This is a genomic window from Streptomyces sp. NPDC001339, assembly GCF_042895955.1.
Lineage (GTDB): Bacteria > Actinomycetota > Actinomycetes > Streptomycetales > Streptomycetaceae > Streptomyces.
Map to the genome: position 1 here is coordinate 169,004 of NZ_JBIAWT010000005.1, position 57,671 is coordinate 226,674.

Annotated in this window: 47 protein-coding genes (2 of these 47 running past the window's edge); 30 read left to right on the forward strand and 17 right to left on the reverse strand. The window is 70.8% G+C overall.

The genetic code is table 11. From position 1 onward, the window contains the following. On the reverse strand, nt 1–4,552 hold the 5' portion of the coding sequence (locus tag ACFY12_RS16200; RefSeq protein ID WP_390716410.1) for an RHS repeat-associated core domain-containing protein. 185 nt of this gene lie to the left of the window's left edge; only the first 4,552 of its 4,737 coding nucleotides appear in the window; its start codon is at nt 4,550–4,552; its stop codon lies beyond the left edge, outside the window. A gap of 119 nt (nt 4,553–4,671) precedes the next feature. Continuing rightward, nucleotides 4,672–4,896: a hypothetical protein gene (locus ACFY12_RS16205; protein WP_390716411.1), complete on the reverse strand. Its 225-nt coding sequence runs from the start codon at nt 4,894–4,896 to the stop codon at nt 4,672–4,674. Between the two features lie 248 nt (nt 4,897–5,144). Between ACFY12_RS16205 and ACFY12_RS16210 the strand changes: the two genes are divergently transcribed. The 8 genes from ACFY12_RS16210 to tsaE all read left to right on the forward strand — a co-directional run bounded on the left by ACFY12_RS16210 (nt 5,145) and on the right by tsaE (nt 14,169). Next, entirely contained in the window at nt 5,145–5,621 is a 477-nt protein-coding gene (locus ACFY12_RS16210) for a hypothetical protein (RefSeq protein ID WP_390716412.1), read from the forward strand. A 351-nt stretch (nt 5,622–5,972) separates the two neighbouring features. Next, the gene (gene glmS / locus ACFY12_RS16215) at nt 5,973–7,820 is read left to right on the forward strand and encodes a glutamine--fructose-6-phosphate transaminase (isomerizing) (protein WP_390716413.1); all 1,848 of its coding nucleotides are present in this window, start codon (nt 5,973–5,975) and stop codon (nt 7,818–7,820) included. A 46-nt stretch (nt 7,821–7,866) separates the two neighbouring features. Then, the gene (locus tag ACFY12_RS16220; protein ID WP_390716414.1) at nt 7,867–8,235 is read left to right on the forward strand and encodes a holo-ACP synthase; all 369 of its coding nucleotides are present in this window, start codon (nt 7,867–7,869) and stop codon (nt 8,233–8,235) included. Between the two features lie 11 nt (nt 8,236–8,246). Then, the gene (locus ACFY12_RS16225) at nt 8,247–9,719 is read left to right on the forward strand and encodes an NAD(P)H-hydrate dehydratase (RefSeq protein ID WP_390716415.1); all 1,473 of its coding nucleotides are present in this window, start codon (nt 8,247–8,249) and stop codon (nt 9,717–9,719) included. 212 nt (nt 9,720–9,931) lie between these two features. Continuing rightward, nucleotides 9,932–10,678 (forward strand): L,D-transpeptidase family protein, encoded by a 747-nt coding sequence (locus ACFY12_RS16230; RefSeq protein ID WP_390716416.1) that lies wholly within the window; start codon nt 9,932–9,934, stop codon nt 10,676–10,678. A gap of 215 nt (nt 10,679–10,893) precedes the next feature. After that, nucleotides 10,894–12,156: an alanine racemase gene (gene alr, locus ACFY12_RS16235; RefSeq protein ID WP_390716417.1), complete on the forward strand. Its 1,263-nt coding sequence runs from the start codon at nt 10,894–10,896 to the stop codon at nt 12,154–12,156. Continuing rightward, nucleotides 12,153–13,508, forward strand: coding sequence for an alpha/beta fold hydrolase (locus ACFY12_RS16240; RefSeq protein WP_390716418.1), 1,356 nt, complete (start codon nt 12,153–12,155; stop codon nt 13,506–13,508). Before alr ends, ACFY12_RS16240 begins: the two co-directional genes overlap by 4 nt. 139 nt (nt 13,509–13,647) lie before the next feature. Further along, nucleotides 13,648–14,169 carry a tRNA (adenosine(37)-N6)-threonylcarbamoyltransferase complex ATPase subunit type 1 TsaE gene (tsaE, locus tag ACFY12_RS16245; RefSeq protein WP_390716419.1) on the forward strand — a complete coding sequence of 174 codons (522 nt, stop codon included), beginning with the start codon at nt 13,648–13,650 and terminating at the stop codon, nt 14,167–14,169. A 114-nt stretch (nt 14,170–14,283) separates the two neighbouring features. Here the strand turns inward: tsaE and ACFY12_RS16250 are convergent, their stop codons facing one another. Both ACFY12_RS16250 and ACFY12_RS16255 read right to left on the reverse strand, forming a co-directional pair. Beyond that, on the reverse strand, nt 14,284–14,565 hold the full coding sequence (locus ACFY12_RS16250) for a hypothetical protein (protein ID WP_390716420.1): 282 nt from the start codon (nt 14,563–14,565) through the stop codon (nt 14,284–14,286). 152 nt (nt 14,566–14,717) lie between these two features. Next, nucleotides 14,718–15,284: a hypothetical protein gene (locus ACFY12_RS16255; RefSeq protein WP_390716421.1), complete on the reverse strand. Its 567-nt coding sequence runs from the start codon at nt 15,282–15,284 to the stop codon at nt 14,718–14,720. Nucleotides 15,285–15,388: 104 nt separating this feature from the next. Between ACFY12_RS16255 and tsaB the strand changes: the two genes are divergently transcribed. Genes tsaB through tsaD form a run of 3 tightly spaced genes read left to right on the forward strand, consistent with a single transcriptional unit; the run spans nt 15,389 to nt 17,708 of the window. Further along, nucleotides 15,389–16,048 (forward strand): tRNA (adenosine(37)-N6)-threonylcarbamoyltransferase complex dimerization subunit type 1 TsaB, encoded by a 660-nt coding sequence (gene tsaB / locus ACFY12_RS16260; protein ID WP_390716422.1) that lies wholly within the window; start codon nt 15,389–15,391, stop codon nt 16,046–16,048. Further along, on the forward strand, nt 16,045–16,548 hold the full coding sequence (rimI, locus tag ACFY12_RS16265) for a ribosomal protein S18-alanine N-acetyltransferase (RefSeq protein WP_390716423.1): 504 nt from the start codon (nt 16,045–16,047) through the stop codon (nt 16,546–16,548). Before tsaB ends, rimI begins: the two co-directional genes overlap by 4 nt. A 5-nt stretch (nt 16,549–16,553) precedes the next feature. Then, entirely contained in the window at nt 16,554–17,708 is a 1,155-nt protein-coding gene (tsaD, locus tag ACFY12_RS16270) for a tRNA (adenosine(37)-N6)-threonylcarbamoyltransferase complex transferase subunit TsaD (protein WP_390716424.1), read from the forward strand. Between the two features lie 112 nt (nt 17,709–17,820). Here tsaD and ACFY12_RS16275 read toward each other — a convergent pair whose 3' ends face one another. Next, nucleotides 17,821–19,002, reverse strand: a complete 1,182-nt coding sequence (locus ACFY12_RS16275; protein ID WP_390716425.1) for a methyltransferase domain-containing protein — start codon at nt 19,000–19,002, stop codon at nt 17,821–17,823. Nucleotides 19,003–19,404: 402 nt separating this feature from the next. Next, on the reverse strand, nt 19,405–20,766 hold the full coding sequence (locus ACFY12_RS16280) for an FtsW/RodA/SpoVE family cell cycle protein (protein WP_390716804.1): 1,362 nt from the start codon (nt 20,764–20,766) through the stop codon (nt 19,405–19,407). A 488-nt stretch (nt 20,767–21,254) separates the two neighbouring features. Between ACFY12_RS16280 and groES the strand changes: the two genes are divergently transcribed. Further along, entirely contained in the window at nt 21,255–21,563 is a 309-nt protein-coding gene (gene groES, locus ACFY12_RS16285; protein ID WP_066995800.1) for a co-chaperone GroES, read from the forward strand. A 161-nt stretch (nt 21,564–21,724) separates the two neighbouring features. After that, nucleotides 21,725–23,350, forward strand: a complete 1,626-nt coding sequence (groL, locus tag ACFY12_RS16290) for a chaperonin GroEL (protein ID WP_390716426.1) — start codon at nt 21,725–21,727, stop codon at nt 23,348–23,350. A 101-nt stretch (nt 23,351–23,451) separates the two neighbouring features. Here the strand turns inward: groL and ACFY12_RS16295 are convergent, their stop codons facing one another. The 3 genes from ACFY12_RS16295 to ACFY12_RS16305 form a co-directional block, all read right to left on the reverse strand. Next, nucleotides 23,452–24,441, reverse strand: a complete 990-nt coding sequence (locus tag ACFY12_RS16295; protein ID WP_390716805.1) for a hydroxyacid dehydrogenase — start codon at nt 24,439–24,441, stop codon at nt 23,452–23,454. Between the two features lie 394 nt (nt 24,442–24,835). Next, nucleotides 24,836–25,609 carry an SDR family NAD(P)-dependent oxidoreductase gene (locus ACFY12_RS16300; RefSeq protein ID WP_390716427.1) on the reverse strand — a complete coding sequence of 258 codons (774 nt, stop codon included), beginning with the start codon at nt 25,607–25,609 and terminating at the stop codon, nt 24,836–24,838. Nucleotides 25,610–25,742: 133 nt separating this feature from the next. Beyond that, complete coding sequence (locus tag ACFY12_RS16305; RefSeq protein WP_390716806.1) at nt 25,743–26,408, reverse strand: MOSC domain-containing protein; 666 nt, start codon at nt 26,406–26,408, stop codon at nt 25,743–25,745. Nucleotides 26,409–26,682: 274 nt separating this feature from the next. Between ACFY12_RS16305 and ACFY12_RS16310 the strand changes: the two genes are divergently transcribed. Further along, on the forward strand, nt 26,683–27,624 hold the full coding sequence (locus ACFY12_RS16310; protein ID WP_390716428.1) for a LysR family transcriptional regulator: 942 nt from the start codon (nt 26,683–26,685) through the stop codon (nt 27,622–27,624). A gap of 171 nt (nt 27,625–27,795) precedes the next feature. Here the strand turns inward: ACFY12_RS16310 and ACFY12_RS16315 are convergent, their stop codons facing one another. Continuing rightward, nucleotides 27,796–28,128 carry a WhiB family transcriptional regulator gene (locus ACFY12_RS16315; protein WP_390716429.1) on the reverse strand — a complete coding sequence of 111 codons (333 nt, stop codon included), beginning with the start codon at nt 28,126–28,128 and terminating at the stop codon, nt 27,796–27,798. 382 nt (nt 28,129–28,510) lie between these two features. On the opposite strand from ACFY12_RS16315, the gene ACFY12_RS16320 reads away from it, so the two are divergent. The 4 genes from ACFY12_RS16320 to ACFY12_RS16335 all read left to right on the forward strand — a co-directional run bounded on the left by ACFY12_RS16320 (nt 28,511) and on the right by ACFY12_RS16335 (nt 33,104). Further along, a complete protein-coding gene (locus ACFY12_RS16320) occupies nt 28,511–29,122 on the forward strand; it encodes a response regulator transcription factor (RefSeq protein WP_003948568.1) in 612 nt (203 codons plus the stop codon). Nucleotides 29,123–29,551: 429 nt separating this feature from the next. After that, a complete protein-coding gene (locus ACFY12_RS16325) occupies nt 29,552–30,127 on the forward strand; it encodes a sigma-70 family RNA polymerase sigma factor (RefSeq protein WP_390716807.1) in 576 nt (191 codons plus the stop codon). A 188-nt stretch (nt 30,128–30,315) separates the two neighbouring features. After that, nucleotides 30,316–31,818: an IMP dehydrogenase gene (gene guaB / locus ACFY12_RS16330; RefSeq protein WP_390716430.1), complete on the forward strand. Its 1,503-nt coding sequence runs from the start codon at nt 30,316–30,318 to the stop codon at nt 31,816–31,818. Between the two features lie 170 nt (nt 31,819–31,988). Further along, nucleotides 31,989–33,104: a GuaB3 family IMP dehydrogenase-related protein gene (locus tag ACFY12_RS16335; protein ID WP_390716431.1), complete on the forward strand. Its 1,116-nt coding sequence runs from the start codon at nt 31,989–31,991 to the stop codon at nt 33,102–33,104. A 713-nt stretch (nt 33,105–33,817) separates the two neighbouring features. Here the strand turns inward: ACFY12_RS16335 and ACFY12_RS16340 are convergent. Continuing rightward, complete coding sequence (locus ACFY12_RS16340) at nt 33,818–35,065, reverse strand: nucleotide sugar dehydrogenase (protein ID WP_390716432.1); 1,248 nt, start codon at nt 35,063–35,065, stop codon at nt 33,818–33,820. 410 nt (nt 35,066–35,475) lie between these two features. On the opposite strand from ACFY12_RS16340, the gene ACFY12_RS16345 reads away from it, so the two are divergent. From ACFY12_RS16345 to ACFY12_RS16370, 6 genes are all read left to right on the forward strand, one after another. Then, nucleotides 35,476–37,182, forward strand: coding sequence for a glycerol-3-phosphate dehydrogenase/oxidase (locus tag ACFY12_RS16345; protein WP_390716433.1), 1,707 nt, complete (start codon nt 35,476–35,478; stop codon nt 37,180–37,182). Nucleotides 37,183–37,406: 224 nt separating this feature from the next. After that, nucleotides 37,407–39,866, forward strand: coding sequence for a serine/threonine-protein kinase (locus tag ACFY12_RS16350; protein WP_390716434.1), 2,460 nt, complete (start codon nt 37,407–37,409; stop codon nt 39,864–39,866). A gap of 168 nt (nt 39,867–40,034) precedes the next feature. Next, the gene (locus ACFY12_RS16355; protein WP_390716435.1) at nt 40,035–42,602 is read left to right on the forward strand and encodes a protein kinase; all 2,568 of its coding nucleotides are present in this window, start codon (nt 40,035–40,037) and stop codon (nt 42,600–42,602) included. A gap of 259 nt (nt 42,603–42,861) precedes the next feature. Beyond that, entirely contained in the window at nt 42,862–44,031 is a 1,170-nt protein-coding gene (locus ACFY12_RS16360; protein ID WP_390716436.1) for an acyl-CoA dehydrogenase family protein, read from the forward strand. Between the two features lie 7 nt (nt 44,032–44,038). After that, nucleotides 44,039–45,139, forward strand: a complete 1,101-nt coding sequence (locus ACFY12_RS16365) for an acyl-CoA dehydrogenase family protein (RefSeq protein ID WP_390716437.1) — start codon at nt 44,039–44,041, stop codon at nt 45,137–45,139. A 496-nt stretch (nt 45,140–45,635) separates the two neighbouring features. Then, nucleotides 45,636–46,100 carry an ATP-binding protein gene (locus tag ACFY12_RS16370; protein WP_390716438.1) on the forward strand — a complete coding sequence of 155 codons (465 nt, stop codon included), beginning with the start codon at nt 45,636–45,638 and terminating at the stop codon, nt 46,098–46,100. A 148-nt stretch (nt 46,101–46,248) separates the two neighbouring features. Here the strand turns inward: ACFY12_RS16370 and ACFY12_RS16375 are convergent, their stop codons facing one another. Then, nucleotides 46,249–47,178 carry a cyclase family protein gene (locus ACFY12_RS16375; protein WP_390716439.1) on the reverse strand — a complete coding sequence of 310 codons (930 nt, stop codon included), beginning with the start codon at nt 47,176–47,178 and terminating at the stop codon, nt 46,249–46,251. 157 nt (nt 47,179–47,335) lie between these two features. Between ACFY12_RS16375 and ACFY12_RS16380 the strand changes: the two genes are divergently transcribed. From ACFY12_RS16380 to ACFY12_RS16390, 3 genes are read left to right on the forward strand one after another with little or no spacing between them, the layout of a single operon-like run. Continuing rightward, nucleotides 47,336–48,232, forward strand: a complete 897-nt coding sequence (locus tag ACFY12_RS16380) for an SDR family oxidoreductase (RefSeq protein ID WP_390716440.1) — start codon at nt 47,336–47,338, stop codon at nt 48,230–48,232. Next, nucleotides 48,229–49,407: an acyl-CoA dehydrogenase family protein gene (locus ACFY12_RS16385; protein WP_390716441.1), complete on the forward strand. Its 1,179-nt coding sequence runs from the start codon at nt 48,229–48,231 to the stop codon at nt 49,405–49,407. The genes ACFY12_RS16380 and ACFY12_RS16385 overlap by 4 nt, the downstream gene beginning before the upstream one ends. Before the next feature lie 16 nt (nt 49,408–49,423). Further along, nucleotides 49,424–50,536 (forward strand): Zn-dependent alcohol dehydrogenase, encoded by a 1,113-nt coding sequence (locus ACFY12_RS16390; protein WP_390716442.1) that lies wholly within the window; start codon nt 49,424–49,426, stop codon nt 50,534–50,536. Nucleotides 50,537–50,543: 7 nt separating this feature from the next. Here the strand turns inward: ACFY12_RS16390 and ACFY12_RS16395 are convergent, their stop codons facing one another. From ACFY12_RS16395 to ACFY12_RS16410, 4 genes are all read right to left on the reverse strand, one after another. Further along, entirely contained in the window at nt 50,544–51,809 is a 1,266-nt protein-coding gene (locus tag ACFY12_RS16395) for a neprosin family prolyl endopeptidase (RefSeq protein ID WP_390716443.1), read from the reverse strand. Between the two features lie 303 nt (nt 51,810–52,112). Then, entirely contained in the window at nt 52,113–53,336 is a 1,224-nt protein-coding gene (locus tag ACFY12_RS16400) for a methyltransferase domain-containing protein (protein WP_390716444.1), read from the reverse strand. Further along, on the reverse strand, nt 53,333–54,301 hold the full coding sequence (tgmB, locus tag ACFY12_RS16405; RefSeq protein ID WP_390716445.1) for an ATP-grasp ribosomal peptide maturase: 969 nt from the start codon (nt 54,299–54,301) through the stop codon (nt 53,333–53,335). Before tgmB ends, ACFY12_RS16400 begins: the two co-directional genes overlap by 4 nt. After that, a complete protein-coding gene (locus ACFY12_RS16410; protein ID WP_390716446.1) occupies nt 54,301–54,642 on the reverse strand; it encodes a hypothetical protein in 342 nt (113 codons plus the stop codon). The genes tgmB and ACFY12_RS16410 overlap by 1 nt, the downstream gene beginning before the upstream one ends. Nucleotides 54,643–54,718: 76 nt before the next feature. Between ACFY12_RS16410 and ACFY12_RS16415 the strand changes: the two genes are divergently transcribed. After that, on the forward strand, nt 54,719–55,021 hold the full coding sequence (locus ACFY12_RS16415) for a hypothetical protein (protein WP_390716447.1): 303 nt from the start codon (nt 54,719–54,721) through the stop codon (nt 55,019–55,021). Between the two features lie 228 nt (nt 55,022–55,249). Continuing rightward, nucleotides 55,250–56,410 carry a helix-turn-helix domain-containing protein gene (locus ACFY12_RS16420; RefSeq protein WP_390716448.1) on the forward strand — a complete coding sequence of 387 codons (1,161 nt, stop codon included), beginning with the start codon at nt 55,250–55,252 and terminating at the stop codon, nt 56,408–56,410. A gap of 6 nt (nt 56,411–56,416) precedes the next feature. On the opposite strand, the gene ACFY12_RS16425 is transcribed toward ACFY12_RS16420, so the two are convergent. Then, nucleotides 56,417–57,088 (reverse strand): flavin reductase family protein, encoded by a 672-nt coding sequence (locus ACFY12_RS16425; protein ID WP_390716449.1) that lies wholly within the window; start codon nt 57,086–57,088, stop codon nt 56,417–56,419. A gap of 200 nt (nt 57,089–57,288) precedes the next feature. Between ACFY12_RS16425 and ACFY12_RS16430 the strand changes: the two genes are divergently transcribed. After that, nucleotides 57,289–57,671, forward strand: partial view of an RNA polymerase sigma factor gene (locus ACFY12_RS16430; RefSeq protein ID WP_390716450.1) — the 5' portion only. The gene runs 208 nt beyond the window's last position; only the first 383 of its 591 coding nucleotides appear in the window; it begins with the start codon at nt 57,289–57,291; its stop codon lies off the right edge, out of view.

Consider the following 57,671-nt stretch of genomic DNA (forward strand, 5'->3'; position numbering starts at 1 on the left):
GCTGGGACTCCTTGGGCATCGCGTCGGTAACGGCCTTGTCGTGGCCGGTCTCCGGACCGCTCTCGCCGTAATAGACCTTACCGGTGGTACGGTCCCGGCCCACTGAATAGGCCTTGGGTACCCAGTCGTCCTCACCGAGACCGTCGGCGACGTGCTGGATCCGTTTCTTCCCGAGGCCCATCAGCTCCTTTTTGAGATCGGGGCTGTCATCCGGCATCAGTCCGAGCGGGTCGCACCACGTATGGGGGTTGTGGACGTAGGCGTCGGGATTGGGAGCGGGGCTGAGGCCGAGCGGGTCGGGGGTGGTGTAGCGGGCGGTCCGGGGGTCGTAGTAGCGGTTGAGGTTGTAGTGGAGGCCGGTCTCGGGGTCGAAGTACTGGCCGGGAAAACGCAGCGGCGTGTACGTCGTATTGCCGGTCGCCCACGTGGTGTTGCCCCAGAGCGTCGGGACGGCCCGCCAGGCGATGGTGTCGGTGGCCGTGTCGACGAGTTCGGTGGGGGTGCCGACGAGGTCGGTGACGATGGCGAAGAAGCGGCTGTCGATCTCGTCCTGTGGAGCGTCGGCCGTTGCCGTTCTCGTGATGGTCTCGGTCTGGGCGAGTGGGTGGAGGCCCCGGTGATCCCAGCTCATGGTGTAGGGGCCGGGCAGGGACGGCGCGTAGGTCGTCTGCTCGGCGAGGGTCGCGCCGTCCCAGGTGAAGTCGGTGCGCTCCTCGACGGTGATGCCGTCGGCGGCCAGGCGCTCCTTGGAGGTGCGCCGGCCGAACGGGTCGTAGACGTATCGCCAGCGGGTGCCGTCGGGTGTGGTGACGTGCGTGAGACGGTCCTCGGCGTCCCAGGTGTAGTGCCAGCTGGCGGGCTTCTTCGACAGGCGGGTGACCTGGCGGAGGACGGTGCGGCCGGCGGCGTCGTATTCATAGCGGACCCGGCCGGCGGTGGTGAGCTGGGTGCCGTCGTAGGTGCGGGTGCCGACCGCTGCCTTGGCAGCGCCGTCGGCGGGCCAGTGCGCCTCGGTGAGGTTGCCGGCCGGGTCGTAGGCGTAGTTCTCCGTCCAGGTGGCGGCATGGATGGCGGTGACCCGGCCGGCGGTGTCGACGTCGAAGGTGCGGGGGCCGTTGAGCTGGTCGTCGATTCCGGTGAGGATGCCGTCGGCGCGGTAGGTGTAGTCGCGCCGTTGCAGCACCGACTGTCCGGACCGGAGGATCTGGCCGGTGAGCCGGTGCTCGGTGTCCCAGGCGTTGGCCAGGGTGAGGCGGTCGCCGAGGGTGCGTTCGGTCTCGTGGCCGGCCGCGTCGTAGGCGAAGTCGAGCCGGCCGGCATCGGTCGTCAGCGAGGTGCGGCGGTCGGCCTGGTCGTACGTCCAGGTGCTGGTGTGGCCGCCGGGAGTGGTCCGCCTGGTGCGTCGGCCGAGGATGTCGTGGGTGTGGGTGAGGGTGCGGCCGTTGGTGGTCTCGGTGACGAGGTTGCCGAGGGCGTCGACGGTGCGGAGGAGGTCGACGTCCGGGCTCGTCGCCTGGACCAGGTGCCCCGCGAGGTCGTAGGCGTAGCTGGTGACGGCCCCGTCGGCATCCTTGGCCACCAGCTGACCGAGTACGTCGTAGGTGTACTCGATGCGCTGGCCGAGGGGGTTGGTGCGCGAGACGACCTGGCCGGTGGCGTCCAGTCGGTAGGCGACGGTACGGCCGTGGAAGTCGGTCTCCGAGATCAGCCGGCCGGCGGCGTCGTAGACGTACTCCCAGGTCTGGCCGAGGCTGTTGGTGACGCCCACGAGCTGCATGTCCGCGTCGTAGGTGAAGGTGAGCCGGGTGCCGTCGGGGTTGGTGCGGGCGGCGAGGGTCTCGAACGGCGTGTACGCGAACGTGGTGACCTGGCCGAGGCGGTCGGTGTGGGCGAGGAGGTTGCCCTCGTCGTCGTACGCCCAGGTCTCGGTGCTCCCGTCGGGGGCCGTGTACGAGGTGAGGCGGCCCTCGGCGCTCCAGGTCAGCCGGGTGACGCCGCCCAGCTGGTCGGTGATGGTGGTGACCCGTCCGAAGGCGTCGCGCTCGTAATGGCTGGTGGCTCCGGCCCGGTCGGTGACCTCGAGGGGCAGGCCGGCCGGATCGCAGCGGATCCGGGTGGAGTTGCCGAGGGCGTCGGTGACGGCGGCCAGGTGTCCGGACTCGTCGTAGCCGTAGCGGGTGGTGGCGCCGGTGGGGTCGGTGACCGAGGTGCGGCGGCCGGCCTCGTCGAAGGTCTGCCGCCAGGTGAGGCCGCCCGGCCTGGTGATCAGCGTCGGGAGGCTCGAATCGCCGAAGTAGGCGGCGGTGGACCGTTCGCCGTCCGGGCGGGTGACGGCGACCAGACCGCCCGTGTCGTCGTACGTGAAACGGGTCGTGCGCCCGAGCGGGTCGGTCTGGGACAGCAGGCAGTCGTACTCGTCCCGCTCGAAGAGGGTGGTGTTGCCGAGGGGGTCCGTCTCGGCGACGACCTGTGCGTGCTCGTTGATCTGGTAGCGGGTGGTGTGGCCGAGCACGTTGGTCTCGCAGTGGGTCCTGAGGCCGGTGACCGGGTCGGGATCTCCGTACTCGAAGCGGAACCTGAGCGAGCCGTCCGCGCCGCCCTCTTCCACCACCCGGTCGAGTGCGTCGTAGGTGTAGAGATAGCGGGTGCCGTTCCGGTCGGTCCAGGACAGGATCCGGCCCTGGGCGTCGTTGGCGAAGAGCAGCGGACGGCCCGAGGTGTTGTAGACCTCGGTCAGATGGCCGTCGGTGTAGCCGTAGCGCGTCAGCAGGACGTCATCGCCGTTTTCGCCCGCTGCGGCCAGGTGCAGGGCGGTGATCCGGCCGGCCTCCGTGGTGACCAGGAGGCGGTAGCCGCCGGAGTGGGTCATGCTCAGCGGGGTGCCGTGGGCGTCGTAGGCGAAGTCGACGCGGTGGCCCGCCCGGTCGCGTACCCCGGTCAGCAGGGCCGTCTCGCCATCGGGCCGGCGGGTGAACTCCCGCACCAGGCCGGAGCCGACATCCGTCAGGGTGTAGTCGCCGGTCGGTTCGTCGATGTCCAGGTCGAGGCGTGCGCCGGCCGAGGCCTGGGTGGGTTCACCGGGGACCGGGTGCGGATATGCCTGCGTGGTGCGGTCGGCGCTGAGATAGACGACCCCGTCGTCATCGATCTCCAGCCGCTCGTCGAAGGTGCAGACCCAGCGTGGGCCCATCCACCGGCCCGCCTGGTAGCCGGACTCGAAGGAACGCCGGAACAGCATCGGCAGTGAGCCGGGGAGTGACACGTCCATCTGGTCGATGAACATCCGCCCCGTCGCCATGTCGACCGGCTCACCGCCCTGGCAGACGGAGTCCTGCGGCCGACCTGCCTCGCGGGGGTTCTCGACCTGTTTCCGGCCACGGCCGCCACCCTTCGATCTGCCGCCGCTCCCTCGGCCGCCGCCGGAGTTCGACGACGTTCCGGAGCCGCTGTTCGGGCCCTTCGGGTCCCCCTTGCCGTCCTTGCCGAGGCTCTTGAAGTGGTCGGAGAGCGAGCGGTCGTTGTCGTGATGGTTCTTGGCCATCTGCTTGATGCCACGGGTCATGTTGTCGTCGAGGTGCTTGGCGGTCTTCTTCACGCCGTCCTCGATGCCGTCGATGACCTTGTCCAGCATCGCGTTGGCCGCATCGGCGATGGCGTCCTTGCCACGGGTGCGGCCGTGGTGGCTCCTGGCCCGGCCGATCTTGCCGCCGGCCTTGTTACGGAAGGTTCCGCCGGCGCTCTGCAGACCGGTCACCACCCGGTCGTGCTCATCCGGATCGAAGCTGAAGCCGCCACTGGCCCCGCCCCCGCCCCTGCCTCCGCCACCTCCGCCCGCGCCTCCGCCGCCGGCGCTCAGGAGCTGCATCGGATTGCCGCCCGCCGACTTCGCGGAGTCCTTGGCGCCCTGCACGCCCTGCTTGAAGCCGTCCTTGCCCGCCTGGGCGGCGTGCCCCAGGTCCACGCCGTCCTGCACTCCCAGGGCGTTGGCCCCCAGCTGCACGACCAGGTCGCCGACCATCGCGCCGAGCGCTTCCTCGACGGGGGTCAGCGCGATGCTGATGACCTGCTCGGCGACCTGCTGGCAGACCTCCTTGAAGATGCGTCGGACGGCCAGCCGGGTGGCCTGGGTGCCGGCCAGAGCGCCCAGCTCGGACAGGCCGAACGTGAAGGGAGCGGCGGCCTGGGCTGCGATCACCTCCGCGGCGAGAATGCCGAGTTGAACGATCGCGCCGATCTTGGCGCCCTCGATCAGCACGGCCACGCCGTCCAGCGCCGTCGCCGCCAGCCGGCCGCACTCTCCCAGGTTCTTCAGATGGGTGCCGTTGATCTTCGTCCAGTGGGCGTTCAGCGCTTCCACGGCCACTGAGCCGCCTGCCGATCCGACCAGGCCCTGGATCGCGGTGTGCGCCTCGTTGGCGCCACCGTCGATGTCATCGGCGAACTCCCGCATGGCGTCGGCCATACCGCGGTAGTCGTCCTCATCCACGTTCGGCCACGACACCCCGATGAGATCGAGAATCTCGTCCGCCCACCCAGGCAGCACCACGCCCATGTTTCCTGCACCCCCGTTTATCGACCCGCGCTGCGGTGATGCTGTCACATGGTCTGCGGCGCCTCGAGAGGTACTCGAGAGGTACATGAGCCATAGGTCCGCCCCCGGCCCCGCGCGGATCACCGGCGTTTGACGAGCCAGACCACGAGGCCGACGATCCCGGTCGCGGCGAAGACGGCTGCCTTCCCTGCTATCAAGCCGAGGCCGGGGGGCCACCAGTCCAGCTTCCACACCGTGTACCAGATCAGCACCACGAACGCTATGGCCAGGAGCGTCGCCGGTACGAACCACCGGGACTCGCGGTCCTGTTGTGTGGAGTCATTGCTCTCACTGCTCTCCTGCATGTGTTGATGCTATGGGCGAGATCGCTGGGCGCGGTCGGCTCTCGACGTGTCGTGACCTGCCGTGCGCACGTATGCGCGTCATATGCCCCGTTGGGATGGGTGTGGGCACATGCCCTGTTCGGGGTTGATGTGTCGTGCTGTTCTGGTATTGCTCCCGGAAACAAGGGAGTTGTTCAGAGAGAGGGGTGGCCGTGAGACTCACGAGAGGTCGAAGAGGGAGAGGGCGTAGGTTCGGCGTCATCGCCGCTGTGGGTGCAGCGGTGCTGATGTTCTCGCAAGGAACGGCGTTCGCAGCCAGTGGCTGGCAGGCCGGCCCGAGCAGCCTTGTGGCCCCGGGTACCAAGGTCGAACTGCATCCGTGGGCCAGTTGCGGTCGGCTGTGGCCGGAGACGGGGCCTTGCGACTACAGCAGCCACGACCACCTGAGGGTTTCAGCCCTCAACGACGCAGAGATCCTCAACAGCGTGGGATCGTCCCTCACCTTGGTCCGGTCCAGCACAGGTGATCAGGTGGGCACCTGCACGGTGAATGATTCCACTCACATGGGTTGTGCCCTCAGTGGCAGTGGATCGGTCGATATCGGCGAGGAACTGACCACTGGTGACGCCGTCATCTTCACGGCGTCGATGAACTCCTGCACTCCCTCACTCGAGATCGCCTGGTTCAACGACACGGATTTCGGCGACTCCTCCACAGCGGTGGTCATGACGGGCGGCCGTTGCTGACCGCGGTGATACCCGCATGAAAGGGCCCGCCGATCGCGGGCCCGCCATCGGGCCGGCGGGAAGTACGGGACACACGTCCTGCGCCACACCTGCGCCTCGACCTGGCTCGAAGCCGGGGGAGTCGTTGCTGCTCGTGGCACGATGGCGGGGCACGATGATCCGGCCTTCACGTTGCGGACGTACCTGGCGGACGTACCTGCATGTGATGACGGACTCGGGCACAGGGGCCTCACAGCGCTCGATGCGTGGGTCGGCGGGGCGGCCTGAAACTCCCCACAGACTCCCCAGCGGGTGCCACGGGGTATCGGCGGGGCCCGGAGATGCAGGTCAAGCGGTCCCGAAGGGGTTTGTATGTGCGGAATCGTGGGATACGTGGGCGGGCAGAGCGCCCTTGAGGTGGTGCTGGCCGGGTTGAAGCGGCTGGAGTACCGGGGGTATGACTCGGCGGGTGTCGCCGTGCTCGCCGACGGAGGGCTGGCGGCCGCGAAGAAGGCGGGGAAGCTGGCCAACCTGGAGAAGGAGCTGGCGGACCGTCCGCTGCCGACGGGGGCGACCGGTATCGGGCACACCCGGTGGGCCACCCACGGCGGGCCCACGGACGAGAACGCGCATCCGCATCTGGACAACGCCGGGCGGGTTTCCGTCGTACACAACGGGATCATCGAGAATTTCGCCGGGCTGCGGGCCGAGCTCACCGAGCGGGGACATCGGCTGGCGTCGGAGACGGACACCGAGGTCGTGGCGCATCTGCTGGCCGAGGCGTACTCGTCGTGCGGGGAGCTGGCCGAGGCGATGCGGCAGGTGTGCCGGCAGCTGGAGGGCGCGTTCACGCTGGTGGCGGTGCACGCGGATGAGCCGGATGTGGTGGTCGGGGCGCGCCGGAATTCGCCGCTGGTGGTCGGGGTGGGGGACGGTGAGGCGTTTCTCGCTTCGGATGTGGCGGCCTTTATCGCGTATACGCGGGAGGCCGTTGAGCTGGGGCAGGACCAGGTGGTGGAGCTGCGCCGGGACGGAGTGACCGTCACCGACTTCGACGGGGCGCCGGCGGATGTGCGGGAGTACCACGTCGACTGGGACGCGTCGGCCGCCGAGAAGGGCGGTTACGACTACTTCATGCTGAAGGAGATCGCGGAGCAGCCGAAGGCGGTCGCCGACACGCTGCTCGGGCGGATCGACGCGTCGGGGGAGCTGTCCCTGGACGAGGTGCGGATCGCGCCGGAGGTCCTGCGCGAGGTCGACAAGGTCGTCATCGTGGCCTGCGGGACGGCGTATCACGCCGGGATGATCGCCAAGTACGCGATCGAGCACTGGACACGGATTCCGTGCGAGACGGAGCTGGCGAGCGAATTCCGTTACCGGGATCCGATTCTGGACCGGCGGACGCTGGTGATCGCCATCAGCCAGTCCGGCGAGACCATGGACACCCTGATGGCGCTGCGGCACGCGCGCGAGCAGGGCGCGAAGGTGCTCGCGATCTGCAATACGAACGGGTCGACGATTCCCCGGGAATCGGATGCGGTGCTGTACACGCACGCCGGACCCGAGGTCGCGGTGGCGTCGACGAAGGCTTTTCTGACGCAGCTGGTCGCCTGCTATCTGGTGGCGCTCTACCTCGCGCAGGTGCGGGGGACGAAATGGGGGGACGAGGTCCGGGACGTGGTGCGGGAGCTGGCCGCGATCGGGACTCAGGTCGAGCAGGTGCTCGGCACGATGGAGCCGGTACGGGAGTTGGCCCGTGGGCTGGCCGACAAGAACACGGTCCTTTTCCTCGGGCGGCATGTGGGCTATCCGGTGGCGCTGGAGGGCGCGCTGAAGCTGAAAGAGCTCGCGTACATGCACGCGGAGGGATTTGCGGCGGGTGAGTTGAAGCACGGTCCGATCGCGCTGATCGAGGAGGATCTGCCGGTGGTTGTCGTGGTGCCGTCGCCGCGCGGGCGGTCGGTGCTGCACGACAAGATCGTGTCGAATATCCAGGAGATCCGGGCGCGTGGGGCGCGGACGATCGTGATCGCGGAGGAAGGGGACGAGGCGGTGGTGCCGTACGCCGATCACCTCGTACGGATTCCGCGGACGCCGGTACTGCTCCAGCCGCTGGTGTCCACCGTTCCGTTGCAGGTGTTCGCCTGTGAGCTGGCCACCGCGCGCGGCAACGAGGTGGATCAGCCGCGGAATCTCGCCAAGTCGGTGACGGTGGAGTGAGGGTGATGCGGAATCTCGCCGAGTGCGGTGACGGGGGAGTGAGCGCGTGATCATCGGGGTCGGGATCGATGTCGCGGAGATCGACCGGTTCGGCGCGGCGCTGGACCGTACGCCGGAGCTGGCGCACCGGCTGTTCATCCCCTCGGAGCTGATGCTGCCGAGCGGGGAACGGCGCGGTATCGCCTCGCTGGCCGCGCGGTTCGCGGCCAAGGAGGCGGTGGCCAAGGCCCTGGGCGCACCGGGCGGGCTGCACTGGACGGACGCCGAGGTCTATGTCGAGGACAGCGGACGGCCGCGGCTGCGGGTGCGGGGCACGGTCGAGGCGTGCGCGGCGACGCTGGGGGTGCGGTCGTGGCATGTGTCGCTGAGCCATGACGCCGGGGTCGCTTCCGCTGTGGTGATCGCCGAGGGGTGACACTGGTCCGTATGAGGACTGCCTACAGCGTTCAGACCGTGCGGGCCGCCGAGCGGGAGCTCATGGCCCGGCTGCCCGAAGGAGCCCTGATGCAGCGGGCGGCGGCCGGACTGGCCGTCGCCTGCGGGCAGTTGCTGGGGCGGGTGTCCGGCAGCCGGGTGGTGCTGCTGGTGGGCAGCGGCGACAACGGTGGGGACGCGCTCTACGCCGGGGCCCGGCTCGCGCGGCGCGGGGCCGGGGTGGTGGCCGTACTGCTCTCGCCAGAGCGGGCGCACGAGGGCGGGCTGGCCGCGCTGCGCAGGGCCGGCGGGCGGGTGTCGGACGATCCGACGCGGGACGTCGCCTGGGCCGATCTGGTCGTGGACGGGATCGTCGGGATCGGCGGGCGCGGCGGGCTGCGCCCGGAGGCCGCGCGACTGGCCCGGGCGGCACGGGAGTCGGCGCTGGTGGTGGCGGTCGATCTGCCCAGCGGGGTGGACGCGGACAGCGGTGAGGTGGCCGGGGACGCCGTATGGGCCGATGCGACGGTGACGTTCGGCGCGTACAAGCCGGGGCTGTTGATCGATCCGGCGCGGGAGCGGGCCGGGGCGCTGCGGCTGGTGGACATCGGGCTCACGCTGCCGGACGGGGCGGCCGAGGCGGAGGCGCTGCAGCACGCCGAGGTGGCGGAGCTGCTGCCGCGGCCGTCCGCGGAGAGCGACAAGTACCGCCGGGGTGTGGTCGGGGTCGTCGCCGGGTCGGCGCGCTATCCGGGGGCGGCGGTGCTGGCGGTGGCCGGTGCCCTGCGCGGTGGTGCGGGGGCCGTGCGGTACGTCGGGCCGGCCGCGGACGCGGTGCTGGCGCGGTTCCCGGAGACGCTGGTGCACGCCGGGCCGCCGCACCGGGCGGGCCGGGTGCAGGCGTGGGTGGTCGGGCCGGGCCTCGGCGACGAGTCGGATGCGCTGGGGGACGTGCTCGCGTCGGAGGTACCGGTGCTGGTGGACGCGGACGGGCTGCGCTTCCTGACGCCGGAGCGGGTCCGGGCGCGGACCGCCGAGACCCTGCTGACCCCGCACGCCGGGGAGGCGGCGGCGCTGCTCGGGTGCGGGCGGGACGAGGTCGAGGCGGCGCGGCTGACGTCCGTACGGAAGCTGGCGGCGCGCTATGGCGCCACGGTGCTGCTCAAGGGCTCGACCACGCTGGTCGCCGGGGAGCACGGGCCGGTGCGGGTGAATCCCACGGGCACCAGCTGGCTGGCGACGGCGGGGAGCGGGGACGTGCTGTCGGGGCTGACCGGTTCGCTGCTCGCCGCGGGGCTCGGCGCGCGCGATGCCGGTTCGGTGGGCGCCTATCTGCACGGTCTCGCCGGGCGGCGGGCCGCCGGGCTGCCGGTTGGGGTGCCGGTTGTCGCCTCGGAGATCGCGGACCATCTGGACGTTGCCTGGATGGATGTGATGGATGCGGTGGGTGTGACAGAAGGGGCAACGGAAGCGGCAACGGGCTGATGGATATGGCGGGAGGCGCAACGGGCTGAGGGGTGTCCGCCGTTGGCCGATGTGGCGGACCGGCGGTGGTGGCGGACCGGCAGCGGTGAACGGGCTGACGGCTGGTAGGGGGACGTCACGGTTACGCCCCGCGGGGGAATGGCCGTGACCACGAGGGCGAACCTGGCCCCGGTGCGAGCCGAACGGCGGCCCGATGGCGGCATCGTGAGGGTATGAAACGGACCTTTGTGGCGCTGCTGGTCAGCGCCTCGCTGCTCCCGTTCGCCGGGCCGTCCGAGGCCGTCACGGCCGAGGACCGGATGCCCGGGCCGACCCGGGGACGGCAGCAGCTGCACTTCGAGGACGTACCGCGCGCGGACGGCGTCGACGAGTCGGGCTGCACCCGCGTCGCCGGGCCCTTCCAGCAGCAGGCCGAGCGCTATCTGCGGCGGCCGGCGGACGGGGAGCAGAGCACGGACGACTGCCGAGCGATCCGGCGGTTCCAGAAGGCGCACCGGATCTCCCCGGCGTCCGGTTACGCGGGGCCGGTCACCGGCGCCGTGGTGCGGCTGATGGGGGCCCGGCGGGACCCCAACCGGGCCGGACGCTGCCCCGACCGCCCCGAGCGGACGGCCTGCGTCGATCTGGGCCGGCAGCTGTTGTGGGTGCAGCAGAAGGGGCGGGTGGTCTTCGCTCCGGTGCCGATCCGTAGCGGTGTGCCGAGTATGGCCACTCGCACGGGGACATTTCGGATCTATCACCGCAGCAAGCGCCATGTCTCCAGCCTGTACCACTCGTCGATGCCGTTCGCGCAGTTCTTCGACGGCGGGGAGGCGCTGCACGGTGTCTCGGACGACATCTATGAGGGGGAGGGCTCGCACGGCTGCGTCAACCTCTTCCGGTCGGACGCGCGGGCGTTGTGGAACGTACTGAAAAAGGGCGACATGGTCCACGTCTGGGGGCGGAAGCCCAGCGGGTGAACCCATGGGTGAGCCGGCGAGTGAACCGGCGGGTGAACCGGCGGACGGGCGCGCGGGCAGACATGCGGGCAGACGCGTGGGCGGACGGACAGGCAGACGCGCGGCCGAACGGGCGGGTGGATGGGCGGTCGAACGGGCAGGTGAACCGACAGGTGAGCGCACTTTCCCCGCCCGTCCCCCCGGGCCCGGGCACATCGCCTGCGACACTGAGGGGGATGAACGAGACAGCGAAGCGCGCCCGTGCCGCCATCGACCTCGCCGCCGTGCGGTCGAATGTCCGCGCACTGCGGGAACGCGCCCCCGGGGCAGAGCTGATGGCCGTGGTCAAGTCCGACGGCTACGGACACGGCGCGGTGCCCTGCGCGCGCGCCGCCCGTGCGGCCGGCGCGGCCTGGCTGGGCACCGCGCTGCCCGAGGAGGCCTTCGCGCTGCGCGCGGCCGGCGACACCGGGCGGCTGATGTGCTGGCTGTGGACGCCGGGCGGGCCCTGGCGCAAGGCCATCGAGCTGGACATCGACGTCGCGGTGAGCGGGCTGTGGGCGCTGCGCGAGGTGACCGCGGCGGCCCGCGCCTGCGGCCGTACGGCACGCGTCCAGCTCAAGATCGACACCGGTCTGGGTCGCAACGGCTGCCAGCCCGCCGACTGGGCCGAGCTGACCCGGGCCGCCCGCGCCGCCGAGGCCGAGGGCGCGCTGACCGTCACCGGCGTCTGGTCGCACTTCGCCTGTGCCGACGAGCCCGGCCACCCCTCGATCGCCGCCCAGCTCGCCGCCTTCCGCGAGGCGCTCGGCACCGCCGAGGCGGCCGGGCTGCGCCCCGAGGTGCGGCATCTCGCCAACACCCCGGCGACGCTCACCCTTCCCGAGGCGCACTTCGACCTGGTACGTGCCGGTATCGGCGTCTACGGCATCTCGCCCAGCCCCGAGATCGGCACGTCCGAGGACTTCGGGCTGCGGCCCGCGATGACGCTGGAGGCCTCGCTCGCCTCGGTCAAGCGGGTCCCGGGCGGCCACGGCGTGTCGTACGGGCACCGCTACAGCACGCCCGGCGCGACCACCCTCGCGCTGGTCCCGCTCGGCTACGGCGACGGCATCCCGCGGCACGCCTCCGGCACCGGGCCCGTACTGGTCGCCGGCAAGTGGCGGACGGTCGCCGGGCGGATCGCGATGGACCAGTTCGTGGTCGACCTGGGAGGCGAGCCCGCCGAGGCCGGCGACCCGGCCGTCCTCTTCGGGCCCGGGGACCGCGGCGAGCCGACCGCCGAGGACTGGGGCCGCGCGGCCGGAACCATCGGCTATGAAATCGTCACCCGGATCGGAAGCCGGGTGCCGCGCGTCTATGTGGACAGCGACATGGACGGCGACATGGACGGCGACATGAACAGCGCCATGGACACGGCCATACGGAACAGAGCCATACGGAACGGAGCACAGCAAGAAGCCGAAGGGAACACCACGCTCACGGGGGGTACCACATGACGGACAGCACGGAGGCCGCCGCGAAGGCGGTCGAGGCGGCGACCGAGGCCGCCACCAACTGGACGAAGGCCGGCCGGCACGCCGGCCTCGCAGGTGCCGCGATCGGCGTGGTCGCGGCGGGCGCCGCGGCCGGAGTGGCGATAGAGCGGATGACCGTCGGCCGGGGCATGCGCCGCCGGGCCCGGCTCGCGCTGGACGCCTCCGGTCCGTACGGCACGCTGCGCGGCACACCGGGCGCGGCGGTCGCCGAGGACGGCACCGAGCTGTACTACGAGGTCGACGAGCCGGGGGACCCGGGGAACGCCGGCCATTCGGCCAAACACGGCAAGAGCGGCCGGGAGGGCAGGGGCGGCCGGGACGGCCGGGACGCCCAGCGCGAACGGTCCGCCAAGCAGCCCGCCCGCGGTAAGCCGGCCCGGGCCGCTCAGGAGGCCCAGAGTGGCTTGCGCAAGCGCCTGACGGCCGCGCTGGGCCGGCGCTCGGCGGTCCCGACGGTGGTCTTCAGCCATGGTTACTGCCTCAGCCAGGACTCCTGGCACTTCCAGCGCGCCGCGCTGCGCGACACCGTGCGCACCGTCCACTGGGACCAGCGCAGCCACGGCCGCTCGGCGCGCGGGCGGAGCCAGCTCGACGGCACGGAAGAGGTCACCATCGACCTGCTGGGCCGCGACCTGAAGGCGGTACTGGACGCCGCGGTGCCCGAGGGGCCGATCGTGCTGGTCGGGCACTCCATGGGCGGGATGACGGTGATGGCGCTGGCCGACCAGTTCCCCGAGTACGTCGCGGAGCGGGTGATCGGGGTGGCGCTGATCGGCACCTCCGCCGGCCGGCTCAGCGAGGTCAGCTACGGCCTGCCGTCGATGGGCGTCAAGGCCTTCCACTGGCTCGCGCCGGGCGTGCTCAAGGCGCTGGGCTGGCAGAGCGAGATCGTCGAGCGGGGCCGGCGGGCCACCGCCGATCTGTTCGCGGGGCTGATCAAGCGGTACTCCTTCGGGACGCCGGAGCAGGTGGACCCGGGCATCGCGCGGTTCGGCGAGCGGCTGATCGAGGCGACCCCGATCGATGTGGTCGCCGAGTTCTTCCCGGCGTTCGCGGTGCATGACAAGACCGAGGCGCTGGTGGCGTACGACGCGGTGCCCGCGCTGGTGCTCGCCGGGGAGAACGATCTGATCACCCCGGCGGACCACAGCCGGACCATCGCCGAGGTGCTGCCGGACGCGGATCTGATGTGCGTCCCCGGTGCCGGGCATCTGGTGATGCTGGAGCGGCCCGAGCTGGTGAACGAGCAGCTGGTGTCCCTGGTGGAACGGGCGACGGCCACGGCGCGCAGTTCACGGCACGCACGGGCCTGAGGCGCGGCCGGAGGGGGCCGAGGTGTGGCACGCACGGGCCTGAGGCGCGGCCCGGAGGGGGCTGAGATGTGGCACGCACGGGCCTGAGGCGCGGCCCGGACCGTAGGGAGTGCGCCGTCCGGGCCGTACCATTTGCGGCATGAGCACCACTGACGCCATCGCCCACGTCACCGTCAAGTCCCCCGATCAGATGCGGGAGTTGGGCCGCAGACTGGCCCCGCTCCTGCGCCCCGGCGACCTGGTGCTGCTCACCGGCGAGCTGGGTGCGGGCAAGACCACGCTGACCCGCGGCCTGGGCGAGGCCCTGGGCGTACGCGGCGACGTGACCTCCCCGACCTTCGTCATCGCCCGGGTGCACCCCTCGCTGACCGGCGGCCCCGCCCTGGTGCACGTCGACGCCTACCGCCTCGGCGGCGGGCTGGACGAGATGGAGGACCTGGACCTCGACGTCTCGCTGCCGGAGTCGGTGGTGGTCGTGGAGTGGGGCGAGGGCAAGGTCGAGGAGCTGTCCGAGGACCGGCTGCACGTCGTGATCGGCCGCGCCATGGGCGCCGCCGCGCCGCACCCGGAGGACGACGTGGACGACGTCCGCGAGGTGACGGTCACCGGTGTCGGCCCCCGCTGGTCGGGCACGGAGCTGGACGGCCTGCTGTTCGCGTAGCTGCCGCGGCCCGCTTCTGCGGCCGACGGCCCTCTCCTGCGATAGTTTCCGACAAGCCGTCGGTAAGATGTTGCGCAGCTGGTGCCGGGCATGGTGACATGGGGAGAGACCCAGTTAGGTCAGCCTAAGTAGCGGCCTGGCTTCTGTCGTCTGCCTGCCCCAGGAGCCCCAGGAGGCGTCCATGCCGGCCCACCAGCACCACCCGCGCGACGCGCGTGAGACGCCCACGACGCCCACGATGAACGAGCTGCTCGCGGCCTGCGCCGCGGCCAGCGCCGTCTCCACACCTCCCGGCGCCGCCGAGGAATCCCGCACGGAGAGGGCCCGCGCGGATTCCGCGGACGGGCCGGACGGGTCGAACGGGCCGAACGGGCCGAACGGGGTGGAGTCGGCCACGGAGGACGAGGACACTCCCACGTCAACGTCCGCGCCCACGTCCGCGCCTACGGCCACGTCCACGTCCGCGTCAACATCCGCGACCGCCCACGGGCGCCACGCCGCATAGTCCGAACGGGCCAAAGACCGTCCGCACCGCCCGCACCGTCCGCTCAGGCGACTACGACGACCTTGGTGCCCTGCAGCGCGAAGTCCCACATGGCCTTGCCGTCGTCCCGCGACTCACGGACGCCGCCGGTCTTCTTCGCCGCGCCCGTACCCGGCCGGGAGCCGTCGACCGCCGCGCTGAAGCCGACCGTCACCCCGTCGACAGTGGTGAACCGCACCACATGCTCGATCGGGACCCCGTCCGAGCCGGTGATGCTCACCGACCGCGAGGTGACCTTGTACGGCCCCGGCTTCGGGCTCACCGCGCTCGGCGCGACCGTGAACGTCCGCAGCGCCTCGCCCTTCTCGCCGACGAGCCACACCCGCTTGTCGCCGAGTGCGTAGACGACCCGCTTTCCCGTGCCGGAGGCGGCGGGGACGGCCGGGGCGGGCGGCTCGGCCTTCTTGCCGCGCCCGTCCTGCGGTTCCTTGGGCGCGGTGGGCCGGCCGTCGCTGCGGACCGGCGTGAGGGGATCGGGGGCGGACGCCGAGGCCTGGTAGCCCAGCACACCGACCGCGATCACGGCGGCCACGGTCAGCGCGGTGACGATCGTGCTGCTCTTAGCGGGCACCGCTGTGCCACCTCTCCCTTGTTCCTACCGTCCTTATATTCCCCTGCTACGGGGCGACGGTAGCAGGGGGCAGGGCACCACCGGCCGCGCCGTAGGCTTGATACGTGCTGCTGCTTGCTCTTGACACCGCCACCCCCGCCGTCACCGTCGCGCTCCATGACGGGACGCGCGCGCTCGCCGAGTCCTGCCAGGTGGACGCCCGCCGGCATGGCGAACTGCTGCTGCCCGCCGTCGACCGGGTGCTGGCCGAGGCCGGACGGAAGCTCGACGAGGTCAGCGACATCGTGGTCGGCGTGGGCCCCGGGCCGTACACCGGTCTGCGGGTCGGTCTGGTCACCGCCACCACGTTCGGCGCGGCCCTGGGCGTGCCCGTCCACGGCCTGTGCTCGCTGGACGGCCTCGCCTACGCCTCCGGGCTGACCGAGCCCTTCGTCGTGGCCACCGACGCCCGCCGCAAAGAGGTCTACTGGGCCCGCTACGGGGATGCCCGTACGCGGCTGACCGAGCCGGCCGTCGACCGCCCCGCCGACATCGCCGACCAGATGGACGGCGTCCCGGCCGTGGGTGCCGGCGCGCTGCTCTACGACACCGTCTTCACCGGCGTACGGCGCACGGCGCCCGAGCACCAGTCCGGCGCCGCACTCGCCGAGCTGGCCGCCCTCAAGCTGGCGGCCGGCGAGGAGCTGCTGCCGCCGCAGCCGCTGTACCTGCGCCGCCCGGACGCCCAGGTGCCCGCCAACTACAAGGTGGTCACCCCCAAGTGACCGGGCCGGCCGCGACGCTGCGCGAGATGCGCTGGTGGGACATAGCGCCGGTGCTGGAGCTTGAGCGCGAGCTCTTCCCCGAGGACGCCTGGTCGCCCGGCATGTTCTGGTCCGAGCTGGCCCAGGCCCGTGCCGCGCAGGCCACTCGCCGCTATGTCGTCGCCGAACTGTCGGGCCGCCTGGTCGGTTACGCCGGGCTGGCCGCCATCGACGGCACCGGCGACGTCCAGACCATCGCCGCCGCCCGCGACCAGTGGGGCACCGGCCTCGGTGCCCGGCTGCTGACCGAACTCCTGGGTGCGGCAACGGACTTCGAGTGCCACGAGGTGCTGCTGGAGGTCCGGGTCGACAATCAGCGCGCCCAGCGCCTCTACGAGCGCTTCGGCTTCGAGCCGATCGGCTTCCGCCGCGGCTACTACCAGCCCGGCAACATCGACGCCCTCGTCATGCGGCGCACCACCCAGTCCTCCTCCGAAGCACCCTCCGTACAAGGAACTTGAGAATCATGGCTGACTCACGCGGCGGACCGCTCGTCCTCGGCATCGAGACCTCCTGCGACGAGACCGGCGTCGGCATCGTCCGCGGACACACCCTCCTCGCCGACGCGGTCGCCTCCAGCGTCGACGAGCATGCGCGCTTCGGCGGAGTGGTCCCGGAGGTGGCCTCCAGAGCCCACCTGGAGGCGATGGTTCCCACCATCCAGCGCGCGCTGAAGGAGGCCGGGGTCGCCGCCTCCGATCTGGACGGCATCGCGGTCACCGCCGGGCCGGGGCTGGCCGGCGCCCTGCTGGTCGGCGTCTCGGCCGCCAAGGCGTACGCCTACGCCCTCGGCAAGCCGCTCTACGGCGTCAACCACCTCGCCTCGCACATCTGCGTCGACCAGCTGGAGCACGGCGCGCTGCCCGAGCCGACGATGGCCCTGCTGGTCTCCGGCGGCCACTCCTCGCTGCTGCTGTCGGAGGACATCACCTCCGACGTACGCCCCCTCGGCTCGACCATCGACGACGCGGCCGGCGAGGCGTTCGACAAGGTCGCACGGGTGCTGAACCTCGGCTTCCCGGGCGGACCGGTCATCGACCGCTACGCCCGCGAGGGCGACCCGGACGCGATCCACTTCCCGCGCGGTCTGACCGGCCCGCGCGACGCCGCGTACGACTTCTCCTTCTCCGGCCTCAAGACCGCCGTGGCCCGCTGGATCGAGACCAGGCGCGCGGCCGGCGAGGACGTTCCGGTGGCGGACGTCTCGGCCTCCTTCCAGGAGGCCGTCGTCGACGTCCTGACCCGTAAGGCCGTACGGGCCTGCAGGGACAACGGCGTCGAGCACCTGATGATCGGCGGTGGGGTCGCGGCCAACTCCCGCCTGCGCGCCATGGCCGAACGCCGCTGCGAGGACGCCGGCATCACCCTGCGCGTGCCCCGCCCCAAGCTGTGCACCGACAACGGCGCGATGGTCGCGGCCCTCGGCGCGGAGATGGTGGCCCGCAACCGCGCGTCCTCCGACTGGGACCTCTCGGCGGACTCCTCGCTTCCCGTCACCGAACCCCACGTACCGGGCACGGCCACCGAGGACGCCCACGACCACGGGCACAGCCATGGCCACGGACACGGCCACTCCCATGATCACGTCCACGAGCTGAGCAAGCAGAACCTCTACTCCTGACCTCTGCTCCTGAGCGCGCGCCTGAGCGCCGGGGAGGCAGCACGACCGGCTGCCGCCGCCTCCCCGGCGCTCAGGCCTTCTCGGTGATGCCTTCTCGGTTACGCCTTCTCGTTTACGCCTTCGCCGGGTGTCCGAGCAGCATCGACGGTGCTCCCGCCACCCGGGTGAGGAAGATCGTCACGGTGTCGCCGCCGCCCGCCAGCTTCAGCTTCCTGCGCAGCTCCTCCGGCTCGACCGCCGAGCCACGCTTCTTGATCACCGCGGTGCCGATCCCGCGCTCGCGCAGCAGCGCCCTGAGCCGCTTGACGTGGAACGGCAGCACATCGGTGATCTCGTACGCGGTCGCGTAGGACGTCGGGACCAGTTCGTCCGACGTGACGTAGGCGATGGTCGGATCGATCAGCCGGCCGCCGACCTCCACCGCGACCTCCGCGACCAGGTGCGCCCGGATGACCGCACCGTCCGGCTCGTACAGATAGCGGCCCACCGGACCCGGCTCGGGGTCGGGCAGCATGGCGTCCCGCGCGGTCCACAGTGAGGCGTTCCCGGGCAGCAGCGTCGCCCGGAACCCCGGCTGCTCGGCGCCGAACCACAGCACGGCCTCCTTCACGTCCCCGCCGTCCGAGATCCACTCCGCTTCGGCGTCGTCCGGGATCGCCTCGTGCGGAATGCCGGGCGCGACCTTCAGCGCGGCGCACCGGGCCGTCCGAGCCGTCCCGATGGCCCAGGACAGGGGCGGCGAGTACGCCTCCGGATCGAAGATCCGGCCCCGGCCGCCGCGCCGCGCCGGGTCGACGAACACCGCGTCATACGACGAGACATCGACCTCGGCCACGTCCGCGCAGCGCACCTCGATACGGTCCGCCAGCCCCAGGGCATCGGCGTTCGCCCGTACGACCGCGCAGGTCAGCGGGTCGCGGTCGACGGCCAGTACGTCGATCCCGGCCCGCGCGAGCGCGATCGCGTCACCGCCGATACCGCAGCACAGGTCGGCGAGGCGGCGCACCCCGAGCCCGGCGAAACACTCGGCGCGGTGGCGCGCCACCGTCGTACGGGTCGACTGCTCCACGCCATGGGGCGTGAAGTACATCCGCCCGGCATCGGCCCCGAACTTCGCCGCGGCGCGCTGCCGGAGCCGCGCCTGGCCGAGCGCCGCGGACACCAGGGGCGCGGCGTGCGTACGCCGCAGCCGGGTGGCTGCCGCCAGCTCTTCCGCGGGGTCGTAGCCCCGCAGCTCCTCCAGCAGCGATTGCCCCTCCGGGGCGAGCAACTCGACAAATTCCTCGACGTTCACGCGGCCATTGTCGCTTCCCGCCGTTCCGCTGCGCTTGGCTGCCTTCCCACGTTGTCGGCTGCGGCGCCGTACCTCCGTTTCGCCGTTGCGCCTGGCGGCGGGCCGTTGCCGCTGCGCGGGGCTTTACGTCACGGGTGCGCCCCTCCGGACTGGCGTCCTGCGGTGCGCCCCCTCCCGTGGGTGGGTGGAAGAAGACCGGTGGGGGTGTACGTAGCCGATCGTCTGCTGGCAGTGGACCACTCACGCACACCCCCACTCACCGTTTTTCTCCCACTCCCGGGAGGGGCCGCTCCGCAGGACGAAGTCCGGAGGAGCGGACCCGCGCCCGACAAACCCACGCCCGCCGCAGGCGTAACGGCGAAACGGAGGTACGGCGGGAAAGCCGACAACGTGGGAAGGCCCCTAGCGGGAGCGCACCGGCTCACGCCGGCGCTGCGCGTGGTCGCTGATGCGCAGCAAAAGCGCCACCATCACCCAGTTCGCCACCAGCGACGATCCGCCCTTGGCCAGGAACGGGAGGGCCTTGCCGGTGAGGGGGATGAGGCCGGTGACGCCGCCGGCGACGACGAAGACCTGGAGGAGCAGTGCGCCGGCGAGGCCGACCGCGAGGAGCTTGCTGAACGGGTCGCGGGCTATCAGCCCCGCCCGCAGGCCGCGCTGGGCGAGCAGGACGTAGAGCACCAGCACGACCATCACGCCGGCCAGGCCGAGCTCCTCGCCGACCGTGGTGAGGATGAAGTCGCTGTTGCCGGCGAAGCCGACCAGCTCGGGGTGGCCCTGGCCCAGGCCACTGCCGCTGATGCCGCCGCTGCCGAAGCTGAACAGGGCCTGGCCGAGCTGGTCGGACATGAGCTCCGCCCGGCCCTCCTTGGTGAAGGCCCGCATGGGGTCGAGCCAGGCGGTGACCCGGCCGTGGACATGCGGTTCCAGGGTGCCGACGACGGCCGCGCCGACCGTGGCCATCAGCAGGCCGCAGACGACCCAGCTGGTGCGGCCGGTGGCCATGTAGAGCATGATCACGAAGACGCCGAAGAAGATCAGCGAGGTGCCCAGGTCGCGTTCGAAGACCAGCACCAGCAGGCTGATCACCCAGATCGTGAAGATCGGCGCCAGTTGCCGGCCCGGGGGCAGCTGCATGCCCATGAACCGGCGCCCGGCCAGCGCCAGCGCATCGCGGTTGACGGTGAGGTAGCCTGCGAAGAACACCGTGATCGCGATCTTGACGAATTCGCCGGGCTGCAGGGACAGCGGGCCGAGGAGGATCCAGCGCTTGGCGCCGAAGGTGTCCGCACCGAAGAAGGCCGGCGCCATCAGCAGCACCAGCGCGACCGCCATCATCACGTAGATGTACCGCTGCAGGATGCGGTGATCGCGCAGCACCAGCAGGGCGACGACGCAGACCGCCACCCCGATCACCGACCACACCAGCTGGCCGCTGGCCGCCTCCGCGATCTTCAGTCTGGGCGTCTGCGCGTAGGTGATGTCCAGGCGGTGCAGCAGGACGAGGCCGATCCCGGTCAGCAGGGTCGCCAGCGGCAGGATCAGGGGATCGGCGCGCGGTGCGAAGCGGCGCAGCACCAGATGCGGCACCAGGGCGAGGAAGAACATGCTGACCGAGAAGCCGGTCAGGCCGCCGGGCAGCCGGCCGGTCATCGCCAGCCCGGTCCAGGCGTAGCCGAAGACGGCGATCAGGACGACGAATGCGAGGAGCCAGGCCTCGGTTCTGCGGCGGTTCGGGGCCGCGGCGAGTGCGGCGAACGTCATGGTGCGCTCGGCATCGCTCTCCGGTTGCTCGTTCGCCCGGGGAGCGCCGGTCAGTCCACGCACGCGTTACCTCCGCATCGATGGTCAATGCACGGGCCGGTCCGGACTGGTTCCCACGCCATATGACATGCCCCGGACCCGGTTCATCGGCCCGGTAGTCGGGGAGGTAGACGAGGGCAGTGGGGGGCGTGGTTGCCAGGAAACGCGAAGATGTGTCCGATTTGGCATGAACCCGTGCCCGCGCGGATCGCGGGAACCCGCACCCGCGCAAATCGGCAGGTCAACCGCCGCCACCGGAACCGCTCCTCGCCGCGCTGGCACTCCGCTTGACCGAGTGCTAACCGCGTCATAGTCTCGGCTCTGGCACTCTCCCTGGGGGAGTGCCAGAACACAGCGACGGGCAGGTCCGGCACCCGCGACGACGGATCCACCTGGTCGCCACCTCAGACAGTTAACCCCGTGAGATCTCCGAAGGGGGAGGTCGGATCGTGACGACCACCAGCTCCAAGGTTGCCATCAAGCCGCTCGAGGACCGCATCGTGGTCCAGCCGCTCGACGCCGAGCAGACCACGGCCTCGGGCCTGGTCATCCCGGACACCGCGAAGGAGAAGCCCCAGGAGGGCGCCGTCCTCGCCGTCGGTCCGGGCCGTTTCGAGAACGGTGAGCGCCTTCCGCTCGACGTGAAGGTCGGCGACGTCGTGCTCTACAGCAAGTACGGCGGCACCGAGGTGAAGTACAACGGCGACGAGTACCTCGTTCTCTCGGCTCGCGACGTGCTCGCGATCATCGAGAAGTAAAAGGGTTCGCTCCGCGCATGCGGAGATGTTCCTTCACCCAGATTTGCCGTGATCTGCGCCCCTGGTTCCCGAGTCTGAACAGCCCGGGGCAGGGGCGCAGTTCCGTTTGACACCGCGGTCCCCACTGCGTGCCGAGGATCGCAATGAGAGGACAGCTACCCATGGCGAAGATCCTGAAGTTCGACGAGGACGCCCGTCGTGCCCTTGAGCGCGGCGTCAACAAGCTTGCCGACACGGTCAAGGTGACGATCGGCCCCAAGGGCCGCAACGTCGTCATCGACAAGAAGTTCGGCGCCCCGACCATCACCAACGACGGTGTCACCATCGCCCGCGAGGTCGAGGTCGAGGACCCGTACGAGAACCTGGGCGCCCAGCTCGTCAAGGAGGTGGCGACCAAGACCAACGACATCGCGGGTGACGGCACCACCACCGCCACCGTGCTGGCCCAGGCGCTGGTCCGCGAGGGCCTGCGCAACGTCGCCGCGGGTGCCTCCCCGGCCGCCCTGAAGAAGGGCATCGACGCCGCCGTCGCGGCCGTGTCCGAGGAGCTCCTCGCGACCTCGCGCCCGATCGACGACAAGGCCGACATCGCCGCCGTGGCCGCCCTGTCCGCGCAGGACAAGCAGGTCGGCGAGCTGATCGCCGAGGCCATGGACAAGGTCGGCAAGGACGGCGTCATCACCGTCGAGGAGTCCAACACCTTCGGTCTGGAGCTGGACTTCACCGAGGGCATGGCCTTCGACAAGGGCTACCTCTCGCCGTACATGGTCACCGACCAGGAGCGTATGGAGGCCGTCCTCGAGGACCCGTACATCCTGATCCACCAGGGCAAGATCTCGTCCATCCAGGACCTGCTGCCGCTCCTGGAGAAGATCATCCAGGCCGGTGGCTCCAAGCCGCTGCTGATCATCGCCGAGGACGTCGAGGGCGAGGCCCTGTCGACCCTGGTCGTCAACAAGATCCGTGGCACCTTCAACGCCGTGGCCGTGAAGGCCCCCGGCTTCGGTGACCGCCGCAAGGCGATGCTCGGCGACATGGCCACCCTCACCGGTGCCACCGTCATCGCCGAGGAGGTCGGCCTCAAGCTCGACCAGGCCGGTCTGGACGTGCTGGGCACCGCCCGCCGCGTGACCATCACCAAGGACGACACCACCATCGTCGACGGCGGCGGCAACGCCGGGGACGTCGAAGGCCGCGTCGCCCAGATCAAGGCCGAGATCGAGTCCACCGACTCCGACTGGGACCGCGAGAAGCTCCAGGAGCGCCTCGCCAAGCTCGCCGGTGGCGTCTGCGTCATCCGCGTGGGTGCGGCCACCGAGGTCGAGCTCAAGGAGAAGAAGCACCGCCTGGAGGATGCCATCTCCGCGACCCGCGCCGCGGTCGAGGAGGGCATCGTCTCCGGTGGTGGCTCCGCGCTGGTCCACGCCGTGAAGGTGCTGGACGGCAACCTCGGCAAGGACGGCGACGAGGCCACCGGTGTCGCCGTGGTCCGCCGCGCCGCCGTCGAGCCGCTGCGCTGGATCGCCGAGAACGCGGGCCTCGAGGGCTACGTGATCACCGCCAAGGTCGCCGAGCAGGACAAGGGCCAGGGCTTCAACGCCGCCACCGGCGAGTACGGCGACCTGGTCAAGGCCGGCGTCATCGACCCGGTCAAGGTCACCCGCTCCGCCCTGGAGAACGCCGCGTCGATCGCCTCCCTGCTGCTCACGACCGAGACCCTGGTCGTCGAGAAGAAGGAAGAGGAGCCCGCCGCCGAGGCCGGCCACGGTCACGGCCACGCGCACTGACGCCTCCCGCCCGCGTATGCCCGCATACGCGCGTACGACGGCCCGGTCCCCTTTCCGAGGGGGCCGGGCCTCGCCCGTTCCGGCCGGACCGCCGGACGGGGTCAGGCCGAATGGCCGAGGTCGGCCGCCCGTACGGAACCTGCGAACGGCACTCCCCTCACATAGCGCTCGACCTCGTCCAGCGCCGCATCGGCCAGCCGGTGCAGCTCGCCGCCCATCGACCCCGCGATATGCGGGGTGAGCAGGACGTTCGGCAGGTCGTACAACAGCGAGCAGGGCGGCGGGAGTTCGGGCTCGGTGACGTCGAGGACGGCGTGGAGGCGGCCGGTGCGCAGCTCCGCCAGCAGCGCCGTCCCGTCGACGAGCGAGCCGCGGGCGGTGTTGACCAGGGTGGCACCGTCCGGCATCAGGGCCAGCTCGCGGGCCCCGAGCAGATGGCGGGTGGCGGGCAGCTGCGGCGCGTGCACGGTGACGATGTCGCTCCCCGCGCACAGCTCACCGAGGCCCACCGGCCGCACCCTCAGCCGGCCGGCCTCGGCGGGGTCCACGTACGGGTCGTACAGCAGCACACGCAGGTCGAACGGGCGCAGGAGCGCGATCACGCGGCGGCCGATACGGGAGGCGCCGATGACCCCGACCGTACGGCGGTAGTTGCCGGCCCGCGCCAGCTCGGCGTGCCAGTCATGCGGCCGGCCGCGCAGCTCGCGGTAGCGGTGCGCGGCGTGCAGGACCCGCTTGTTGGCCAGCAGGATCGCGGCCAGGGTGTACTCGGCGACCGGGAGCGCGTTCGCGTCGGCGGCCGACGCGACGGCGATCCCGCGCTCCCAGCAGGCGTCGGTGAGGTGGTGCTTGACGGAGCCGGCGGCGTGGACGACCGCACGGAGCCGCGGCGCGGCGGCGAGCACACGGCTCGTCAGAGGCGGCGCGCCCCACCCGGTGAGGAGAATCTCGGCCCGGGCCAGCGCGGCGGCGACGGCGGGGGCCGGGTCCGCCAACTCGTCGGCGACGAGGCGCGGGTCGGTGTGCGTCAGGGAACGGAGCCGGGCCCGGTGACGGTCGCTGAACAGACGCTCGGCGGTAGCGGGAGCCATCGCCAGGAGCAGCTGGGGGCGTTCTCCGCTGTGCTCGGTGGGTGAGGGCGGTGGGGTCACGGGTCCTCCTGCACGTTGCGTAGACGCTCCCCGCACTCAGCCTTTCCCACCGACTCGCAGCACCGATACGACGGCACCAGCACCCACCCACCCCTCCCCCCCACCCACGGGAGGGGCCGGACCGCAGGACGCCAGTCCGGAGGGCCGGACCCGTGACGTACAGCCCCGCGCAGCGGCAACGGCCCGCCGCCAGGCGAAACGGCGGGAAAGCCGACAACGTGGGAAGGCAGCCAAGCGCAGCGGAACGGCCGGCCGCCAGGCCGAACGGCGAGCAACCACCACGGCGGGAAAGCCAAAAACGTGGGAAGCCGGCCAAGCGCAGCGGACGGGCGGACTACCGCGGACCGTACTTCCGCCCGGTCCGTGACGAAAGGCCGCCGAGGACGCTCCGCGGCGTCAGCTTCACCGCGCCCATCAGGGCCTTGTAGCGCGGGTCGGGGACGGACAGCGACTTCCCCCGCACCAGGTCCTTCATCGCCGCGTCCACCAGCTTGTCCGCGTCCAGCCACATCCAGCCGGGGATGTTGTCCGTGCCCATCCCGGCCCGCTGGTGGAACTCGGTCCGTACGAAACCGGGGCACAGCGCCATCAGACGCACTCCGCTGCCCGCGAGGTCGCGTGCGGCGCCCTGGGTGAACTGCACGACCCACGCCTTGCTCGCGCCATAGGTGCCGCGCGGGACGAACGCCGCCACCGACGCCACATTGACCACCGCGCCGCGCCGCCGCTCGCGCATCCCGCGCACCGCGGCGGTGGTGAGCCGCAGCACCGCCTCGCAGTGCACCTTGAGCATCGCCAGCTCATCGGCCATCGAGACCTCGAGGTATTCGCCCTTGTTGCCGAAGCCGGCGTTGTTCACCAGCAGGTCGACCGGATGCCTGGGGTCCGAGAGCCGTGCCTCGACCGCCGCGATACCGTCCTCCGCCGACAGATCGGCGCGCAGTACCTCGGCCTCGATGCCGTGCCGGTCGTGCAGTTCGGTCGCCTGCTCGCGCAGTCGCTTCTCGTCGCGTGCCACCAGCACCACGTTGTGGCCGTCGCCCGCCAGCCGCCGGGCGAACGCCGCCCCGATGCCCGCCGTCGCACCCGTGATCAATGCAGTCGTCATACCGGCACGCTATCCGGCGCCCCACAGGCACGCTATCCGCCCGGGCGCCGGACGCGCGCCGCCGACCGGAACCGGGCGGATGCCCGCCGGGCTCCGCCGCGCGCCCGCCGTGCCCGTCGCACTCACCCTTCGCTCAACTGCCGTTCATCTCAAGGTACTTCAGTGCTGACTGCCGCCCCTTCGCGGACAGTGCCTCGCCCGCCTCCAGCAGCCGGGGCAGCAGCTCCCGGTGGGTCGTCAGGGCCTGGAACATCAGCCCGACCGTCACCTCGTGATCGGGGCGGTACATCCGTTCCACGGTGTCCCCGCCGCGGATCTCGCCCGGCTCGATCACCCGTAGGTACGCGCCGGGCACCCCGGCCTGGGTGAACCGCCGGACCCAGCCGCGCTCGCCGAGCCACCCCTGGAACGTGCGGCAGGGGACGCGCGGACAGCTCACTTCGAGCAGCAGCCGCGGGCCGATCCGCCAGCGTTCGCCGATCCGGGCGTGGGTGACCTCCACGCCGGAGGTGGTGAGGTTCTCGCCGAAGCATCCGTTGGGCAGTGTCCGGCCGAGCGCCCGCTCCCAGTCGTCCAGGTCCTCGCGGGCGTAGGCGTACACGGCCTGGTCGTCGCCGCCGTGGTGGCGCAGGTCGACCACCGCGTCACCGGCCAGCCCACTGCCGCCGATGCCCCGGGGGCCGGGCGCGGTGACCGCCACCGGGCCGTCCACGGGCCGCTTGTCGATGGCGGTGCCGCCCTCGGTCTCCGTGTGCTCGGACGGCGCGGCCTTCCCGACATTCACGGTCAGCACCTTCATGTCCGTGGCGCTCATGATCTCTGTGCCCTCCGCGCCCTCCGCGGCTTCCGTGACCTGCATGCCCTCCGTGCCCTCCGTGTGCTCCATCCTTCACTGCCCCCTTCTTGTCCTGCTCATGATCCGGATCAGCCCGCACCCCACCCGGTCCACCCACCTCAGCCGAACGGCGGTCACCGGGGCAACCCCTTATCCCGATTGTCCCGTGCGCCCGTTCCACCCCAAAGCGACAGGGTGGATTTTCGCGATCCATCCAAGTGTCGCTTATACTTGGACCATGATCGAGGCCCGTCATCTCCGCGTCCTGCGCGCCGTCGCGCAGACCGGTTCGTTCTCCGGTGCGGCGCGTGAGCTGGGCTGCACCCAGCCCGCCATCAGCCAGCAGATGAAGGCCCTGGAGCAGTCCGCCGGTACTCCGCTGCTGGTCCGCGCCGGCCGCGAGATGCGGCTGACGCAGGCCGGCGAGGCGCTCGTACGGCACGCCGTCGGCATCCTGGCCGGGCTCACCGCGGCCGAGGAGGAGGTCGCGGCCATCGCCGGCCTGCGGGCGGGGCGGGTACGGCTGGTGTCGTTCCCGTCGGGCAGTTCGACGCTGGTGCCGACCGCCCTGGCCAGGATGCGGGCCGCGCACCCGGGCACCCGGGTCTCGCTGGTCGAGGCCGAGCCGCCGCGCTCGATCGAGATGCTGCGCAACGGCGACTGCGAGATCGCGCTGGCCTTCCGCTATCCGGAGGTGCGCGGTGCGGACCCGGCGGCCCGGGCGGAGTGGGACGACCTGGTCGTGCGGCCGATCCTGGCGGACCGGCTGATCGGCCTGGTGCCGGAGGGGCACCGGCTGGCGACGGCGGAGGCCGTGCGGTTCACGGAGCTGGCGGACGAGCCGTGGATCGCCGGGTGCCCCAGGTGCCGCAGGCACCTCGTGGAGGTCTGTGAGAGCGCGGGCTTCACACCGCGGATCGACTTCGCGACCGATGACTACCCGGCGGTGATCGGGCTGGTCGGCGCCGGCCTGGGGGTGGCCGCGCTGCCCGAGCTGACGCTGGAGTCGGTGCGTCCGAAGAGGGCCACGGCGGTGCGGCTGGAGCCTGCCGTGCAGCGGGAGATCGTCGCGCTGACGCTGCCGGATCTGGCGCATGTGCCCGCTGTGGAGGCGACGCTCGACCAGTTGGTGAACGCGGCGGGTCGGCGCGCGCGTACGGCCGTCGGTGAGGGGCGTTAGGCCGTTGGTGGCGCCCGGCGGTGGGGGCGCGCGGTCGTCGTCGGCGGCAGGCTTTCGGCGGCGTTGAGCCATTGGTGGTACGGGTGGGCGGTGGGGTGTGACACAACTGCCGTTCCCGGCTGCCCATTCACGCGCAGGAACGTTTCTTCCGGAGTGCTCCCCGGTCCGCTCTCAGGAGCCGGCGACGCCCGGGTCGCCGGAGACGGAGGTGGCGGGGATCAGCCGGTGGCGGGCCCGGCCCATCAGCTCCTCGCGTTCGTCCTCGGTCAGGCCGCCCCAGACCCCGTAGGGCTCGCGGACGGCCAGTGCATGCGCCGCGCACTCGGCCCGTACGGGGCAGCGCATACACACCTCCTTAGCTGATTGCTCACGCGCGCTGCGGGCCGCTCCGCGCTCGCCCTCGGGGTGGAAGAAGAGGGAGCTGTCCACGCCGCGGCAGGCGGCCAGCAGCTGCCAGTCCCAGAGGTCTGCGTTCGGGCCCGGGAGGCGGGAGAAATCTGCCATTGCTTGTCCCCTCGAAGCGATGCTGATTCGGGCTCGGTGCTCACGACCGTACATCTACTATCGAAGTAGATGTAAATATGACTCATTGCGAATCTAGTCATAGATGCCGCGAAAATGGAAGAAAGGGAGCCAAATAGGGCATAAGGTGCACGCGCGGATGCCGGTTGGTCCGCCAGTCGCCTGCGTATCCGGGTCCTCACGGAGCGTGCTGAATGCGGTCAGCGAAGCCGTAACTCTTTCGAGTGACCGTCGTTGAGTGTGCGGAGGCGGTTGGCAGAGGTAGCCCTCGGGCAGGTGTCCGAGGCGGCCGTCAATCGCACAGGTGACGATACGTACCAGCCTGGAGGCTCAAGGTGACGCGCATCAGCTGCGGAGGGCGGTCATGACATCCGTCCTCGTCTGCGACGACTCCCCGCTTGCCCGAGAGGCGCTCCGTCGGGCGGTTGCGACCGTTCCCGGCGTCGAGCGTGTGACGACCGCGGCCAACGGCGAGGAAGTCCTCCGCCGCTGGGGTGCCGATCGCTCGGACCTGATTTTGATGGACGTACGGATGCCCGGTCTCGGCGGTGTCGAGACCGTGCGCCGACTGCTGTCCGCCGACCCCGGTGCCCGGATCATCATGCTCACGGTGGCCGAGGACCTCGACGGCGTCGCGCTCGCGGTGGCCGCCGGCGCCCGCGGCTACCTGCACAAGGACGCCTCGCGCGCCGAGCTGCGGGCGACGGTGACCCAGGCGCTCGCCGATCCGACGTGGCGGCTCGCCCCGCGCCGGCTGCGGTCCGCCGAGATGGGCGCCGCGCCGACGCTCACCGCGCGCGAGATCCAGGTCCTGGAGGGCATGAGCCACGGCCGCTCGAACGCCGAGATCGGCCGCGAGCTGTTCCTCTCCGAGGACACCGTCAAGACCCACGCCCGGCGGCTCTTCAAGAAGCTCGGCGCCTCGGACCGGGCGCATGCGGTGGCCCTCGGCTTCCGCTGGGGACTGGTGCGCTGACCGGCCGTGCAAGCGGGTTACGGCCCGCTGCGTACGCGGGGTGGCGACCTGCCGTGCCCACGCCGCGGCCCGCTGTGCAAACGGGGTTACGACGCGCGCCCACTGAACGGGGCCGGGTACGTCGTAACCCCGCTGCGTCGACGCCGGCGCCGAAACCTCACGGGATGCCGCATCCTTGGAGGTGTGACTCCTCCCCGGCGGAGGCCGGGGCTTCTCACTCGGCCAGAAGAGACCTCTATGACGGACAAGCCCTGCCCGGTGCCGTACGGCACCCAGACAAGCTACCGGCGAGGGCTTGTGGCCGACATGGGTACAACCCGAACGGGGGAGGCGTGGAACGTGAGTGCCGGCACGACGGTTCGTAACGGTTCGGGGCGCAACGACGGGGGCGGCGTCACCGACAGCGCCACGCCGAGGCACCATGGTGCGATGCGCGAGGACGGGAGACAGGAGATCGGCGACCTCGTCACACGCGCCGTGGAGGGTGACCAACAGGCCACCCACGACCTGCTCGCCCATGTGCATCCCCTGGCCCTGCGCTACTGCCGGACCCGCCTGTCGCGGCTGCCGGGTGACGCCCGGCACTTCGTCGAGGACCTGGCGCAGGAGGTGTGCGTCGCGGTGCTGTGCGCGCTGCCGCGCTACCGCGACACCGGCAAGCCGTTCGAGGCGTTCGTCTTCGCCATCGCCGCCCACAAGGTCGCCGATCTGCAGCGTGCCGCGATGCGCCATCCTGGCAGTACGGCCGTGCCGTCCGACGAGATGCCCGAGCAGCCGGACAACTCGCTGGGGCCTGAGGAGCGGGCGCTGCTGAGCAGCGATGCCGAGTGGGCCAAGAAGCTGCTGGCGAATCTGCCGGAGAACCAGCGCGAGCTGGTCCTGCTGCGGGTCGCCGTGGGGCTGACAGCCGAGGAGACCGGGCAGATGCTGGGAATGTCACCGGGCGCGGTCCGGGTCGCCCAGCACCGCGCGCTGAGCAGGCTGCGGGCCCTCGCGGAGCAGTAGCGACGCAGTAGCAGCGCAGTAGCGACGTAGTAGCGGCGCAGCGGCGCGCGGGCCCCGGCCCCGAGGCGGCGCGATGTCGCCGTAGGAAAACACAAGTGACGAGGCCCTCATCGCTCGTGGATTGGGACACTTCTCTAGGCCGTTAGCATGGGAGTCCGCGCTGAGGCAAGAGCATTGGGGAAGGTGTCATGAGTGACAACGTCGACGGTATGCCCGCCAAATTCGCCATGCTCGGCCTGACATACGACGACGTACTGCTGCTGCCCGGTGCGTCGGAGGTGCTGCCGAACGCGGTCCGCACCGCCTCCCGGGTCTCGCGGAACGTCACGGTCAACATCCCGCTGCTCTCCGCGGCGATGGACAAGGTCACCGAGGCGCGGATGGCCATCGCCATGGCCCGGCAGGGCGGCGCGGGCGTCCTCCACCGCAACCTCTCCATCGAGGACCAGGCCAACCAGGTCGATCTGGTCAAGCGCTCCGAGTCGGGGATGGTCACCGACCCGATCACGGTCCGCCCGGACGCCGAGCTCGCCGAGGCCGACGCGCTCTGCGCCAAGTTCCGGATCAGCGGGGTGCCGGTCACCGACGCCGCCGGCAAGCTGCTGGGCATCGTCACCAACCGCGACATGGCCTTCGAGATGGACCGCAGCCGTCAGGTCCGCGAGGTCATGACGCCGATGCCGCTGGTCACCGGCAAGGTGGGCATCTCCGGTGAGGACGCCATCGAGCTGCTGCGCCGCCACAAGATCGAGAAGCTGCCGCTGGTCGACGACGCGGGCGTGCTCAAGGGCCTGATCACGGTCAAGGACTTCGTGAAGGCCGAGAAGTACCCGAACGCCGCCAAGGACGCCGAGGGCCGGCTCGTCGTCGGTGCCGCGGTGGGCGTCGGCGACGCCGCGTACGAGCGGGCGCAGGCGCTGGTCGAGGCCGGTGCCGACTTCCTCGTCGTGGACAGCGCGCACGGCCACAGCCGCGGCATCCTCGACATGATCGCCAAGATCAAGTCCAACATCAGCGTCGATGTCGTCGGCGGCAACGTCGCCACCCGCGACGGCGCCCAGGCGCTGATCGACGCGGGCGCCGACGGCATCAAGGTCGGTGTCGGCCCCGGCTCCATCTGCACCACCCGCGTCGTCGCCGGCGTCGGCGTCCCGCAGGTCACCGCGATCTACGAGGCCGCGCAGGCCGCGCACGCGGCGGGGGTGCCGCTGATCGGCGACGGCGGTCTGCAGTTCTCCGGCGACATCGCCAAGGCCATCGCGGCCGGCGCGGACACCGTCATGCTGGGCTCGCTGCTGGCCGGCTGCGAGGAGTCGCCCGGCGAGATGGTCTTCATCAACGGCAAGCAGTTCAAGTCGTACCGCGGGATGGGCTCGCTGGGCGCGATGCAGTCCCGCGGCCAGGGCCGGTCCTTCTCCAAGGACCGCTACTTCCAGGACAACGTCCTCTCCGAGGACAAGCTGGTGCCCGAGGGCATCGAGGGCCAGGTGCCCTACCGCGGCCCGCTCGCCTCGGTCGCCCACCAGCTCGTCGGCGGCCTGCGCGCCTCCATGGGCTACGTCGGCGCCGCCGACATCCCCGAGCTCAAGGAGAAGGGCCGCTTCGTCCGGATCACGGCGGCGGGCCTGAAGGAGTCGCACCCGCACGACGTCCAGATGATCACCGAGGCGCCGAACTACTCGGGGCGCTGAGCCGCCGGGGCCTGCGGGGTCTGCGGGGCCTGCGAGGCTTGCGAGGCCTGTCCGACGGAGGTCCGACGGAGGTCCGGCGGGGGTCCGGCGGGCGAGGAAGCACCGGATGCGCCCCCAGCGTCCCCAGTCGGGGATACTGGGGGCGTAATCCGTAGGAAGGGCCAATCACAGTGACTGAGATCGAGATCGGGCGCGGCAAGCGCGGCCGCCGGGCATACGCATTCGACGACATCGCCGTCGTACCCAGTCGCCGCACCCGCGACCCGAAGGAGGTCTCGATCGCCTGGCAGATCGATGCCTACCGCTTCGAGCTGCCGTTCCTGGCCGCTCCCATGGACTCGGTGGTCTCCCCGCAGACCGCGATCCGCATCGGTGAGCTGGGCGGTCTGGGCGTCCTCAACCTCGAGGGCCTGTGGACCCGGTACGAGGACCCGGAGCCGCTGCTCGCCGAGATCGCGGAGCTGGACGAGGACGCCGCCACCCGCCGCCTCCAGGAGATCTACGCCGCACCGATCAAGGAAGAGCTGATCGGGCAGCGCATCAAGGAGGTGCGCGACTCCGGTGTGGTCACCGCCGCGGCGCTGTCGCCGCAGCGGACCGCGCAGTTCTCCAAGGCCGTGGTGGACGCCGGTGTCGACATCTTCGTCATCCGCGGCACGACCGTCTCCGCCGAGCACGTCTCGTCCGCGGCCGAGCCGCTCAACCTCAAGCAGTTCATCTACGAGCTGGACGTCCCGGTGATCGTCGGCGGCTGCGCCACGTACACCGCCGCGCTGCACCTGATGCGGACCGGCGCGGCCGGTGTCCTGGTGGGTTTCGGCGGCGGCGCCGCGCACACCACGCGGAACGTGCTGGGCATCCAGGTCCCGATGGCCACCGCGGTCGCCGATGTCGCGGCCGCCCGCCGTGACTACATGGACGAGTCCGGCGGTCGCTACGTCCACGTCATCGCGGACGGCGGGGTGGGCTGGTCCGGCGACCTCCCGAAGGCGATCGCCTGCGGCGCGGACGCGGTCATGATGGGCTCGCCCCTGGCGCGGGCCACGGATGCGCCGGGGCGCGGGCACCACTGGGGCATGGAGGCGGTCCACGAGGACGTGCCGCGCGGCAAGCGGATGAACCTGGGTGCGGTCGGTACGACCGAGGAGATCCTGCTGGGCCCGTCCACGACCCCCGACGGCTCGATGAACTTCTTCGGCGCGCTGCGGCGCGCGATGGCGACCACGGGCTACTCCGAGCTGAAGGAGTTCCAGCGGGTCGAGGTGACGGTCGCACCGCGACGCTAAGTCGTAGGACGCGGTAAGCCGCAGGACCCACGAGGGGCCGGTCATCCAGCGGGTGACCGGCCCTTTCGCATGCCCAACAGGGCTGGTGGGGGCGCCTTTTGCGGGGGAGGGGCGTGCGGTTGCGTTCAGGGCGAGTGTGGGCTGAACGGGTGTAGCAGGGCGGTAGTGTCCGTGTTCGGCGACCCGCTCTCTGGGACGCCCCCTTCCAAGGACACGGTCCGGACCCCGGCCCTCGGGGCCCGGCCCGATTTCCAACGGACCGTCCACCGGGTCACTGGGCGGCATCGTGGAAGGGGGCGCCCGTGGGACGTCACCGCAAGCCCACCCGCTGGGATCGGATCCGTCTTCGGATGGTGAAGTGCCGGAGGAGGTGGATCTTGCGGCTTTGCGGAAGGTGAGCGGCCACCCCTACAAGAGATAGGGGTGGACACTCTGTTCACCTTCAGGAGCCTGCCGCAGCGACCTCTGCGGTGGGCTCCACCCTTTTGCGGTGCCGGTGAGCGGCCGCCCCTATACAACCTAGGGGCGGACACCCGTAATCCGGCCAGGAGCCTGCCGCAGTACCCGCTGCGGTGGGCTCCACCTTTTGGTGCCAGTGAGCGGCCGCCCCTATGAAAGCTAGGGGCGGACACCCGCGATCCAGTCAGTACGGTACCCGTGGCAGGGGACGGGTGCCACCAGCTCCGGAGGCCGGGCGGCCGCGCGCGCCCCCTTCACAGTCGATGCGCCGCCCCGGCCGGTGTGGCCCCCCGTGTGTCCAGCAGCAGCTGGGCCTTGACCGAGAGTCCCTGGAGGTCGTAGGTGCGGTGGGCTTGGAGAAGGACCGTCAGGTCGGCCGCGGCGGCGGTCTCGTAGAGGGAGTCCGCGCGGGGGACGGGGCGGCCCTGGACCTGCCAGTGGGGGACGTAGGGGTCGTGGTACGTGACGTGTGCGCCGAGTTCCCGCAGGCGGGAAGCGATCTCCCGGGCCGGGGAGCCGGTCTGGTCGCCGGTGTCGGGTTTGTAGGTGACGCCCAGCAGGAGGATGCGGGCGCCGCGCGCGGACTTGCCGTGTTCGTTGAGGAGGGCGGCGCAGCGCTGGATGACGTAGCGGGGCATCCGGCCGTTGACGTCCCGGGCCAGTTCGACCAGGCGGAGCGGCGGGGCCGGTGAACGTCCTTGGGTGGGGCGGCTGTTGGGGTTCACGGGGGCGCTGTGGCCGCCGACGCCGGGGCCGGGCCGGAAGGACTGGAAGCCGAACGGCTTGGTCTCCGCGCAGCGGATGACGTCCCACAGGTCGACGCCGAGGTCATGGCAGAGCACCGCCATCTCGTTGACCAGGGCGATGTTGACGTGCCGGAAGTTGGTCTCCAGCACCTTGGTCATCTCCGCCTCGCGCGGGCCCCGGGCGCGTACGACCTTGTCGGTGAGCCGGCCGTAGAACGTCGCGGCGGCCTCCGTGCAGGCGGGGGTGAGTCCGCCGATGACCCTGGGGGTGTTGGCGTAGTGGTGGGTGCGGCTGCCGGGGTCGTGGCGCCCGGGTGCGCAGGCGAGGTGGAAGTCGCGGCCGGCGGTGAGGCCGGAGCCCGCTTCGAGGAGCGGGCGGAGGAATTCCTCGGTGGTGCCCGGGTAGGCGGTGGATTCCAGGATGACGGTGGTGTGCGGGCGCAGCCGGGCGGCGAGCGTGCGGGCGGCGTCGGCGACGGCCGTGAGGTCGAGGGCGCGGTCCTCGCGGGGCGGGGTGGGCGCGCAGATGACGGCGGTACGGACCCGGCCGAGGGCGGCGGAGTCGGTGGTGGTGCGGAAGCCGGCCGCGAGCAGGCGGCGGAACTCGGTGGCGGACAGCGGTCCGTCGGTGCCGGAGAGGGCGGCGGCCCGCGGGTCGGGATCGTAACCGAGGGTGCCGATGCCGGCGGTGGTGGCGGCCTGGGCGAGCGGGAGACCGAGGTGGCCGAGTCCGATGACGGCGAGGTCTGCGGGCATGCTGCGGCCGTCCTTCCCGAGTGACTGCGCATGACTTTCGAATGGCTGCGAACGACTGCGTATGGCTGCGAGCGACTGCGTATGGCTGAGTAGGGCTGCGAGCGACGTATGTGACGTATGTGGTGGCGGGAGCCGGTTCCTCCGGCGTGCGGACGTACGGACGTGCGGACGTACTGGCGTAGGGGCGTTCGGGCGCGCGCCCGAACCGGCATCTGCGGTCTGACGTATGCGAATAGTGCATAAGTAGACTAAACGGATATTTGGCCCAGAATGGGGATTGATGGATCGGTACCGCCGGGTGTTGCCACCGCGAGTGGAGGGTGGGCAGCGGCACGTGGCGCCGTCAGAATCGGACGTGCGGGGGTGCCGCCCCCGACCACAGTGGGCCCCGACGGCAGCGGGAGGCAGCGGTGAGGACAGCGACACTGGGACCGGCGCGGCGGGCCGAGGCGCTCGCCCGAATGGCGGAGCGGGAGCTGGACATTCTTGTGGTCGGCGGCGGTGTCGTCGGCGCGGGGACCGCGCTGGACGCGGCGACCCGGGGCCTGTTCACCGGTCTGGTGGAGGCCCGGGACTGGGCGTCGGGCACGTCCAGCCGGTCGAGCAAGCTCATCCACGGCGGTCTGCGCTACCTGGAGATGCTGGACTTCGCGCTGGTACGGGAGGCGCTGAAGGAGCGCGGGCTGTTGTTGCAGCGGCTCGCGCCGCACCTGGTGAAGCCGGTGCCGTTCCTCTACCCGCTGGCGCACCGGGGGTGGGAGCGCTGGTACGCGGGCTCCGGCGTGGCGCTGTACGACGCGATGTCGGTCTCCTCGGGTCACGGCCGCGGCCTGCCCGTCCACCGGCACCTGTCCCACAAGCGCGCGCTACAGGTGGCGCCCTGCCTGAAGAAGGACGCGCTGGTCGGCGCCCTGCAGTACTACGACGCCCAGATGGACGACGCGCGGTATGTGATGACGATCGTGCGGACGGCCGCCGCGTACGGTGCGCAGGTCGCCAACCGCGCCCGCGTGGTGGGGTTTCTGCGCGAGGGCGAGCGGGTGGTCGGCGCGCGGGTGCAGGATGTCGAGACGGGCGGCGAGTACGAGATCCGGGCCCGGCAGATCGTCAACGCCACCGGGGTGTGGACGGACGACACCCAGGCGCTCATCGGGGAGCGCGGGCAGTTCCACGTACGGGCCTCCAAGGGGATCCACCTCGTCGTCCCGAAGGACCGCATCCACTCCACCACCGGGCTGATCCTGCGTACCGAGAAGAGCGTGCTGTTCGTCATCCCCTGGGGGCGGCACTGGATCGTGGGCACGACGGACACCGACTGGGATCTGGACAAGGCGCACCCGGCGGCGTCCAGCGCGGACATCGACTACCTGCTGGAACACGTCAACTCGGTGCTGGCGACCCCGCTGACCAGGGATGACGTGGAGGGTGTGTACGCCGGACTGCGACCGCTGCTGGCGGGCGAGTCGGACGCCACCAGCAAGCTGTCGCGCGAGCACACGGTCGCGCATCCGGTGCCGGGCCTGGTGGTGATCGCCGGCGGCAAGTACACGACGTACCGGGTGATGGCCAAGGACGCCGTCGACGAGGCGGTGCACGGGCTCGACCAGCGGGTCGCGGAGTGCGTCACGGAGGACGTACCGCTGGCCGGGGCCGAGGGGTACAAGGCGCTGTGGAACGCGCGGGCCCGGATCGCGGCGCGCACCGGGCTGCATGTGGCGCGCGTGGAGCATCTGTTGAACCGCTACGGCTCGCTCGCCGAGGAACTGCTGGAGCTGGTCGTCGCCGACCCCGCACTGGGCGAACCGCTGACCGCCGCGGACGACTACCTGCGCGCCGAGGTGGTGTACGCCTGTACGCACGAGGGCGCGCGGCACCTGGACGATGTGCTGACGCGCCGTACCCGGATCTCGATCGAGACCTTCGACCGGGGCACCCGCAGCGCCCCGGAGGTGGCCGCCCTGATGGCTCCCGCGCTGGGCTGGGACGAGGACCAGATCGAGAAGGAGATCGCGCACTACGAGAAGCGGGTGGAGGCGGAGCGTGAATCGCAGCGGCAGCCGGACGATCTGACGGCGGACGCGGCGCGGCTGGGCGCGCCGGACATCGTGCCGCTCTGAGGCTCCCTGCACCGATACCCCGTTACACCGTGTCGCCCTGACACTCCTTACATCGTCCGCACATCGTCCGCTCCGAATCTCCTTCCTCATCTCCTTCCTCATCTCCGTCGTCCCTTCCGGCCGCACCCGGGCCTTTCGCATGGCCGCGGATGAGAGAGAATGAAGGCTCTGCCAGGGTGGGTTGTCCGAGTTGGGTCAGTTTGATGAATGATGCGACATCAAAGATGCCAACTCGGCTGGATTGCCGAGGGGATTCAGTGGGCGACGAGGTCGAGAGGGATGGCACGGAGGGCAGGCTGCTCGCCGGCCGGTACCGGCTCGCCGATGTCCTCGGCCGGGGTGGCATGGGCACCGTCTGGCGGGCACGCGACGAGGTCCTGGGCCGCACGGTCGCAGTCAAGGAGCTGCGCTTCCCGGGCGGGGTCGACGAGGACGAGAAACGCCGCCTGATCACCCGTACGCTGCGGGAGGCCAAGGCGATCGCCCGGATCCGCAACAACGGCGCGGTGACGGTCTACGACGTGGTCGACGAGGACGACCGGCCGTGGATCGTGATGGAGCTGGTCGAGGGCCGCTCGCTGGCCGAGGTCGTCCGCGACGACGGACCGCTCACCCCGCGCCGCGCCGCCGAGGTGGGCCTGGCCGTGCTCGATGTGCTGCGGGCCGCGCACGGCGTGGGCATCCTGCACCGCGATGTGAAGCCGTCCAACGTCCTGATGTCCGACGACGGCCGGGTCGTGCTGACCGACTTCGGTATCGCCCAGGTCGAGGGCGACCCCTCCGTGACCTCGACCGGCATGCTCGTCGGCGCCCCTTCCTACATCTCCCCGGAGCGCGCCCGCGGTCAGCGGCCCGGACCGCCGGCCGACCTGTGGTCGCTGGGCGGGCTGCTGTACGCCTGCGTCGAGGGCGTGCCCCCGTACGACAAGGGCTCGGCGATCGCCACGCTGACGGCGGTGATGACCGAGCCGGTCGAGCCGCCGAAGAGCGCCGGCGCACTGGAAGAGGTCCTCTACGGCCTGCTGGTGAAGGATCCGGACGCCCGGCTGGACGACGCGGGCGCGCGGGCGCTGCTGCTGGATGTCATCCACGCCCCGGAGGAGACCGCTCCGGAGCCGCCGATGGACGCGACGCGGGCGATGGTGCTGCCGACCATTCCCGGGGAGCGGACCAGCCCCAAGGGTACGAAGAGCACCAGGGACACCAGGGACACCAGGGACACGAAGAGCCCCAAGGGCGCAAGGGGCATCAAGGGCTTCAAGGGCACGGCGGAGCCGATGGCCGACTCCACGAGCCGGGGGCCGAAGGCGAAGCCGGCGGAGAGCGGCACGAGCGCGGCCGGGAGCCGGGGGATGTCCGGGAGCGGCAGTGCGTCCGACGCGGGCAAGGCCGGGGCGAAGGCGAGGGCCGGTGCCGCCACGCGGGCCGTCGGCGCCAACTCCTCGGTGGGCGCGCCGGAGCACCCGGGGAACGCGAACCCGGGGAATGGGAACTCGGGGAACGGGAAGAAGACGGCCACGGGTGCCACCGGCTCGTCCGCCGCGGGCGCCACGAAGAACACGAGGGACGCGAAGGACTCGAAGTACTCGAAGGACGCGAAGAAGACGGCCGGAGGCAGTGCCGCTGCCGGGGGCGGTACGGCCGGGGGCGGTGCGTCCGGCGACCGCGCGGTGGCGGACCGCCCGGCGGCCGCCGCCCGTCCGGCCTTCGCCGACGCCGCCGATGCCGCCAAGGAGCGGCTGCGCGGCGCCCTGCGGTCCGTGCGCAACGCGGCCGTGGCGGTCCGTACGGAGTCCGGTACGAAGTCCGGTATGGAGTCCGGTACGAAGTCCAGACCCGGGGACGGGAACCGTCCGTCCGTCCCGCGCGCGCCACTGACCGATGTGGTCCCGCGCCGCACGCTCATCACTGTGGCCGTGGCCGTGGTCGTCGTCCTGGCCGTCCTCGGCACGATCCTGGCCGTCACGCTGAGCGGCAACGACGAGGGCGGGTCGGCCGGTGCCGCGGGCGGCCGGACGTCCCCCGCCGCCAAGGCCGGCCCCTCGGCCGGCGAGGCCGACGCGTCCGGCACGAAGGGTGACGAGGACACGGACCGGCCCGGCACGGGCGGGCAGCGGTCCGGCTCCACCCCCGGCGACGGCACGGGCGGTAAGGGCGACAACGGTGGCGCGGACGGTAAGGAGGGCAAGGGCGGCAAGGAAGGCAAGGACGGCAAGGACGGGAAGCTGCCGGACGGCTTCGCCGAGGTCTCCCACGACGCCTTCCACTTCCGTATGGCGATGCCCAGGGGCTACCACCAGATCGACACCGCCGGCGACAACTCCGGCGCCATATACAGCGCCTCGGGCGGATTCCCGCACGTCCAGATCGACTACAACGCCGAGCCCGGCAAGGACGCGGCGGCCGCCTGGCGCAGCCTGGAGCCGAGTGTGCGCGGCTCCAGCGACGACTACCACCGCATCGACATCAAGCCGGTGCAGTGGCGGGGCTACCCGACCGTCGCCGACTGGTCGTTCACGCGCACAGAGCACGGCGAGAAGGTACGGATACTCAACCGCGGATTCCGGGCCGACGACGACCACGGCTACGCCATCATGATCACCTGCACGGCGGACACCTGGTCACAGAAGGAATGCCAGCAGGTGATCGCGACCGCGTTCAAGACTTTCGCGATCAAGGACTAGGGACTTCCGGCACCGGTCCCGGCCCGGGCGGACGGACGGAGACGGCGCGCGCGTCGTTCGGCCGAGCGGGCCGCAACCGCCGGTGCGGGCACGTATCGTGAGCGGCACCCGCGCCGGTGGTCGGCTCCGGCGTAAGGGTGGACACAGCGCGCGCTGTGGGGAGGCGTCGTGGACGAGTACGCAGGACGAGTGCTCGCCGAGCGCTACCGCCTGCCCGTACGCCCCCTCGGCAACGGCAACTTCACCGGCAACGACAACTTCACCGGCAGCCACGTCGGCGACAGCGGTAACGGCAGCGACGACGGCAACGGCAACGGCAGTGGCAGCGGCTTCACCGACGGCGATGTCACCGAGACCCGGGCGTTCGACACCTACAGCGGGCAGGAGGTCCTGGTCCGTCAGGTGCCGCTGCCGGAGGTCGTCGAGGCGGAGGTCGTGGGTGTCGGGGCCGTGGGCGCTGGGGGCATGGGCGCCGGATCCGGGGACGCGGAGGCGGCCGGGTTCGCCGACCGTCGCCCCGGTGGCGGCTTCGGCGCCGGCCGGCCCGGCCGGAGGGCGGACCGCAACCCCCGGGACCCCGTCGTACGGCGCGCCCTGGAGGCCGCCACGACGGTGGCACAGCTGCCCGACCATCCGAGGCTGGAGCAGGTCTTCGATGTCTTCGTGCAGGACGGCAGCCTCTGGATCGTCGGCGAACTCCTCACCGCCCGCCCGCTGGCCGCGCTGCTCGCCGAGCGCCCGCTGTCCGCGCACCGCGCCACGGAGATTGCCGCCGACCTGCTGACCGCCCTGCGCGTGCTGCACGCGGACGGCCTGCTGCACCGCAACATCACCGTCCGTACGGTCCTGATCTGTGACGACGGCCGGGCCATCCTGACCGGTCTGGCGGCCGGCGCGGCCCAGGAGGCGCTGTGCGGATACGATTCGCCGCCCGGGGTGGATGCCGGTGCCGAGGGCGGTGCCGGTGCTGATGGCGAGGCTGAGGCCGGGGTCGGGGCCGGGGCTGCGGACAAGATCTCGCTGGCCAAGCCGTCCCCCGCGGCCGACGACACCGCTACCGCTACCGCCACCACCATCGCTGAGACCACCACTGCTGAGACCGCCATCGCCTCCGGCCGCCCCACCACCGCACTCGCCGCCGAGCGGGCCCGGCAGGCGCGGCTGACCGTCGTCGGCCCGGTCACCGAGCGCTGGGCGCCGGAGCAGGCCGGACCGCCGTACGAGAACGGGCAGTGGGCGCTGCCGGTCGGCCCGGCCACCGACCTTTGGGCGGTCGGCGCGCTGCTCTTCCGTAGCGTCCAGGGGCACCCGCCGTTCCCCGAGGACAGCGCCGCCGAACTGGCGCGGCTGGTCCGCGCCGAGCCGCCGGCCGCCGCCGGGGAGTGCGGGACGCTGCGGCCCGTCGTCGAATCCCTGCTGTGCCAGGACCCGGCCGCCCGCCCGGACGCCGACGAACTGCACCGCCAACTGCGCGCGCTGCTCCGTACGGCGCCCGAGCCGGACGTGGGCCGTCGGCTGGTGACGATGCCCGCGCTGGAGCCGGGCGGCGACGCGCGGCGGTTGCCGATCCTGCGCCGCAGAGGCGAACTCGTCCCCTGGGGAAGGCCTGGGAAGAGCCGGACCGCCGCCCGCCGGGCAGCCCCGGCACAGCCGTCCCGTGCACGCCGGACCGCTGCCACCACCGCACCGGCACCGCCCGGCCCGCGCACGCCTGCCCCGCGTACGTCCGGTCCCCGCCGAGGACCACACTCCCTGAAGCCGCCGAGGCAGCTGAAGCAGCCGAAACCGCCGAGGCAGCCGAAGCCGCCGAAGGAGCCGAAGCCGCTCCGGGTGTCCCGGCCGGCCGCCCGTCCGACCGCCCGTCCGGCCCGCACCGACGGGTGGGGCGGACCGGCCGGACGGTCCAGGACCACGGACCGGGACCTGTACGAGCAGCAGATGCTGGGCCAGGTCGACGTCGGCGCGGCCGTACGTCCGGCCCGCCCGGCACGGGGCGGTAACCCGCGCCACCTCGGCCGGATCCTGCTCACCGTGATCCTGCTGCTCCTCGTCTGCGCGGTGGTCTACGCGACGGCGTTCATGCCGAAGGCCGGCCGGGACGCGGAGTCCGGCGGTCCCGGCGCGGACCGCGCGGCCACCTCCGGCGCGGCACCCGGCGGCGACCCGGCCCCCTCCGGCGGCCAGGACGGCGACCAGAGCGGTGACCGGGACGGCGACCAGGGCGGCGACTCGCCCGGTACCACCGCCCCACGGCCCACCACGTCCGCCGGCCTCGCCAAGGGTTTCGGGCTGCGTACCGACCCCAAGGGCTTCCAGATCGCCGTCCCCGAGGACTGGCAGCGGCGCGGCGCGAACAACCAGGGCCAAGTGCGTTACGTCGGCAAAGGCGACAAGGGCGATCACGAGCTGCTGATCGTGCCCGGCCGTGACACCACGGCGCGGTTCGGCACGGACCCGCTGGCCTACCTCCAGAACAAGGAGCCCGAACTCGCCGCGTACCGCAGCTCCGGCTGGGCCACCGCCTCCGGCCTGCGGCGGGTCGACGTCGGTACGACGGCCATGGCGGAGGGCACCTTCAGCTGGCGTGACACCAGCGGCCGCGAGGTTTACGTGCGCAATCTCGCCATGATCCACCACGGCCGCTACCACCTGGTCCTGGTCATCGGCCCGGACACCGGCCGCCAGGAGACGGACCGGCTGTACGAACAGGCCACCAGCTCCTACCGCCCGCGCTGACGCTCCCCCCGCCCGCCCTGGACCGAACCGGCGAACGAGGACGGAGACCAGGCACCCGACGCCCCGAAAAGCACCAAATCCCCAGCTCCCTCAACTCCCCCAACTCCTCCAAATTCCCCAACTTCCTCAACTTCCCTTCCTTGCCCGAGTGTTCAAGGCGATGCGCCGCGAGGGCCGGCGCCTTGTCACCCCCGGGGATCCGGCTTAGCCTCATCACCTGACGGAGCGTCAGGTAGTGCCGTTTGGAGGGGGAACCCGCATGGATCTCTCCTGTACGCCGGAAGAGGAGGACTTCCGGGCCCGGTTGCGCCGGTGGCTCGCCGAGGTGCTGCCCAAGCTCCCCGCAAAGCCCGCCGCAGCCGACTGGCCGGGACGGCGGGCGTATGACGCGGCCTGGCAGCGGATGCTGTACGACGCCGGGTACGCGGAGGTGCGCTGGGACACCGATCCGGCCGTCCAGCTGATCTTCCTGGAGGAGACCGAACGCGCCGGTGCACCCTATGTGGGCGCGAACTTCGTCGGGCTGCTGCACGCCGGGCCGACGATCGCGGCGGAGGGTACCGACCGGCAGCGGCGGCGCTGGCTGCCGCCGATCCTGCGCGGTGACGAGATCTGGTGCCAGGGCTTCAGCGAACCGGACGCCGGATCGGACCTCGCCGCACTGCGCACCAGGGCGGTACGGGACGGCGAGACGTACGTGGTCAGCGGCTCCAAGATCTGGACCTCGCACGCCGAAGTCGCCGACTGGTGCGAACTGCTCGTCCGCACCGACCCCGGTGCCCCGAAGCACCGGGGCCTCTCCTGGCTGGCCATGCCCATGGATGCGCCCGGTATCACGGTCCGGCCGCTGCGTACCCTCGCCGGGCCGGCCGAGTTCGCCGAGGTCTTCCTCGACGAGGTGCGGGTCCCCGTCGCCAACCGGGTCGGGGAGGAGAACGACGGCTGGCGGGTGTCCATGGTGACGCTGTCCTTCGAGCGCGGTACGGCGTTCGTGGGGGAGGTCGTGGCCTGCCGCCGGGTGCTCGGCGAACTCGCCCGTATGGCACGCGGAAACGGCCGCTGGGACGATGCGGTGCTGCGCCGCAGGCTGGGCAGGCTGAGTGCGGAGTTCTCCGCGCTGTGGCGGCTCATCCAGTGGAACGTCGGCGCGTCCCGGAACGCCGGGGGCGGGGGCACTCCCGGTGCTGGGGGTCCCCCCTGCTCCTTGGAGCTTGGGGGAGGTTCGATCTTCAAGCTGCGCTACTCGCACGCCCGCCAGGAGCTGTACGACGCGGCCGCCGAGGTGCTGGGCGCGGGCGCGCTGGACGCCGGCCACCCCTGGGTCGCGGACCGGCTCTCGTCCCTCTCGTACACCATCGCCGCCGGCACGTCGCAGATCCAGCAGAACATCATCGCCGAGCGGATCCTCGGCCTGCCGAAGGGGCGGTGAGCGGCCGGTGCGCTTCCAACTCACCGATGATCAACGGGTGTTACGTGACGGGGTCCGGGAGGTGCTGGCAGGCCGGTTCGGCCGCGACCGGCTGCGGGCCGCCGTGGACGACCCGGCACTGGACCGTGCGCTGTGGCGGGAACTGGGCGCGGCCGGGCTCTTCGCGCTGCGGCTGCCGGAGGCGGCCGGCGGGGTGGGGCTGGGGCTGCCGGAGGCAGTGCTGGCCCTTGAGGAGACCGGGCGGGTGCTGCTGCCGGGGCCGGTGGTGGCGTGCCAACTGCTGGCCGGGGTGGTGGACGGTGTCGCGAACGGCGACAAGATCGTCGGGCTGTGCGACGGCACGGCGGCGGAGCCGGTGCTGTGGGAACACCCGGGGGACTGCGATGAGTTGATCTTGATTGAGGGGGCGGCTGGGGGCGCGCAGGGGCGCACAAGCGAGGCATACCGCGTATGCAGGAGCCCGGCAGCCCAGGTTTCCCGCACCCCTTGGACCTCGGTCGACCCCCTCACCCCACTCGCCGCCGTCACCGCTGCCACTGCCCCCACCGCCGTCACCGCCACCACTGCCGTCACTGCCCCCACCGCGGTCACCGCCACCACCCCCGCTACGGGATCTCCACGCAGCGCACCCCTGACCGGCCTGGATGTACCCCGCCTGCGCCGCGAAGCCGCGCTGCTCACCGCGGCGCAGCAACTGGGCAGTGCGGCCCGGACGGTCGAGATGGCGGTCGCGCACGCCCGCGAGCGCACGCAGTTCGGCGCGCCCATCGGCTCCTTCCAGGCGGTCAAGCACCTGTGTGCGCAGATGCTCGTACGTACGGAAATCGCCAGAAGTGCCGTATACGCAGCGGCGGTCACCAGTGATCCCCAGGACATCACGGGGGCCAAACTGCTCGCCGACGAGGCCGCGGTGCGCAACGCCCGGGACTGTCTCCAGGTCCACGGCGGGATGGGTTTCACCTGGGAGGCCGATGTCCATCTGCACCTCAAGCGGGCCTGGTTACGGGCCGAACGCTGGGGCACGGCGCGCGAGGCGGAGGAACGGCTCGCGGCAGGCCTGATAGACGGACCAGCCGACATCGACGGACCAGCTGACATCGAGGAATAAGACGACATCGGCAGACGACGAGATCGGCAGACGAGTCGATTGAAGCGATGCGGCGAGATGTGGCTCCGATGTCAGACTCCGCCAACCCGTGTGCGAAATGTCGGACTCACCACGCAGAAGCGGTCACGGAGGGTCGATATCGGGTTGTGTCCGAGGCGTGACTCGTCACAGGGGGGAGTCGGCGTCCCGCTCAGGTACGCTCCGTTGGGTGCGAGTGGTTCTGTGGCGCAAAGGACCCGGTGTCGCCCCCATGGCGGCTCCGGGGTACGGACTGCGCGCCGCTCGCCTTGGGCAAGCGCCCGATAACTCCCCTTGTTCGACTCCCCGCAAAGTGCGTCGCACAGTATGCAGCATGCATACTCCCTTGCGCTGGAATATGCCCGAAGCGCTTGTTGGGGTGACTGAACGTCAACCATGCTGTGCCTCACTGGGGTCACGCACTGTGACTCCGTGGAGGCGCGAGGCGATGTTTCCGCCGGTTCGGATGGTGTGAGCGGTGCAGGTGCTTCAGGTGCAGTTGGACGTAGGGCCCGACCCCGCGGAGGTGGGCCGGGCTCGGCGATGGGCCCGTTCGCGGCTCGTGGGGTCCGGCATAGGGCCCGATGAACCGCTCGCGGAGACGCTGATCCTGCTGATCTCGGAGCTTGTCACCAACGCCGTGGTGCACACCGGCGCGGCGGCCGTACTGCGGATGTGCTTCTCCGGTGCGGGTGCCGTGGTCGCCACCGTCCGGGTGGAGGTGGCGGACGCCAGCGCCCGCCCGCCGCGCCAGCGGCACGCCCACGGCGACGACACCAACGGCCGCGGCCTGGAGCTGGTCGACGGCCTGGCGGACCGCTGGGGCTGGCAGCAGGAGGGTGCCGGCAAGCGCATCTGGTGCGAAGTGGACCGCGGCCAGCCGGTACTGGTGGCGAGCGCGACCGGCACGGAACGGGGCCGGCTGAGCTCCGTCGCACGGTAAGGGCCCGTCGCTCCGTCGCACAGCGAGGGCCGGTGGCTCCGTCGCACAGCGGGGGCCGGTGGCTCCGTCGCGCAGCGAGGGCCGGTGGCTCCGTCGTACAGCGAAGGCCGGTGGCCCTGTCGTACAGCGAGGGCCCGCCGGGGCCGGTTCAGAAAATCGCCACGGGCGCGACCGGTGCGCCGGACCCGCCGACGAACGGTTCGGCCATCGCGACGAGGAAGAACGCCCAGCGGCCCGCCTCCGCGCAGGCCCGTGACAGCTCCTCCAGATTCCAGTTCTGGCCCTGCGGCATGCCCATCTCGACCAGATGGAGCGCGTGCACCGGCAGCCACAGATTCTCGATCTCCGGCGGGAAGATCTCGAACGTCAAGGTGTCATTGGCGACCGCCGCGACGTCCCGCGCATGGAACCACTCCGGGGTGCGCAGCGACAGACCCGGTGACGGAAACGCGTACGCTCGCCGGTCGCCCGCCAGATAGTGCGCCATCTGCCCGGTCCGTACGAGGACGATGTCACCGGCCCGGACCGTCGTACCCGCCAGCTCCTCGGCGGCGTCCAGATCCTCCGGTGTGACGGCGTGCCCGCCGGGCAGCCGGTCGGTGCCGTGCACCCGGGCCACGTCCAGCAGGACGCCTCGGGAGGCGATCGGGGCGGCCTTCTCGATGCCGAGGACGGCGGCGCCGCCGTGTGCGGTGATCGAGTCGGCGGCGCGGTTGTTGTAGAGCCGCCCGGAGTGTGAGACATGGGCGAGGCCGTCCCAGTGGGTGGCGGCCTGGAGGCCCATGGTGACCATGTCGTCCGAGGTCGCGACCGTATCCGGACCGAAGATCTCCTGGTTGATGGCGGTCATCGTATGCAGCGGATTGACCCGCCCGGCGATCACCCCGGTCTGCACCCCGTCCTGCCGGAGCGGCAGGGCGAGCGGAATGCGGCGGCCGGTGCGGAGGGTGGTGGCGGCGGCCTCGCGTACCACCTCGTCGGTGATCAGGTTGAGCGTGCCGATCTCGTCGCCCTTCCCCCAACGCCCCCAGTTGTTCAGACGCTTGGCGATGTCATGGAACTCCTGCGGCAGGGGCATGGCGGCCGTCTCCTCGCACCTCGGTCTTGCATCCGTACCGCACCTGCCCAAAAATCTAACGGGCCGTCAGAAACAAAAACCAGCCCAACGGCAAGGAACCAAACCCAAGGAGCGCGGTTCAAGACGCAAGGCCCAAGGTCAGGGAAAGGGGCGCGGCATGGGGAACTTCTTGTCCGGCAAGGTGATCGCCGTCACCGGTGCCGGGCGCGGCATCGGACGGGCGGTGGCGCTGGCCTGCGCCGAACAGGGCGCCAAGGTCGTGATCAACGACTACGGGGTCGCCCTCGACGGCAGCGCGCCGAGCAGCGAGATCGCCGATTCCGTGGTGAAGGAGATCGAGGCGGCCGGTGGTGTGGCCACTGCGGTCGCCGACGACGTGTCCACCATGGCCGGCGGCCGGCGGATCGTGGACACCGCACTGGCGCAGTACGGACGGCTCGACGGCGTCGTCTGCGTGGCCGGGATCCTGCGCGAGCGGATGCTCTTCAACATGACCGAGGAGGAGTGGGACCCGGTGGTCGCCACCCACCTGAAAGGGACGTTCACCGTCTTCCGGGCGGCCGCCGCGGTGATGCGGCGCCAGCGGTCCGGGACCTTGGTGGGCTTCACCAGCGGCAGCCACCAGGGCTCGGTGTCACAGGCCAACTACTCTGCCGCGAAGGGCGGCGTCATCTCCCTCGTACGGAGCGCCGCGCTGGGCCTGCACAAGTACGGGGTCACCGCCAACGCGGTGGCGCCCGTCGCGCACACACGGATGTCGGCGAAGGTCCCGATGGAGCTGAAGGAGATCGGGGAGCCGGCGGACGTGGCGGCGTTCGTCGTCTATCTGCTGAGCGAGCGGGCCCGCGAGGTCACCGGGCAGGTCTACACGGTGGCAGGGCCGAAGATCGCGGTGTGGGCCCAGCCGGCGGAGCTGCGCGCCGTGTACGCCGACGCATCTGCCGACGGCGGAGGGTGGACACCGGAGAAGGTGGCCGAGGTGGTACCGGAGGCCGTCGGAATCGACCCCATGCCCGCGCTGGCGAGACTGCGCGACCCCAAGAGCCCGGCATGAACTTCGAGTTCGGGCGTGCGGACGAAGCGTTCCGGGCCGAGGTCAGGGCTTGGCTGGAGGGGCATCTCGTAGGCCCGTACGCGGAGCCGGCCGACCGGAAAGGTACGCGCCTCGGCTCGGCCTGGGAGCGGGAACTCGGCACCGGCGGCTGGATCGGCATCGGATGGGACCGTACGCACGGGTCGTACGGGAACCGCGCGGCTTCCCTGACGCAGCAGATCGTGTGGGCCGAGGAGTACGCACGGGCCGGGGCGCCGCGGCGGATCGGGCACATCGGGGAGAACCTGCTGGCGCCGACGCTGATCGCGTACGGGGACGACGCCCAGCGGCGCCGCTTCCTGCCGGCTGTCGCACGGGGCGAGGAGCTGTGGTGCCAGGGCTACAGCGAACCGGACGCGGGCTCGGATCTGGCCGGGCTGCGGACGGTGGCGGTCCGGGACGGGTCCGGCGGCTACCGGATCACCGGACAGAAGATCTGGACCTCACTGGCGCATGAGGCCGACTGGTGCTTCGTACTCGCCCGGACCGATCCGCGCGAGCGCCGTCACCGAGGCCTGTCGTTTCTCCTCGTGCCGATGGACCAGCCGGGCCGTATCGATGTCCGCCCGATCCGCCAGATGACGGGAACGGCGGAGTTCAACGAGGTGTTCTTCGACGGCGCGGTGGCCGAGGCCGGGCATGTGGTGGGTGGGGAGGGGGCGGGCTGGCGAGTGGCGATGGGCCTGCTGGCACGGGAACGGGGGGTGTCCACGCTCGTCCAGCAGATCGGATTCGCGGCGGAGCTGGCGGACGTGATCGCCGCGGCGATCCGCTCCGGTGCCGCCCAGGATCCGATGATGCGCAGCCAACTGATCACCCACTGGGCCGAGTTGAAGGCCATGCGCTGGAATGCGATGCGCACGCTCGGTGCGGCCGGGGACGCGGGCGCACCGAGCGTCGCGAAGCTGCTGTGGGGCGGCTGGCATCAGCGGCTGGGAGAGCTGGCGATGCGGGTACGGGGCGCCGCGGCGGCGCTGGGGCCCGCCGACTGGTCCGCCGAGGCACCGTACGAACTGGACGCCCTGCAACGGCTGTTCCTCTTCACCCGGGCCGACACCATCTACGGGGGCTCGGACGAGATCCAGCGCACCATCATCGCCGAGCGCGTGCTCGGCCTGCCGAGAGCGGAACGCTGAGGAGGGCGAAGCTGCGATGAGAGGCGTCATCTTCGACGGCGAGCGGCCCCGGGTCGTGGACGATCTGGAGGTGCGGGATCCGGGGCCGGGCGAGGTACTGGTCGGGATCCGGGCGGCGGGGCTGTGCCACTCCGATCTGTCAGTGGTCGATGGGACGATTCCCTTCCCGGTGCCGGTGGTGCTGGGGCACGAGGGAGCGGGGGTGGTAGAAGCCGTGGGCGCGGGCGTCGGGCATGTGCTGCCCGGCGATCACGTGGCCCTGTCGACCCTGGCCAACTGCGGGGCGTGCGCGGACTGCGACCGAGGACGGCCGACGATGTGCCGTAAGTCGATCGGGATGCCCGCACGGCCGTTCCGGCGACGACGCGACGGCACAGAACTGTTCAGCTTCGCGTCCACGTCGTCGTTCGCGGAGCGTACGGTCGTCAAGGCCGTCCAGGCGGTGAAGATCCCCGAGGAGATACCGCTGACATCGGCCGCGCTGATCGGGTGCGCGGTGCTGACCGGGGTGGGCGCGGCGCTGAACCGGGCACGGGTGGACCACGGGGAATCGGTCGTGGTGCTCGGCGCCGGCGGCATCGGCCTCAACGTGCTCCAGGGCGCGCGGATCGCGGGCGCGTCGACGATCGTCGCGGTGGATACGAACCCGGCGAAGGAGGCAGTGGCGCGTCGGTTCGGGGCGACGCACTTCGTGACCGCGTCGGCGGCGATGGACGGGGGCCAGGCGGCGAACGGCCTGCGGGCGGTGACGGAGACGGTGAGGGAAATCCTCCCGACCGGCGCCGACCACGCCTTCGAGTGCGTGGGCAGTACGCGGCTGATCCGGCAGGCGATCGATCTGCTCGGCCGCCACGGGCAGGCGGTCCTGCTCGGCGTGCCGCCGGCCACCGCCGAGGCATCGTTCCTGGTGTCGTCGATGTACCTGGACAAGTCCATCCTGGGCTGCCGCTACGGTTCGTCACGGCCCCAGCGCGACATCGCACTGTACGCCCGCCTGTACGGCGAAGGTCAACTACTGCTGGACGAGTTGGTGACGAGGACATATCCGGTGGAGGACTTCGCCGGCGCAGTGAATGACGCCCGTGGCGGGCGGGTGGCGCGGGCCGTGCTGACGTTCCGCGACACATGACGCGATTTCAGCAGGGAGCCCCGCCCGGGTCGTTGCCTGGGCCGCCGAAGAACAGGTAGGTGCCCCAGTCGGACGCCGTGTTGTTGGTGATCTGGAGTGAGTAGCACCGTCCGTGGACCGATCCCGCGTCCGCCAGGGTCGCGTACACCGCGCCACCGCTCACGGGATTGACCGCTGCGGCCCGTTGGTACGCGGCCTGGCCGAAGCCCGCCGCGGCATGCTGCCCGGAGCCCATCGGGGGCCATGTGCTGATCCCGGTCGAGACCTCACCGCCGAATTTGGCTCGGGTGGCTTGGGTGGTCAGCGGCCCGTTGTTGAACCATGACACCGGGAAGTAGCCGATGGGATGGTCGTCGAAGTACAACCACCACGCGCTGTTGGTGAGGTAGAGACCCATCTTGTACTCGACCTGTGTTCCGCCGGGCTGGGAAAACTGCAGTGGGGCCCCCGGAATTACGTAGGGGTTGGCGACGAGGCGGAACACCTGGTTTTGCAGGTTGTAGACGTTGTCGGCGGTGATGTAGTTCTGCCGAGTCGCGAAGACGAAAAAGTGGGGGCTGGTGTTGGGATACCGCGCGAGGTCGACAGTCCAACCACATTCCACGGTTTGGAGGAGGCCGTCGCCCCGTATTCCGGCGTACCACTGCTGACTGAATGCCCGCTGAGCTCCCGCGGCGTACGGGCTCCACACATTGAGTTTACTTGATCCACCCAGGCAATTGATGTCCTGCTCACCGGTCGCGTATCGCGCTTGCTGCGTCGGCTCCGTTGCCAGTGGCTCGACAGCGGCGGGCGCCGCGAGCCCGACAGGTTTGTCCTTCGCCGAGAGGGCCGCCAGGTTCGGGAACCGGCACAGCGTCGAAAGCGTGGTGCGATACAGCGGCATGGTGCCGGCAGGATAGGTCCGAGTGGTCACCGGATTATGCAGTCCGGGGCGCACGACATCCCGCGACCTCGGGTCCGGCGACGTCGGCTCGTCAGGTTCGGGAATCTCCGGCGGGCCTTCGGCCGGGGCGATGGCGGGACCGCCCCAACGCCGCACGACAGGATGCGTGTCCTCAAGGATGCAGTCGATGACCTGGCCGTCGGTTTCGACGAAACTTTCAGCGACACTCACCCCCTTGTACAGATCCATGACATGCGCCTTCATCTCCTCGAAGGCCGGTGCACTTTCGACTGCCGCGCCGGGCAATTGTCGAACTTCTTCGTACGTGGCCGACGCCACGGACTTGAGGAATCTATCGAAGGGCTGCGGGGAAAGATCGGTGACCATGGGAAGACGCTCCCTGGGCTAGGGGTCGTTTGCCGCCTAGCGGGTGGCGAGATCGTCGGGATTGCCCGCCGGCGACGCGTTAGGGGACGATCCGCATATTCCCTAAGAATAAGCAGCCTCTTCGCTCTCTGCATGCCGTCCGTCGTGTGGTGTTCCGAGTAGCTGATCACGCGTACTCGTGGTACGGACGGCCAGGCTCTGGGCACTCGCATACCATCCCGGCGGATCAACCTTGACGCGTCCGGGAAAGGAGCATCTCCAGTCGTCGCCACGCTGGTGAAGCGGCGGTGACATTGGCGTTCCTCATCCCTCCCCGTCTTCCCGGCCTGCCCCGACCTCGACTCCAGGGCCCCGCAACCTCCACCGGTGGACTTGCCCGCCCGGGGCGGTATACCTCACGGTCTGCTCTTTCGCGGTGGCCTCGATGGTGAACCACTCACGGCGGGGCCGGTTGAGCCGCTGCCACAGTTGGTGGGCGGTTTCGATCGGCTGCCACAGGTCGCGCGCTCCGGTGGAGGTGACCAGCGGCGGGCCTTCGGGCATGTCGTCGATACGGGTGGCCGAGCCGTCGGCGGGGTCGTAGAGGGTTGTGACGTGGAGCCCGTCGGCGTTCCGCCCGTAGGAACGGACGAGGCCAGGCGGCATGTGAAGCTGGGCGAAGAAAGAGAACGACCAGTCGTCCAGCACCCGCGCAGAGAGTCCGGAATCCGCGCACGGGCCGTCCGGGACGACGGGCACCTGCGCAGGGGCTTCCGAGTCGCTGAGGAGCGGCATGAACGCGGCCGGCGTGTGCAGGATGTAGCCGGTGGCCGAGCCGTCGGGCAGCTTCGTGAGCCGGGCGACCATCCCCCCGGCGAGGGTGCCTTTGAGAGGGACGACCATGATGCCGCCGGGGCGCAGGCGCGTCAGCCACTCGGGCGGGATACGGCGTACGGACGCGGTGGCGATGATCCGGTCGTACCTCGCGTCTGCGGGGAAGTCACGGGCACCGTCACCGCGGATGACGAGGGGGGCCAGGCCGATGGCGTTGAGCCGGGCGTGGGCCTTGGCCGTGAGGGGCTCGGAGCGGTCGATGGTCGTCACGTGCTTGTCCCCGACGAGGAAGGAGAGCACGCCGGCGTTGTACCCCGTGCCGGTACCGGCTTCGTAGACCTCGTCCCCCTCGTTCACGTCGAGGGCGTCGAGCATGTCCGCCATGAGGCTCGGCGCCGTCGAGGACGACGTAGGGATGCCGGTCAGCCCCTCAGGGGCCGCGTCCTCGGCGTGGACGCCGTCGACTTCGGTGATGAGGGAGTCATCCGCGTATACGGAGTTGAGCCAAGCGTCCGCATCGCTGTCGGTGATGCGCCAAGGAATAAACCGTTCCCCGTCGCGGCGGTAGAAGACGGGCACGAAGGGGTGCCGGGGGACGTTGAGGAAGGCGCCCGCCAGGCGCGAGGACAGCACCACGCTTCCGCGGTCGATCTGCTGCGTGAGGGAGACGCGGGCGGCGAGGAGACGCTGTTCGTCGCCGAGGATGTTCGTCACTGGCCATTTCCTTCCAAGTAGTCGCAGATCGCGGCCGTGATCGGCAGTCCGGTCGCCTGCTCGATGAACCCGTACTGTCCGCTCGGGTTGACTTCCAAGAATCGCCAGATCCCCTCTGGAGTTACCACGAAGTCGAAGGCGCCGTACGAAAGCCCGAGTCGGTCGAGCATCCGCAGGACTCCGGCCGCTACGTCGGGCGGCGGCTCACACACCCTGTAGGTATGGCTGTCGTAGTCGCTGCGCCAGTCGACGCGGCCTGCCTCGGAATCGGCGTGGATCTCGGCCGCGAAGACTTGCCTGCCGATCGCGGTCAGCCGCACCTCGTACGCCTTGGGCACCCACTCCTGGAACAGGTGGGCAGTGGTGGCGATGTCCGGGTGTGGCAGGTCGTCGGGATCGACGATGTTCGCGTATACAGCGACGGTCTGCCCGTGCACGGTGCCGCGTACGTGAAAGAACGGCTTGTACACGATGGGTCCGCCGATCACTTCGGCGAACTTCCGCGCCGCGTTCGGGTCGTTCGTGATCAGCGTTCGGGGAACGCTCAGCCCCGCCTCCGCGGCGACGCGTAGTTGCAGAGGCTTGTACTCGGCATCGGCCGCCTTCCCTGGTGGCGGAAGCCAGCGGCACGGCAGGGCAGACAGCAGACCCCCGAACCCCCATCGGGCTTCGGTCTCGGCGACCTTGCGCGCCTCGGGAGACATCTGCCCGGGGAACTTTGGACGAGTGGGGCGGCGGTAGTAGACGGAACGGACCGACGCGAGGTCGAGCGTGCGACGGTCGTTGATCAGCGTGCCGTGCCAGCGGTCCCCGCTGAGGCTCGCGGCGAGCGTGAGCCTCAGCGGGAACTCGGCCATATCTGCCCGAAAGACGGGAACGGCACGCCGGTTCAGTTCCTCAACCACCAGATCGCAGGTCGGATCGAAGCGACCCGCCAGGATGAGAACCTGTCCGGCGTCTGTCATCAGTCGTCGCTTGGTCCAGGGTCGTCCGGCGCGTCCATTTGGCCCGAAGGCTGCGTGGGACCGTAGGTCTTAGGCGGGTTCTTGGTCATGTAGACGCCAGGTGGCAGGCCCTCGTAGGTACCCGTCTGCGTGTCCTCGTCGTACTCGACATCGCTCGGCAGGATGCCGCCCGTGGCCGAGACGGGCACCAGGAAACGGAACGCGAAGGGCGACGGGCCGTCGCCCCCGGTCAGCTCCGGCAGGACTGTGGCGCCATCGGTGCTCAGCGGCAACCGCAGTTCCGGAACGTCGAGCGCCAAGCCGACGGGGCGACGCTCTTCAAGCGCTTTGGTCTTGGGCATTGCTTCCCCTTTCTCGGAGTTCTCTCTGGATGGTTCAACCGCATGCCTCCGCAGGAAGCCGCGGCTCATCGGCATCGTGGTCGCTGTGGTCGTCAGGGCCGTCGTCGGGTGTGGCCAGACGTGCTCCCCGGCTCTTTGCAACCCGGTGAACATCGACGAGCGACTCAAGCAACTTGACACTGGTGAGATGGAGTTCGCCAGGAGTCCATGCCTTGCTGTCAAGGAGACGGCGCGCCTCTTCCATGAGGTCGGCGGCTGTGTCGAGCTGTTCCTCCTCCATCTGGTCGGCGAGGCGGGATACCTACCCGGTCCTGTCCCCCGTCAGGTAGCACGGCTTGCCGTCGAGGCTCGACCACGGCAGCAGCCGCGCGATATCTGAGGGTCCCATTACGCCGGAACCCCCACGCCGCGGTGCGCTTCGATGAGTCGGGCGAGACAGTGCGGCAAGTTGACGCTCCTCTCCAGCGTTGGCCGTGCCCTGGGCTGCATGCAGCGCAGTCGCAGGGCCCATCTGTCTCACCATCCTTGTCGCAGGGAACCCAGGCCCGGGAGTTGACTGCCGTTGACGGCTATCCTGGAAGGCCACGGTCAACACCAGGGGAAGCACATGAGTGCAGACTTCGGGACCAGGCTTCGCGAACTCCTTGCGGACAGCGGATCCAGCTTGCGGGCCACTGCGCGCGCCCTCAACTACGACGTGGCCTATCTGTCTCGCGTCACCAACGGCCGTCAACGCCCTTCTCGGCAGATGGCCGAAGCATTGGACGAATTCCTTCAAACTGACGGAGAATTCGTAGAGTTAGTCAAACCGAAGGCCATGCGCCTGCCCTCGGATGAGCCGTCCGCAACGATCTCGGATATCACGCACATGAAGAGCAGTGCGGCATATCTCCTCAGTCACGCTGACCGGTACGGGGCGGATACTGTCGCACCGGCGGCAGTTCAGATCTGGCGGACGGCGCAACGCAAGCTGGACGCAGGAGAGGTCCCGGAGAGGGAGCAGCGAGGTTATCTGTCGGCTGTTTCCGAGGCGGCCGAGGTCGCGGGGTGGCTCCTCTTCGATGCCGGTGAACGCGAGGCCGCCCGGCAGGCATTCCTCGAATCACACATACTGGCCCGTCATGCCGGTGACCGATCCATGCAGTGGTTCGCTCTCGACATGCTGGCCATGCTCGACAACGAATGCGGGCGCCCTGGTGAGGCCGGGCGTATCTCCGAAGAAGTCTTGTCTCAGGGCCGGATTCCTCCGCGCGTGGCAACCTTGGCGCTGATCAGACGCGGCGGAGCCCGTGCTCGGATGGGAGACCGTCAGCGAGCCATGGCCGACTTTGACGCAGCACGTGGCGGGCTCGAAGAGTCAGTGAGCCCGCGTGACCCCGAATGGGCATGGTGGGTCAATTACCGTGAGTTCACGGGGCATTCGGCGCATGCTCTCCTGATCCTCGGCGACGCAGGGGCGGCGATCCCCAAATTACACAGCGCTCTCGAAGTCGCCACACCTCGGGGCGTTATGTTCTATCGCGTGGGACTCCTGCACAGCTATGCGCGAGCAAAGGCATGGAGTGACGCAGAGGAGGAGATCCACCAGATTTCAGCTCTCCTCGACACCATCCGCTCAGGGAGGAACCGCCTTCTGCTGCGAGAGGCGCTACGGGTTGTCGAGCGCAGTCCTGGGGTGCCCGCAGGGTTGGCGGCCCTCGCCACATATTCGATTGCCGCGATCGGTTGTGGAGCGCGTTCCGCGGAGTGTAGGAGGGACTGCAAGTAGCGGGGGTTACTGGGCGAAGTGTCCGAAGGTGCCCCGGTGGAAGAGGAGGGGGCCGGTTTCGGCGGCGGTCGGGTCGGTGCCCAGGGTGGCTACGCGGCCGACGACGATGAGGTGGTCGCCCCCGGTATGCACGGCGTGGATCGTGCAGTCGATCCAGGCGGGGACGTCCGGGAGGCGTGGTGAGCCGGTGGCCGGTGCGGGCTGATAGGAGACACCGGCGAACTTGTCGGCGCCGCTGACGGCGAAGGTGCGGCAGAGGCTGCCCTGACCGGCGCCGAGGATGTTGACGCAGAAGACGCCCGCGCGGGCGATCCGCGGCCAGGTGGTCGAGGTGCGCGCCACCATGAACGCCACCAGGGGCGGGTCGAGGGAGAGGGAGACGAAGGACTGGCAGGTGAAGCCGGCCGGGCCGGGATCGCCCGGGCCGCCGGACTCTCCGGGGGACGTGATGATCGTGACGCTGCTCGCGAAGTGGCCCAGGACCGCGCGGAATTCGGCCGGGTCCAACGGGGCGCGTTCGTCCGGGGCGCGTTCGTCGTCGCGTACGGCACGCAGGGCGGGGCGGGGGAGGGGTGTGGCGGACGTGGCGGGTGTGGCCGCCGTGGTCGGTGCACCGACGGAGCGCAGGTACCGCACGGCCGTGGCCGCCATTCCGGCGTGTCCCATCATGCCGTTCATTGAATCTGATGGGGAGTCAGGTGGGAAGGGTCGGAGCGTATCGGGTGCGCGGCCACCCGGACGTGTGGTTTACCTGGTAGGTAGCTGATCTAAGGGGGACGCGTGGGGAATTGGGGAAGGGGATTCCCGATTGCGGGGCGTCCGCATGGGTAGCGTCCACCACGGCCGCGTCCGTAGCAGAGCACGGGGGAGTCCGGTACATGGCCGATGCGACACCGTCACCCGATTCGTCCAGCGCGTCGCCCACCTTCGACGAGGTCTTCTGCGGGCTGTTGCCCAGGCTCTACCGAAGGGCGGTGATGCTGGCCGGTTCACGACAGTCCGCGGAGGATGTGGTGCACGAGGCGTACCTCAGACTCGCTGCCCGGCCGCACCGCTTCCTCGCCCATCCGGAGCCGTACGCCTACGCCTTCACCGCGGTCCTCAACGTCGCCCGGGACGCCTACCGCAAAGACCGGCGTCAGGTGCTGGTCGACAGGATGGAGGGCGTCGAGGAGGGCGGGGCGGGCGGCCGCCCCGGGGCCGGGGCCAGGGCCGATGGGTGGGACGGTGGCTGGGACGGCGGGGTGGAGCGGCGGCACGC

What these genes read in the sequence shown, in the direction of transcription:
- ACFY12_RS16295 (WP_390716805.1), bottom strand. Translation starts at nt 24,441, where the DNA reads ATGGCTCCCGCTACCGCCGAGCGTCTGTTCAGCGACCGTCACCGGGCC.
- ACFY12_RS16385 (WP_390716441.1), top strand. Translation starts at nt 48,229, where the DNA reads ATGAACTTCGAGTTCGGGCGTGCGGACGAAGCGTTCCGGGCCGAGGTC.
- ACFY12_RS16280 (WP_390716804.1), bottom strand. Translation starts at nt 20,766, where the DNA reads ATGACGTTCGCCGCACTCGCCGCGGCCCCGAACCGCCGCAGAACCGAG.
- tsaD (WP_390716424.1), top strand. Translation starts at nt 16,554, where the DNA reads ATGGCTGACTCACGCGGCGGACCGCTCGTCCTCGGCATCGAGACCTCC.
- ACFY12_RS16395 (WP_390716443.1), bottom strand. Translation starts at nt 51,809, where the DNA reads ATGGTCACCGATCTTTCCCCGCAGCCCTTCGATAGATTCCTCAAGTCC.
- ACFY12_RS16360 (WP_390716436.1), top strand. Translation starts at nt 42,862, where the DNA reads ATGGATCTCTCCTGTACGCCGGAAGAGGAGGACTTCCGGGCCCGGTTG.
- ACFY12_RS16380 (WP_390716440.1), top strand. Translation starts at nt 47,336, where the DNA reads ATGGGGAACTTCTTGTCCGGCAAGGTGATCGCCGTCACCGGTGCCGGG.
- ACFY12_RS16340 (WP_390716432.1), bottom strand. Translation starts at nt 35,065, where the DNA reads ATGCCCGCAGACCTCGCCGTCATCGGACTCGGCCACCTCGGTCTCCCG.
- ACFY12_RS16320 (WP_003948568.1), top strand. Translation starts at nt 28,511, where the DNA reads ATGACATCCGTCCTCGTCTGCGACGACTCCCCGCTTGCCCGAGAGGCG.
- ACFY12_RS16240 (WP_390716418.1), top strand. Translation starts at nt 12,153, where the DNA reads ATGACGGACAGCACGGAGGCCGCCGCGAAGGCGGTCGAGGCGGCGACC.
- ACFY12_RS16350 (WP_390716434.1), top strand. Translation starts at nt 37,407, where the DNA reads ATGCCAACTCGGCTGGATTGCCGAGGGGATTCAGTGGGCGACGAGGTC.
- tgmB (WP_390716445.1), bottom strand. Translation starts at nt 54,301, where the DNA reads ATGACAGACGCCGGACAGGTTCTCATCCTGGCGGGTCGCTTCGATCCG.
- ACFY12_RS16410 (WP_390716446.1), bottom strand. Translation starts at nt 54,642, where the DNA reads ATGCCCAAGACCAAAGCGCTTGAAGAGCGTCGCCCCGTCGGCTTGGCG.
- ACFY12_RS16315 (WP_390716429.1), bottom strand. Translation starts at nt 28,128, where the DNA reads ATGGCAGATTTCTCCCGCCTCCCGGGCCCGAACGCAGACCTCTGGGAC.
- ACFY12_RS16205 (WP_390716411.1), bottom strand. Translation starts at nt 4,896, where the DNA reads ATGCAGGAGAGCAGTGAGAGCAATGACTCCACACAACAGGACCGCGAG.
- ACFY12_RS16310 (WP_390716428.1), top strand. Translation starts at nt 26,683, where the DNA reads ATGATCGAGGCCCGTCATCTCCGCGTCCTGCGCGCCGTCGCGCAGACC.
- ACFY12_RS16305 (WP_390716806.1), bottom strand. Translation starts at nt 26,408, where the DNA reads ATGAAGGTGCTGACCGTGAATGTCGGGAAGGCCGCGCCGTCCGAGCAC.
- glmS (WP_390716413.1), top strand. Translation starts at nt 5,973, where the DNA reads ATGTGCGGAATCGTGGGATACGTGGGCGGGCAGAGCGCCCTTGAGGTG.
- groL (WP_390716426.1), top strand. Translation starts at nt 21,725, where the DNA reads ATGGCGAAGATCCTGAAGTTCGACGAGGACGCCCGTCGTGCCCTTGAG.
- ACFY12_RS16230 (WP_390716416.1), top strand. Translation starts at nt 9,932, where the DNA reads ATGAAACGGACCTTTGTGGCGCTGCTGGTCAGCGCCTCGCTGCTCCCG.
- ACFY12_RS16420 (WP_390716448.1), top strand. Translation starts at nt 55,250, where the DNA reads ATGAGTGCAGACTTCGGGACCAGGCTTCGCGAACTCCTTGCGGACAGC.
- ACFY12_RS16300 (WP_390716427.1), bottom strand. Translation starts at nt 25,609, where the DNA reads ATGACGACTGCATTGATCACGGGTGCGACGGCGGGCATCGGGGCGGCG.
- guaB (WP_390716430.1), top strand. Translation starts at nt 30,316, where the DNA reads ATGAGTGACAACGTCGACGGTATGCCCGCCAAATTCGCCATGCTCGGC.
- ACFY12_RS16390 (WP_390716442.1), top strand. Translation starts at nt 49,424, where the DNA reads ATGAGAGGCGTCATCTTCGACGGCGAGCGGCCCCGGGTCGTGGACGAT.
- ACFY12_RS16375 (WP_390716439.1), bottom strand. Translation starts at nt 47,178, where the DNA reads ATGCCCCTGCCGCAGGAGTTCCATGACATCGCCAAGCGTCTGAACAAC.
- ACFY12_RS16325 (WP_390716807.1), top strand. Translation starts at nt 29,552, where the DNA reads ATGCGCGAGGACGGGAGACAGGAGATCGGCGACCTCGTCACACGCGCC.
- ACFY12_RS16225 (WP_390716415.1), top strand. Translation starts at nt 8,247, where the DNA reads ATGAGGACTGCCTACAGCGTTCAGACCGTGCGGGCCGCCGAGCGGGAG.
- tsaE (WP_390716419.1), top strand. Translation starts at nt 13,648, where the DNA reads ATGAGCACCACTGACGCCATCGCCCACGTCACCGTCAAGTCCCCCGAT.
- ACFY12_RS16425 (WP_390716449.1), bottom strand. Translation starts at nt 57,088, where the DNA reads ATGAACGGCATGATGGGACACGCCGGAATGGCGGCCACGGCCGTGCGG.
- alr (WP_390716417.1), top strand. Translation starts at nt 10,894, where the DNA reads ATGAACGAGACAGCGAAGCGCGCCCGTGCCGCCATCGACCTCGCCGCC.